The following is a 57671-nucleotide window of genomic DNA, read 5'->3' as shown; positions in this document are numbered from 1 at the left end:
TCTGTGCCAGTTAGCCGATACAGGATTACAAACCAATCATTATTTTGATTCTTTACTGCAAAAGAAATTAACAAAAACCGATATATTGTATTACCAGTCGTACTTTGGCAACGAGGCAGTAAGCAGGGATTCAACAGGCGCTTTATTCGAAAAAAACAAAATGTACCTGATTGCATTCAGGTCGGCGGTTAAAAGGGTAATGCTTCACATCAGTTTGCTTATACTTATACTATTCATCGCCACCCTTGCTTATTATTTTAACAACACCAGGGCAAATGGACAGGCATGGAAGCTGCGCTCAAAAACAGAGATCGCTTCGATAGTATCATTGAATTTATTGATTCTATCTACTGCCTTGTTCTTCGATTTCAATAATAGTATGCATACAGGCGACTGTACTCAATTGCCCCGGTTGTTTTTGCCTGCTATTATTTTTGCAGGCATGCTGTTTGGCTCAGCCACTTTGTATTATGGCGTATTTAAATTGGTAAAAAGCGAAAATGAGCCATAGAACCTCACCCCTGGCCCCTCTCCTTAAGGAGAGGGGTTGGGGTGAGGTTTTAATAATTCTGTATCACACCAAGATCATAGGGAATACTAATATAATTCGGATAGCTGCCATCAACTACGCCCTGTATGATCATCTGGCATTGATTAATATTATCGATCTCCAGTCTTTCATTGGTCCCCGAACGAATCAACTCTACATGCGATACCTGGTCTGTCCAATGGTCCGACTTATAAACAAGGTTCCCTTTATAGGCCCATTGTTCGTTCACTTTTGTAAAGGTGCCGCCGGGACTGGTGGCCGTCCATAACTCCTGCCACCTGCTGGCGCCCATATCTTCCACCACCATATAATATTTTCCATCGGCTTTATTTCTATACACATGCGGTGCTTCAAATGTATTGGTGGCGATCACTTCCGATGCTGACCAGCTGTACGGAAAATTGGTCACAGTGGTCCAGCGCCGTTTGATGGTGTGCGAACCATCATTGGCAGCATAAAACAAATACACATTGGTGCCGTCGGAGATACACCAGTAATCGATACCACCATCGGCAAAGCCCATCGTTCTTACTGCCGTCCAACCAGCCGGGTTGGCCACATCAGTATTGGTTGAAAAAGCCGGCGCAGTTCCGTTCTGGTATATCAGGAACCATTTGCCTTTAACGGGAAAATAAAACACCTGTGGAGCGGCCAGTCCCCCACCCGAGCCAATACTGCTGACCAGTGTGTGGCTTGAGTTTTTTAATCCATCGATTGTGGTGGCCGAAGCATAACCGATCTTCCACACGCTTCCATTGGTGCCGGTATAAAACAGGTGCCAGCGGCTACCTGAATAAATTAAGGAAGGATCTTTCACGGCAATGTCATCAAACGCACCGGAGGGTCCGTCGAAAAAGCATCTTGCTCCCACATTCCAGGTAGTGGCTTCAGTTTGTGGCTGTGTTTCGGTTACATTGGTTTTTTCTTTTTTAGCGCAACCTGTAAGCGGTTGCATGAACATGGTTGAAATGGCAGCAATCGCTGTTACCACGATTGGTTTTGCAAGCATCGTTAGCATAATAGTATTGTTTATCTGTTTTCAAATGGCAATCCTAAAAAATAGCTACCCCGATCGGTTTGTGATAACCGGTATGGGTAACGTATATATCAAGGCACATGAAAAGAACAATACCCTTAAACAGATAAAATTTTTTTATCCGTTTCGTATTTCAGAAATGACTTATAATCTTTTTTTATACTGTTTTTTCCAATTATTTCTATGGGTTATGCGAAAAAAAAGCGGGCTATTTGCAGCCTCTTCATTAGGATGAATGATTGTTGTTTTGAATAATCATACAGGTTACCCTTACCACAAAGGCTGGTTTCTTCCGGCCTTTCTGGCAAGGATTTCGCGCAAAGGCCCAGGACGCAAATCCACATACGACAAAAAAAGGCTGCATCCTGATGATACAGCCTCTTAAACCTTTATATACCTGAAAAGAAGAGAACTTACATTAGCTTAATACTACTTTTTTACTACCGAGAACATGAATCCATAATGCACCAGAAAGAAAACTTGTTAAAGTAAGCAGGGCTGAATAAGCATACTGTTCATGCATAAAAAGAACAAAACTAACCAGGCTTGCAATTACTATCAGTACAATTGTCGTAAGCGTAAAGATCGTTTTCATATAAGATGTTTTAAAGTGTTTTTAATTACTGTAAGCGTTTTGCTTGTATGTACTAATAGAAGGCGCAAAAGGCCGGAAGTTTATTAATGAAATGCTAAGACGCAGGATATAAACGCATTAATAAATCTTTAACAATAGCACTTTAAACCGTTTAAATTCTTATCTGATTGCTTACTCCACTGCTTTCAGCTCCAGCACCACACTTGTTCTGTTTGCGTTTACGTCGGGATTATAACCGATCGTCATCAGAAATTCGCCGGTGTAGGTTTTGTTGTTGTTGATGGCAGAAGCGGTGCCGGGGTAAAGGTTTAGCTCCCTGAGCATATATCGCTTTTGCGGGTCAAGACCTTTCATACGAATGGGCAATGCGCTGCCCGCACCATACCGGTTGCTCACAAGATAATTGAAGATAACACCAGCCGTTTTTTGTTCATTGAGGTATAACATGGCGGCCACACCATTATTCACCGGGTCCTGCAAACGGTATTGATCGCCCTGCCAGATAATTTGTTTGATGGTGTTATACGTTTTGAGGGCATCCTGGCAAAACCGGAGGTCTTTTTCACTCAGCTTATTCACCACAATATCAAAACCCAGCTTACCCATCATCGCCACATCAGTTCGATATTTGATGGGTTGCTTTCCCCAATCGGTTACGTGGTTGGCCGAACTGATGGCGGGATAGAAATAGGAATATTCCCATTGCATAAAGATACGTTCCAGCGGATCGGTATTATCGCTGGGCCAGAATTCGGTGAAGTATTGCAGCGCCGCATAGTCAACACGGCCTCCCCCACCCGAACATAACATCATGGGCACAGTTGGGTATTTTTTCCTGATCCTTTGCAATACCGCATACAACCCCTGCACATATTGCACATAAAAATGCGACTGGTTGGTTAAATGAGCCGAGTAGGCATTGTATACTACGGCATTGCAGTCCCATTTTATGTAAGCCAGCTGCGGATTTTTTGTAAACAGGTTGTCGATGGCGTTGTAAACAAATTGTTGCACCTGCGGGTTGCTCAGGTCAAGCACCAGCTGGTTCCTGAAATAATATTCGCTGCGGTTGGGTTGTTTCACTACCCAGTCGGGATGTTTTTCATATAGCTCACTGCGCGGGTTCACCATTTCAGGTTCGATCCAGATACCAAATTTCACGGCATTAGCCTGCGCTTCGCTTACGAGGGAAGCAATACCATTGGGTAATTTTGTTTTATTTTCCTGCCAGTCGCCCAAACCGGCATCATCATTATTACGGGGGTATTTATTGGCAAACCAGCCATCGTCGAGCAGAAAAAGATCAACTCCCAGTTCTTTGGTATCTTTCAACAGCGCTTTTAAGCGCGTTTCATTGAAATCAAAATAAGTCGATTCCCAGTTGTTCAATAAAGTAAGTCGCGAACCTTTTCCATCAAGCAGCTTATAGTTGCGCGCCCAGGCATGCAGCTTGCGGCTGGCGTCGCCTTTTCCTTTCAACGACAATACCGACAAAAACGCAGGCGTAGTAAACACTTCACCGGGTTTTAATGTATAGGGTGATGCATGGTTGTTCACGCCGGCAATGATGCGCAGGTTGTCCTGGTTATCGAGCTCAAGGTCGATCCTGAAGTTGCCGCTCCATTCCAAAGCGCCGTACAACACAGCCCCTTCGTCTTCTGTAGCTGGTTTGTTGAGCGAAACCATAAATACAGGCGGTTGAAACAGATCGGCGCGCGTACCCAGTTTTGAATCGAGCGTTTTAATGCCATGCGTAAGCCGGGTTTCTTCGGGCTGCATTTCTTTGGCCCAATCGCCATGGTATTGCCGCAGCCAAAAGCTTTCAGATTTAAGGTATAAGCCGGCCGAGGCAAATTTTTGTAACACTACATTGCCCTTTTCGTTATGCCTGATTTCGCTCCATTGTTCTGTAACATCTTCATTGAAAAATGTTTTATAAAATAACTGCACTTCAAAATTGTATACAGGATCTTTCAATACTACTGTCAATAAAGATATGTTTTCATCGAGCTTTTTTGATTCATGCCGCACGTATTGCAGGTCGAGTGAATTATTACCATCGGCGTGGGTAACAGCTATTGCCGGCTCAAATAAATTGCGTGAGCCCGAAGCAGCATAGGCGGCATTGGCAACACCGGTATAATCGCTGGTTTGTTTATATAAGGCCGTTATAGATTCATACTCTTTTTTATCCTGAAGTTTAGGCCCGAGGTAAACAATATTCAGGTTGTTGTTGCTGTTGGTTTGCAGCACCAGCGCGTTGTGAAGCGTTTCTAACGGAATAGTAACATTTTGCGAAAATGCGTTTTGATGTACAAAGGATGATAAGGTGATAATGGTTATGCATGAAATGGTACGTAATGACATGTTATTGCTGTGTAAGTTGTGGTGTATATCGTTTTTCGTCTGTAATTAATTTCCAGTTGTCGGTACGGAAAGGCGCTGCGGGTAAGCCATCTGCATTAAACAAATTGGCTCCACTGGCATCATCGGCCCAGGCATATCGCACAGCAACCGGTTTAGATACTTCTGGAGCCGCAACCATAACGGTGTTTCCGGTAATGGTTGCTTTGGCAACATAAAAGTGCTGATCGGCCCCGGCTATTTCAAACCCGGCTGCATTGCCGGCCGAATCAGGCTTTGCGGTCAATCCTTTACCGGTGTTTATAAATTGTATGGCGATACTGCTTCCCTGTATCTGCATGCCTTTGTACACAGGTCCTGAAGCGATCATTTTAACGCCATAAGTTTTTTGCAATGCGAGGGCGGCGAGCCGTTTTCCCACATCCTGTTTATTTCGGGGATGGATATCTTTAGGATCGCCCACATCGATGGTAACGGCCATACCGGTGTTGGGGAGCGAAGCGGCCATAAACTGTGCCTCGCGCAACTCGGCCCAGGCGCTTCCCTGGTTGCTGTTGCCATTACCGGCACTATAACTGGTGAGCTGTACAAAATAAAAAGGCATGGCGGGCTGATGCCACCGCATGCGCCAGTCGTTGATGAGCAGCGGCATCGCCTTGCGGTATTCAACAGCACGTCCTGCATTATTTTCTCCCTGGTACCATATTACGCCTTTGATCGCGAGTTTTTCTATGGGATGTACCATGGCATTATACAACACAGAAGGATAATCATTAGGACCAACGCCTTTGTTCATACGCACCGATTCAATACGGAATTTCCAGGTGCCGGCCAGCGCTATCGCTTTGCCATCGATCGTCAGCGAACAATCGGCCGGTTCGCCATAGATGCCACCGCCGCCACCGGTATCTTCGACCCGCACAGCAATTACATTTTTCCCTTTTTTCAATACCCCGGCGTTTATGTTGTAGACCCGCTTTACACTGTAACCATTCACTTCCCCTGCTTTAATACCGTTGATATTGGTTACATCATTATCGTCGATCATGGCCAGGTTCAATACAGCCGGTTTGCCGGCATCGGCTTCATCGATAATAATTTCTTTGCGCAGCCATATCACGCCGTCGAATTTCGGTCCCGGCTCCTGGCTTTCCCAAAGGCCCGGCACTTTCATTTCGTGCCATTCACCATCATTAAAATCAGTTGCCGGCCATTGGCCCAGGGTTGAGGTATCAACTTTATCCAATTGCATCGACGCAAGCCAGGCCTGTGTTTGCCGATCTTTCATCGCAGTAAGCCCGGCCGTGCTTTTTTCTGGCGTTAGCGCCATCAGCCATTTATAATAAGGTTCCTTTTCAAAACCTGTATGACTGATCCAGCTTTCAATATCGGTACCGCCCCAGGTGGCATTGATGAGGCCGATGGGAATATGCAGTTGCTGATGCAGGGCCCTTCCGAAAAAATAACCAACTGCCGAAAAAGGCGGAATAGTTTGCGGATTGCAGGTTTGCCATGCTCCTCCTTTCAAATCAGCACCTGGCTGGCCCTGTATATCCTTTTCAACTGTAAATAAACGAATGGATGGATAAACAGCCTCCGCAATTTCCTGCTGTGCATTCAACACCTGCCCCCATCCGCTTAATGGCATTTCCATATTCGATTGCCCCGAACACACCCAGATATCGCCCATCATTATACCATGCAGTGAAATAGTTGTTTTTCCCTGCACCTGTAAATTGTAAGGTCCGCCGGCGGGCTCAGGCGCCAGCACGGTTTCCCATATACCATTTGCATCTGTTTTCACCGATCGTTGCTGTTTATGAAATTGCACGGTAACAGCTTCGGCAGGTGAAGCCCAGCCCCATATTCGAATAGGTGCATTCCTTTGCAGCACCATGCTGTCGCCAAATATTTTGGGTAAACGCAACTGCGCCTCCATTGTGCCTGCAAACAAAGTAAACAAAACAAGCATCATTGATCGTTGAAGCAATCCTTTTTTCATATGTACTGTTAATATTTATTGGTATCCTGTAGTGGCTGCGTTACGGCATGTGTAATGGTACCATTTACATTTATTTTTACCGACTGCTTCTTTGGTGAGTACAATTTATACCCGGTAACCCGTCCCTGCTTCCAGGAAAAATCAACGGTAACATTTCCCCGGGCTTTCATTCCTCTTACTGATCCTCCGCTTTTCCATTCATCGGGAATGGCAGGCAGCAAATAAATATACCCCTCATGACTTTGCAACAACATTTCGGCAATGCCGGCGCCGGCGCCAAAGTTACCATCTATTTGAAAAGGAGGACCAGCCGATAACAAATTTGGATAAACACCGCCGCCGGCCCCGTAGTTGATATCAGTTTTACGGGTTGGCTTCATGATCTCACGAAACAGTTTGTAGGCCCTGTTGCCATCGTGCAGGCGGGCCCAGAACAATTGTTTGTAAGCAATAGACCAGCCGGGTCCGTCATCGCCTCGTACATTCAGTGTTTTTTTACAGGCTTCGGCCCATTCAGGTGTTTGGGATGGCGTGATCAGACTCGCCGGATACAACCCATACAAATGAGATATATGCCTGTGCTGCTGATCTGTTTCTTTATATTCTTTCAGCCATTCCATCAACCGGCCATCGGCCCCAATTTGTGCAACCGGTGGTATTCGTTTCAGTTTTGCTTTTAATTCATTGCTGAACGGTTCATCCAAATGCAGCTTTTCTGCAGCTGTAATTACATTGTTGAACAGCTCGCGAATGATCTGGTTATCGATGGCAGCGCCCATGCAAATGTGTGCCTGTTTGCCGCTGCCATCGGGCATAAAAAAAGAATTTTCAGGCGAAGAAGAAGGCGCCGTAACCAGCCATCCTGTTCCGGGGTCTTTAATAAGAATATCTGAATAGAACGAAGCACAGCCTTTCAAAACCGGATATATCTTTTTCAGGTACCTGATATCCTTAGTAAACAGGTAGTGGTCCCAGAGGTTATTGCACAACCAGCCCGAGCCCGATTTGGTAATACCCCACGAAGCGCTTTCACCGGGCTCGGTAAACAGCCAGGGATTGGTGATCACATGCGCCACCCAGCCGCGTGCATTATAATAGGCTTTGGCAGTTCGTTCACCATGCGGCACCAGCGCGCTGATCAATTCGGTCAATGGCAGGTTCAGTTCCGATAAATTGCCGGGTTCAAGCCCCCAATGATTCATCTGCACATTTACATCGAGGTGATAGTCTCCATTCCAGGGCGTGTGTATTTCATGCGCCCACAGTCCCTGTAAATTAGGCGGCAATAATCCCACCCGCGTGCTGCTGATAGACAAATAGCGGCTGTATTGATAAAACAGCACCGTGAGCCGGTTATCAGGAATAGCTGCATTATAAAATTTTGCCAGCCGCTGATCGGTTGGCAAATCCTCTGATCCCGATTTACCGAGATCAATCTGCATCCGGTTGAATAATTTCCGGTAATTATTGATGTGGTTTTTCTTTTGTATAGCGTAGGGAACAGCCATTGCTTTATAAAGCAATGGCTGCGCGTGTTGCCTGAAACCGGCATCACGGAAACTGGTTTTGGCAGAAAAGAAAAGGATCGCTTCAGTTGCATTATTAATAACCAGTTTATTACCGGCAGCAACAACATTTCCTCCCTTCAATTTGAGTGATAGCAGGGCGATGTATTGCATGCCTTTGCCATTGGTGCCGTTCTGCAGCTGACCCGTCATTTGGAGCCCGTTGCCGGTAGCCATAACCGTTGCTTTCTCTTCGCGCGAAAGCGATACCTCAAAATTCAATTTACCGGGCATGCCGGCCGTAAGCCTTATCACACCTACATCATCACCAAAGCTGGTGAAGTATTCCCTGGTGTATTCTACGGCTCCTATTTTGAACGAACAGGTAGCTACGGCATCGCTGATCGACAATTGCCTTCGATAGCCGGTAAATGAGCCATTGCTGCTATCGGTTGCATCATAGTGAAATGATATCACCAGCCGGCCCAGGGTTTGATAACAACCATAGGGCTCGGCGCCGGAACCTTTACCGGTACAAATAAAATCTTTATCGATCAGGGCCTGCGCCTGATCGTTCTTTCCATCGATGAGCAATTGTTGTATTTCGGGTAATTTTTTATAGGCATTATAGTTATTCGCGTCCTGCGGCGCACCCGACCAAAGCGTAATATCGTTGAGCACTATATTTTCCTGCATCACACCGCCATCGGGCATCATGCCCAGCCGGCCGTTCCCCAGCGGCAGCGTTTCTTCCCATTGCGCAGCCGGTTTATCGTACCATAAACGCAGCGACTGGTTTTGTTGCGCATGGCCGTTGTTCATGCCCAACAATAGTATTAAAAACAACTTACCCATATGAACTATGTTCCTTCTGTACATTAATATGATTGTTGTTTTCATTGTTTTGTTTTAATTCACTATGTATAATCGCAGGCTATTGAAACGCATTGCTTCGCCATCATCTGCCATATCGAGCAAAAGACCAATGGAAAGTGTGGTTTGTTGGGTTAATATAAAATCCATTTTTACATTGGAGCCATTGTCAACTTTTTTGTAGGCGAAAGATGCACCTAGGTTGTCTGCATCCGGCAATCCGTTACTGCCGTTAGCAGCCATCAGGTATACATCGTTGTGAGAACCTGCATACCACCAGTCGATTGATCCTTCAAAGCTGTACCTGCCGGGCGGCAGTATTACTACCTGGTATATTTTTCCATTATGAATTGCGCCCCCGCCCCATCCGGCTTCAAAATATATTTTCGGATCGCCCGATATATCGGTGCCACCATACCCGTTGTGGTTCTTTACCGCATCGTTGCTTACCCAGTCGCGCAATATCGCCCAGCGGCTGCCGTCATTGGCTACATTGGCAACAGGATGCACATTGTTTAACAGCGCTACTTCGGTAAATAAAGACAACGTGTTGGACGTCACCGAAAAGGTATCGATACCTACTGTATCGGGCAGGTATAGCGTATTGTATGTAATCTGTTTCAGGATACTTATGGCTGGCAACGTGGTTTGCTGGTCTTTCAATTTCGCGGCTACGATAGTATCGTGTGCATTATCATTGGTATCAAAGAAATGAATGCGCATGCCCAGCACACCTACATAGGCATCTACATTCGCCCAGGTAATTACAGCCGAGCCATCGGGATTGAATATTGATTTCAATACAGCGCGATTGCCTCTTTCATTAACAGAAGCCTGAAAACTGGCGCCATAAACGTTGCCGGTAACGATCATGGGTATCGACCGGTTGCCTTTGTTATCATAGGTACGAAGCGTAAAGGTCATGGGCCCTTCGGGCAAACGATCAACGATTTGTTTGATGGTATCTGTTTTACCCTTGCGGGTGATCGACGTTTCCAGCGAATCACTGCCATTATTCCAGAATACCCTGTATTTTGTTACACCGGGATCGCCGGTGAGCAAACCGGTGATCATTACCCTTCCGTTGCCCGGTATCACTTTCAGTGAATCGAATGTTGCCGGATATATGATCTCGCCCCCTTCGCCATATTTTTTGTAATCATCCATCTTTTTGCACGAGGCCACTATGCCTGTAAGTAATAAGGCCAACAGACTTAAGCGTATGGCGGTAAAATATTGTTTCATGAACATGATTTTACTTTTTTAAATTCTCCGTTAATTGGTTCCCCAAACCGACATGTTCTGTATTTCTATGAAATAAGAACCTACCCAGTTTTGCAAACATTTCAGGCGCAGGTACCGGTAAGGTGGTGTGTCCTCATCAAAGTCGAATGAGAAACCAGCGCTTCCTGCAGCGGCATCGGCGTTGTTCTCCTGTCCCAGCGGTAACCCGCTTGGCTTAATGACTTCACAGGTAAGAATTTTTGTCCATTTACTCCAGTCGCCATCGTGGGTAGGATCATTGGAGCCATATATTTCAAACCGGCGCGGGCTTCCTTTCGAATACCATAGTGAGCCTTCTCTTCGTGTAAGCAGGTTCAGGCGGGTCAATTTAACGGGAGCAGACCCAATGCCCCATGTGATGGTGGTGGGCACGCCCGAGCTTTCATCGGTATAGGTACAGGGCCATTCGTTATTGAACAATCCTTTCCACATCATGTCTACCGTAGTGCCGAACGCCATTTTGGTATCGTTATCGCACTGGTACACAAAAAAGTTATTTCTATCAATTAAAAGCTCTTTGGTCGGCGTGAGCGTGGCAAACAAAGTATCGGTATGGTTCAGCCAGCGGTCGCGCACAAAAAAGGCAAACTTTCTTTGCACCGGCGTAAGCCCTCTTATGCTCACGGCAATAAGCGAGTCGCTGGTGTAAATATTATCCAAACCCGCCCACTGTCCGTTGTTCAGCGAATCGATCATGGGCACAATAACCACATTACCCTTGAACTGATTGAGCGATTTTATTCTTATACCACCCGCCGTTGCCTTTACACTGAGGTTGCGGAATACCAGCTGCATGGGCGATACCAGCGGTTCAACCTGTGCTTCTACCGGCTCCGATGCTACTTCGCTTCTGTTCACAGCAAACAATTGTACCGTATGTTTCAGTGTATCGGTAAAGCCATCCACTTTCAACTGACTGGTGTAATACGACGCTTTTACTTCGCGTTTGGTACCGTTGGCCAAAGCGTATACAGCTTTCACATATAAAAGATCAGGATCTTTGGGCAACGAGTAAGCAATCGTTGCAGCCCCGTTTTCGTTTTGAACGGTTACGTTGGTCACTACACCCGGCGGAGTGCCGTTGTTTTCTATCAAACCATTTATGCCTGCTTTTTTGCAACTCCACATTCCCGTTAGCATCAGCAGTACGACTATTATTGAAATTTGTTTTTTCATATTGGTATGTTTTAGTTCTCGAAAAGGCGCTTCCTTCGACTGCGCTCAGGATTCTCAAACATCCTTCCACTTCGCTCAGGACACTCACCATCCGGGGTTTTGCACCAGGTTTTCATTTACCGGCAGATTCGATTCTTTGATGGGCCACAGGTAATCGCGCGGCACTATAAAACGCATGGTATAATATGTGGTGGGTATATAAAACAATTCAGGATGATCGGCCGTGCCCGAACGGTCCCAGCCCGATACATTCGCGTTGAGCAGTTGCGCAGCGAGTTTCCAGCGACGAAGGTCCCAGAACCGGCTTCCTTCAAAAGCCATTTCAATATTGCGCTCGTTGCGAATGATATTACGCAAACCTTCTTTGGTTTGGTATGCACCGGGATTATTCGAGAAGTTGGTGTAGCTGTACTGTACGGTTGGCAGGCCGGCCCTGTCTCTTACCAGATTCAGGTATTGGTACACTTCTTCCGACGGGCCGTTCGCTTCATTCATAGCTTCGGCATATAACAGGTACAGGTCGGCGAGGCGCATGGTGGGGAAAGGATAATCTTCGATATGACTGCTGTTGTTGCTCTGGTATGCGAATTTCCAGTTCACCAGTTTCTTGGGGTAATACGTGGTGATGGTAACCGCAACCCCGCTGCCATACTGCCCCAGTTTCAATTGGGCGCTCCAGGTGTTTTCATCAGTATGGCTCGGACTGTTTTGCATGTACCAGGTACCGCCATCAAAACCAAGATCGGCATAATAGCGTGGCTCCCGATCGAAATTCAAACGCGCCGTACGGTAGCCTTCCACGATATTGAATCGCTCATCGTGCGTAGCCGTTCGCAGCTGGTTGCCATTGGTAAAATCAAGTGTTTTATCTTCTGTAACCGGTACACCGTTTTTGGTATAGAACTGTTTTACCACCTGCATGGTGGGTCCGAGTGTGCCATAAATGCTTGAGTTACCCGAGTTGGCAGGATCGATGTGCGCCATGGACGAATACTGCAACTGCCAGGTACTGGAATTAGAGTTGGCCCAGATCCATTCCTGATTCCATTTTTCACAAACAGCATTGCGAATGCTCATTTGTGTTATGGTACCATCTGTAAGCGGGAATCCTGTTGTATTGATAAATCTATACAGGTAAATACCGGCCGCCGAACAGGCTTTAATGGCATCATCAGCGGCTTTGGCGGCTCGCTGCCATTTTTCGGCGCTATACGCAGAAGATATGAGTTGCACACCCTCTTTATCTTTGAAATTGCTGTAGTCTGAGTTACCGTTGAACAGCGGACTGGCGCCATATACCAGCACACGGGTTTTTATGCTTTTGGCAATGGCCACGGTTATACGACCCAGTTCGGTAGAAGGGGTTAACAACGCTACCGGCAGGCGGGTGGCAGCATCGTCTATCAAATTAGCAATATAATTTACGACTGAGTCAACCGGCTGGCGTTTTACTTTTGTTTGCTCAAGCGGCGCATTTACAGCAATATTCTTATCCATAATGGGTATAGGCCCGTATTGCCGCATTAACAGGAAATGATAATATGCTTTCAGGAACATCACCTCTCCAATCCACCGGGTTCTTTCATCGAGGGTGAGATCGGGAATTTTGTTCAGGTCCGATACATTTTCAAGAAACGTATTACAGGTACGAATAGCTGTAAACATATTTTTGTACCCCACATTATCGAAATTGTCGCCATCCCAGATATTCACATAAGGACGCACCACATTCTGGCTGCCACGCGCCACATTCCAGTTAGTAGCGGTTAAACTGGCAGGCGGATAGGCCAGCCAGAACTCATCGCCGCCCTGGTAAGCGATGTTGCTCACCGGATCGCCCTCGTTTGGCAGGTACGAATAACAGGTGGCCAGGTATTTCTCTGCTTCTGAGCGCATGGTAAACGCATTATCGAGTGTAGCCACATTATCGGGCACCACATCCAAAAAATTCTTTGTACAGGCCGCAGTAAACAGCATGTAAAAAGCCAGTATATAATAGATTGTTTTCATTGTTTGCTTGTTTTTAAAACCCAAAATTGATCCCGAGGTTGTACACAGCCTGTACCGGATAGCCCAACCCGTTACCCCCCATTTCGGGGTCCCATAGTTTGAACCTGCTGAAAGCAAAAAGGTTCTGACCATTGGCGTATATTCTTAAGTTAGAGAAGTGCATTCGGTTGAGCCATTTGCGTGGCAACGTATATCCTAATTCCATTGTTTTTAACCGCAGGAAGGTGCCATCGCGCAGCCACCAGTTGGAGGTTTGAGAATTGTTGTTGTTGAACTGCGCATCGAGCCGGGGCCAGAAGGCGTGCAGATCCTGGTTCTCTTCAGACCAATGACTTTCGGCTACAGCCTGCAGTAAGCCATTTTGGGAACCGCCGTTCAGCACAAAGGGAGATATGTTATACGCATTGATAAAGAAAGATACCCTCGCGTTGCCCTGGAAAAAGGTGCTTATATCAAGTCCCTTATAACCGAATGAAAAGCCAAATCCATAGGTGATCTCGGGTGTGGTGGGAAAACCAAGCGGCACATAGTCAAGACTGGTGATCTGTCCATCACCATTTATATCGCGGTATTTGATATCGCCGCCCATCGGTGCATTACCGCCAAAGCTTTGTACAGGCGATTTGCGGGCCTCAATATCGTCAACAAACAATCTTTCTGCAACGAGGCCATATCCCTGGCTCAACGACTGGCCAATGCGTGAGAGGTATTTTAAATTATCGAGATAATTGGGTTCTTCATTCACCCTGAATTTGCTGGTAGCGTAGGTCATGTTGGCGCGTACCTGCAACCACATATCTTTTTTGAAATTCTTTGAATAATCAACCGCCACATCAACGCCTCTGCCTGATGCCTCGCCCACATTGGCCTGCACGCCTGCTTCCAAACCCATGGTAGAAGGAATGGTGCTTCGATACATAAGAATGTTTGAACGAACCGAGCGAAAAGCATCTACCACTACATTGATGCCGTTCCTGAACGACAGGTCCATACCCAGGTTGGTGGTAGTGGCTTTTTCCCAGGTGATGTCGGTATTGGCGTACCTGTTTATCGAATAGCCGGTTACGTAATGGCCCTGATCAAGGCCAAAGTGATAACCATTGGCATCATTATTCGGGTTTACATTTGATAAATAAAAAAAGCGGTCGCCCGAGTTACCAATCTGGTCGTTCCCCACGAAGCCGTAGGTAAACCGGAATTTCAGGTTGGAAACAATATTCTGCAGGCGCTCAAAGAATTTTTCATTCGAAACGATCCAACCCAGCCCTGCTGATGGAAAAAATCCAAAACGGTGACTGGCGGCAAAACGTTCCGAACCATTATAACCAAAATTCAGCTCGGCCAGATAGCGGTTATCATAAGCGTAGGTAAACCTGCCCGAAAGCCCCATGTTCCTCGCAGGCAGGGAAGATTGCAGATCGCCTGCATTGGCATTGAGAAAATTGCGAAGGATGCCAATGAGCATACCGCTTACGGCATGCTTCTGCCCGAAGGTGCGGTTATAGTTCGTTGCGAACTCGGCGTAGGTAACGGTATTTATTATTTTATTGCCCGGGTTATAATTCAGGTATTCGGTACCCTGACCGGGGTTCAGTGGCGTTAATACCGTGAGCTTGCCATTGGCATCGGGTAGTAATGTATAGTAGAAAGGATTGTACCGGCGATTCAAATCAAAAAATGAATAGCGCTGCGTATAGGCCATGAACCGCGCAGCCAACCCGGGCGTTACAAAACTGAAGTTCTGGTTCAGCTCAATCTGCGCATTCACGATAGAAGAATTATACTGCTGAAAGCCCGATACCATACCGGCAAACGGATTGTTGTACAATGAGGTTGTATTGCCTATGTAGGCATTGCCAAACAAAGGATGGTGCAGGTAGGGCGCATAACCGGCCGGGTAATACGCGGGGAACATGACAGGGTTCGACCAGATAGCGCTGTTAAATACAGCCCGTCCGCCGCCCACCCAGTTACCGTCGCCATCGCGGTATCCCATCGGGCCATTATAATCATCGAACTGTGCCGACGTTCTTACAGTAGCCCGGGTAGTAGGTGTAATGTTGATGTTGACATTTGAACGAACACTATAATTGCCCAGTTTGATATTGCTGTTAAAGCTGCTGCCGGGAACAGTTCTGAGTATACCACGGTCGATATTATAGGTACCGGCAATGTAGTATTGTGCTGTTTTACCACCGCCGCTTACGTTCATATCAAATTTCTGGTTGATAGTATAGTCTTTTATGAGCGCGCTGATCCAGTTGTTATTGGGATATTTCAGGGGATCGTCGCCGGCTTCGGTATGATCGATTTTGTTTTGTGAATATGGCAACACCCCCAGCGGATCTCTGGTGAGCACCGCTTCATTGGCCAGCTTCATGTAGGTAATATTATCGGCAAATTTGAAATTGCGGGTATTGGTCGAAACAGGCACTTCCATCCGCACATTGAATTTAGCCTTGCCTTCCGCGCCCATTTTTGTTGTCACCAGTATAACGCCATTGGCGCCGCGCGCACCATAAAGTGATGATGCGGCCGCATCTTTCAACACCGAGAATCCGGCAATATCATCGGGTTGCAGACGGGCAAGGTCGGTGGCAGAAGATTCCATACCATCGATCAATATCAGCGGATCTCTTTTACCGGCGCCAAAAGTGCCAACGCCCCTGATAAAGAAAGAAGCATTATCGGCGCCCGGCTCACCACTTTGCTGGTAGGCGATCACTCCCGAAATTCTTCCGGCGAGCATTGTTGTGAGGTTACTGGTAGGCCCCCGCAATTCTTTCGGATTGATGGAAGTAATAGAGGCCACCATGCTGGCTTTCTTTTGCTTACCATAAGCCACTACCACTACATCGGCGGTTGAATCGTCGGCCAGTGACAGCATCACGGTAACAGGTTTTCCCTTGTGAACCGTAACGCTCTTTGACCGGTAGCCCACAAAAGAAAACTCCAGCATCACCTGATCGCCAGGAATATCCAGCGAAAAGCGGCCTTTTTCGTCGGTGCTGGTACCCTGGCGGGTGCCTTTTATCAGCACCGATACGCCGGCCAGCGGCAGTGCGTGGGCGCTGTCTGACACAACACCCGACACCGGACCGCCGGCTTGCTGTGCAAAGGAACCGGTTGATAAAAACAGTAAACAAATGCAAATAGTAAAAAGAAGAGAGAAGGAGGTATGCCTGAAGGCTGTACACCCCCACCTACAGCAGGCAAATCGTTTGATCATAACAGCAGTGGTTGTTTCGAAATGAACAAAAGAGGCAGAGCATAGTACAGGTTTGAACTTTGATCTGTACTATACTATCCTATACCACCACAAATATAGACTTATTTTTATTTGGCCAAAAAAATCGGGGATTTTATTCTTTCCCGGGCAGGGTAATACCATAAATCATTGCATCCGAAGGCGGAATAGTTAGTTGCAAATTTTCATACCAGTTAAGAGGCACACCGGAAAAAAGTTCTGTAGCCTGTACTTTTTTCCGGGTGGTGAATCCCAGTCTGGTTAATGGCAGCGCATATGTATGAGGGCTGTTACTATAATTAAATACGGCGAGGTACATTTTTTTGCCAACAGTTTTTACAAACAGCTCCACTGCTCTGTTGCCGGTATTCGCTTCAACAGGTCTGAAGCTATGGCCGGTCTTTATAACATTCAGCAAGGCTTTGTTTTGCAGCCAGCGTGCAGCCACCTGCGACCATGGACCCGCTTCCGCATAATCGTCGCCGGTAATCAATGTACCTGTTACAAGAGCCGCTGCCAGCCGTGCCCTGTTGGCGCCTTCGCTTTCCCGGTTGAACACAACGTGATCGGCATCTGTAAAATCATACAAATAGCTTTGCCACCAGCCATAGCCTGTGCTGTTTAATGTATATTCTGTGTTATCGATAGCACTGAATGCATCGCAGGCAATGCGACGCATATGTACATAGCGGGCCGTTGCCATAGTAGGTGAAATAGCTGCGTATACCAGCATGGAGTTGTTCAGTACACTGTCTACGCACTCCATACCAATTTTGAAAGCCTGCATACCGGTGGTTACGGCGGGGTCGTAAAAATGATCGCTTTCCAGAGCGCCATGACCGAGAAAGTCGATCTTGATCATTTCAAATCCTATTTTTTTCAAATGGTTCAGGCACCAGGCGATCCTTGCTTTTGTTGCGGGATACGTGCAATCCATGGCATAAGCGCCATCTACATCAACCGGTTTTCCGTTCTGCTTCAGCCATGCCTGCGCATAGGTATAATCCGAGCCTTCTATTTTTCGATCGTTCTTACCCCAATCGGCAAATGGCGCCCAGTAAATACCGGGCTTGAAATGTTTGCTTTTGCAATACTGAACAAAATCCTTCAGGGCGTTTACGTCGCCGTCTAATCCGCCCTTTATAAAATTGTCCCAAAAAGAATCGAGGTCAATAAACAAGGTACTATCGGCATTGCGGAAGCCTTTACACGAATCACTGAAAAAATTTATTACGCCTTTTGCCTTATCAGGAGAAATTTTGGTTTGCAAAACACCCCAGCTGTTCCATCCCATGGGGGTAGCTTTAGCCCAGGCAGCAATTACCGGTTTTTGCCATTGACGATTGATGGTGGCGTATTGCTCCATACCGCTTCGCCAGTCATCAAACATACCTATCATTATAAGCGGTGAACTACACAGGGTATCTCCTGTTGCTACGCGGCCATGGGCAATTTTGTCGTGTGTAATGATGCTATCGGCCAAACCACCAAAAGCAGTTAGCCATACGGTATGCATTTCATCAGCCTTCACTTTGATACCGGTTTTCCATACATCGTGCTCCACAGAGCCGATTACCAGTCCGTGGTAGTTATCATTACTGTATAAGGCCGTTACCTCACTCCCTGTATAATTTGCCTGCGATAGCGGTTGCGCATTATAACGCACCCACATATCGTTATCGAAGGGTACCGCCAATGCCCGGTTATCACCCGGTGAATCTATTAATACGCGGCCGCCGGTAAGCGGAGAAATATATGCAGCTGCAACATCTTTACCAATCACATTCACCCTTGTAAAAAAATAATTTTTACCAGGATAGATATAAAACAATTGTTGCAGACGCAGGCTCTTTCGCCCCCATTCGATCGTATGCAGGGTTCCTGTTCCATGGTTGTTATGGAACACAGAAGATGAATATTTTCCATGACCGCCACCGGCGCTTTCTATTTCAATTTTTCCTTTGTATGTGGCATAGGCGCCTGTAATAACCTGCCGCCCGTTGCATATCACATTATACTGCCCGGTTATTAAAGAATATTTTATCACGTTATTTTTTCCGAAGGAAATAGTTACCAGTGTATCTTTTTCATTAGCAGGTGTAGCTGTTAGTACGGAAGTTTTCAAACAAAGCCATATCAGGGAAAGAACAGTTACACATCGCTTGCTTAACAATGGCCTGAATTGCATGGTTGGGTGTTTTTATGGTGGTTACTTTAATTAGTTTTTACTGTGATATACCTGCTTTTGAAAACAGCACAAAGGCGGCGGCCATCAGTGCCAGCAACAGCCCGAAGAACCAATGGCGATTGCGCCAGGGCTTCAGGTTCACCACAGCCAGGTTTTTCGGTGTGTAAGGCGCTGCCATGGGCTTCCACCGGGCAATGGCCAGCATCAACATAACCGTTGCCACAAAAAGGATGGCCAGTACATGCAGGTAATGTACCGGTAAGTCAAACACCAGCTGGCTCAACGCGTAGGTGACAATAAAAAAAACAAGACCTGCAGTGGCAGCAGCTTCAGATACCTTTTTGGTTACAAAGCCTACGATCATTACCGTAAATACGGGTACACTGAAGAAACTCGATACTTTCTGAATATAATAATAGAACCCGCCATTGAAACGGCTGATGAACGGAGAAAAACACATGGCGATCACTGTAATGGATATCTGGAAAACCCTTGCCGCCCTGACCAGTTCGCGGTCGCCGGCCCGCTTTCGCCACTGTTTGTACAGGTTCATAATAAACAGGGTGCCCGAGCTGTTCAATGCTGCATTAAAAGTGCTGATGGCAGCCCCAAAAACCACGGCGGCTATGAAACCGGTTATTACGGGCGGCAGCACATCGCCTACGAGCTTTGGAAATACGGTGGCGGTGTTGGTTAGTTTCGGGTATACATGCACGGCAATCAATCCAGGCACGTTCAGGAACAGAGGCGCCAGCAATTTACCCAAACAGGCAAGGGATATACCTTTTTGTCCCTGCGACAAACTGCGCGCCGCCAGCGCCTGCTGCATAATGTATTGTTCCATGCCCCAGTAATACAGGTTAATGAGGAACATGCCGGTGAACAGGGTACTGAAAGGAATAGGATCATGTGACGCACCGATCGCATTGAGGTGTTCCTTTTTTGAAGCCAGTATGGTTTGAATGCCCTGTACAGCACTGCCATGCCCCAGGTAACGCAGCCCAAACACCAGCAGCAAAACCCCGCCAATGAGCAATGCCGCCCCCTGCACCAGGTCGCTAATGGTGATGGCCCTGAAACCGCCCAATACCGTATAACAGCAACCGACAATACCCACCAGCACCACCAGCAGCGAGATGGCAGCAAAATAAGAGATGCCCAATACTTCATCTACATGAAAAATGCCATTGAGCGCCACGGCGCTTCCATACAGTACCGTAGGTATCAGGCTTACTACATAACTGGCAAGGAAAAAGAGAGATACAAACTTTTTTAACCGGGGCCCGAATCGTTGTCCGAGGAAGTCGGGCGTTGTAATGGCGCCCATTTTCAGGTATACAGGCAAAAAAAATTCGGCTACAATGAGCATAGCCAGTACCGAGCTCATGCCCCACCCCATTACCGACATATCGTTGGTATATACGAACTCGTTTTCACCAATGAGCGTGTTACAGCTCATATTGGTCAAAAAAAGTGAAAAGCCTACCATCCAGAAACCCAGCGACCGGTTGCCCATAAAATAAGCAGCGGTGGTATTCAGGCGCATTTTCCTGGTATTAATAATGGCAATGGCAGCAACCAGGGCCAGGAAAAGCAAAAAGCAAAGGAATCCCGTGATGTTCATTGTGTATAGCAGCTCATCACAGCGATTTGCGCCGGATAAGGACTGTTGGAATAATTTCCTGTATCTTTTTTCGTGTTAGAACAAAATCAGCCGCCTTTTCGGCCATTAACTTAAAGTCGGTTGAGTAGGTGGTTATACCATCAAAGATCAGTTCTTTCACCACCTCATCGTTATGCGACAAAATGCCCACATCTTTGCCCGGTTTCAGTTTTTTCAGTTTGCAGTCTTTCAGCATGCTCCATAACTCGGTATTATTGATAGTAAAATATACTTTCCCTTTTTCGAGAGTGCCCGGGATATACTCGGTCCTGATTTCATGTTTTATTTTATGCGCTTTCACAAATGCTTTAAAAGCATGCAGTATCTCTATGGGGGTATCGGCAGCCGGGCGATGGTAATAGATCATGCCATTATAGTGTTTGATGGTATCACGCAGCTCTTCAAACACACGCCGGGATGATTTGTCAAACTCCTGCGCTATATAGGAATAATCGCCGGCGATCTTCTCGCACCGGTCGATCATCAGGAACTTATCCATCGGCAGGGTTTCCAGTATGCCCGCTATACGTTTATGCGGAATGGGCGCCACCACATACAGGCCATAGCGCCCGCGTATGTTCTGCACAATGCTTTCCAGCACATCGATATTATTATGGTGAAAGAAAACATCGATATGCACGCCTTTGCCCAGTTTTGAGCGAAACACTTTATAAAAGGTTTCCTGAAAGGCATCAAAAGCAAACAATACGAGGGCTACTTTCAGGTGTTGTTTTACATCGCAGTTCGCCACAAAAAAGCCTACCCGGTTCTTCGATTGCACGATACCGCGTTTTACCAGGTCTTTATAAGCCTTGGCAATGGTTTCGCGGGCAAAACCAAATTCGTTGATGAGGTTATTTACCGAGGGTAATGTATCGCCCTGCACGAGGGCTTTGTTCTGGATGGCGTTAAGGATGCCGTTCACGAGCTGCTCGTGCTTCGACAATCCGCTCACCCCTTCCATTTCGTAGATCTGCTTGTATACGTCATTCATATGGCTTATTATATGCTGAACGCTGAACGCTGAACGCTGAACGCCTAAAGCTGAACGCTAAACGCCCCCGACTGCGGTTCGTATTCCGCGTTGAGCGTTTTGCGTTCCGCGTTGAGCGTTTTGCGTTTTGCGTTCCGCATTTTGCATTCTGTCCTATTCTATACTAATCTATTGCCAAATGTATGGAAAAGAGGGGAAATTGCGCACCCAGGCCTATAAAAATGCCCCTGACCAGCCGAACCCTGAAACCGTTTATTTATAAAGAGCCGCCTGGCAATATCAGCATGGCAGGATCGCAGGCAAGAGAAACCGGGAACCATATTTATCCCAATTTTACTGCGGATGTTAAGATCGGCTATAGATTTTGGTAGCCAGAGTTGTATAATTGCCTTAGTAATTGCCTCATTTACTTCATCCCACCTGTATATCGATCATTAATATGTCACACATTAGCCAATATACCATCATGGCGAATGGGGATTATTCTTTTTAAATCGCTATAGCCGGTTTATTTCTTCATCGAAGTATTAATATCTGTAATATTTAAGTTTAATTGCGCGCGATTAATGCCTGTGTACCTATCAACAACAATCAATACACTCTAAATGATCCGTCAAATGAAATTGAAAATTGCGATTATCGCTATTGCTCTTGTTCCGTCCCTTGCTTTTGCTCAGAACTATGATGTAAAAAAAGGAAAGATATCTGTAGATAAAAATCTTATAGCTACTTATGATGGAAAGGGAAGCATTTTTAAACTCTTTGATCTTACCATTAGCTCGCCTGGTAAAAAACCATTAATTCAGATACAGGAAAAGTGGGTTGATTTTAAAAACCCCTTGTACAGGGATGGCATTCGCTGGGCCGAAATAACTTTCCTGGACAACGGCGGAAAAAAAATGAATTATCATTTCCTGAACGATGGCCGTTTAGTTGAAAGAGAACTGGTTGGCCTGTTATTTAAAGACAGCACCCCATCACTGGTACAGGGCGAAGCATTGAATGAACAGGTAGTTACTGATTTTGTAAAAGCGCATAATTATGATTTTATAGCCGACTCGTTGTCTATCCGCAAGTTTGAACAGGAAAACAAAGACAGGATTATGGAGCCGCTTGACCGTGATAAAAAACAATCGGTTTCGCTGAAGTTCGTGTCAAAAAGCACTACTGCAAGCGGCAGGGGCATTGAATACACCAACATATACGATATATTCCAGGATAATGTTTTATTAGGACAGGTTGAAAAAAAGACCATTCCTTCTGTGAACTTCGGTACAAAAGCTTTTTATATTGTATGGAAACGGGTAATTGCGCCCTATACATATGAAGGCAAAACCATGAAATCGGGTATACTGGCTTACCTCGAAACCGACAGCCCTACCTTTGATAATGAACTGGTGCTGATGACCGACAAAAGCATACTCAAATTTAAAACAACCGACCACACCAACGCAGAGTACCAGATTGTAAACCTTCTTATTGCGAACGGAAAATTATAAGCCTTTTTTATTAAACCCTATGTACAGAAGCTTACTGATAGCATTACTTGTAATGCTGCTATGCCGGCATGCAACAAGCCAACAACTGGTAAAAGTTGACTTTGACTATGTGAGCAGAAAGGTCATTTTTCCTCCGTTGATCCAACAATTAACAAAAGAGGATAAATATGCCGTGATTATGCCGAACAAATTAACCTATCATGCTACCCAAAATGATATTCTGCAAACAATATGGAACCCCTATACGGCTTTTATAAGTATAAAAGCGAAAGTTCACACAATACACCCGGATTATATATTCGAAATATCTACCGAAGGAGTCAGCAACCTCGCTCCGCAAACAGTTCGTTCCTTTAAAACCAAACGCAATGATGCGAACAATGTACCGCGTGAAGTAAAAGGGTTCGTACGTGATTACACCTGCAACTTTCCATGCAAACTAATCATTAAAAATAAAGACGGACAAATAACACGCACCATTGAAATTGCGGGTGAAAAAGAGGTGTTTACGGTAGCGATGCATAAAGATTTGCTGGCAGCAACCGATTTACCCGTTAACCCGTTCTATTCTGAATTATCATTAACCGACTACGAGTCATTTAATAAATCCGTAATCAACAGAAAGATAGAAGAAAAGATCGCTTCCCAGGTATTTAGCCGGGTATCGAAAACCATTTGTCATTTGTACAATAGTTATAACTCGTACAGGGAGATATACGGATTCGGTTTTGTTAAACCCAAAGACAGGCCATTTGATTATACCGATCTGGATAATGCAGTGGTTCAATACAAAACAGCGCTCGATTCAATGGACAACGGGAACATAGAAGCATGCTCGATGATTTGTGCAAAGGTTAAAGATGTTCTGGAAAAAGTATTGCAGAGCAACGAAGCGAGGGTCGACAAAAATGTAAAAGAAACTCTGTACTACAACCTGAGCCATCTAAATCTGCTGACGCAAAATTTTGATGAAGCGTGGAAATATTACCGGTTACTGTTGCAAAGCGGCTATGATGAAGACGCCCGAATGCCGTGGGAATTAAGGGCCAGAATCAATTTGCATGAAGCCTATTATAAGCTAAAGGCACAGATTCAATAGATCCCCTACTCCACTTTATTCAGCATAGATTGGTTAATTATAACGAGGCGGCCTCAAAAAGTAATTTTGAGGCCGCCTTTTTTATAAGAAGTATATAATGATTACATAGCAGCCTTCGTAATCGTTTCATTCACTCCATCCCACACATAAACAGCTCTTTTTTTCTCAGTGATCTTCCAGATGACATTGCCTTTTTTGTCTGTTTTATCTGTGCCTTCTCCATTACTCATATTCCAGATAACCGTATCGGGTTGGCCATTCTTTTCAACAGGGAAGGTAAACGTTTCTTCGTGGTAGTAAAGATCAGCATCCGCCACATTCATTTTATCGGGGAAGCGTATCAGCTGGTTATTCTTTGTAAAGGCGAAATAATATTCGCATAAAGGTATGGCGCAGGCTTCACCGCCAAAAGAAATCACCACCATGTTCTGCACGTTGGTAAGTCCCATGCCGCTCATTACCTTGCTAAAGCTGAATTTGGCGCCTTCATCGTCATAGGTAATCAGCGATGTTTTTGCCAGTATATTGCCATTTTGCACCACTTTCAGCTTTACAAGATATCGCCCTATGGTGTCTTTAACTTTACCCCTTAAGTGAATGCTGTCGGCCCGGCGTTCAATGGCATATATGAATTTAATATCTCCCCGGCGCAAGGGCACGCAACTTACCAGGCCCTGCCAGATATAACCATTCTTTGGCGTTCCGTTTTTTGAGTAGCCTATTTTCAGCCAGGGCCCTCTGAGGCCACGTATAGTGAGGCCATTATGCGTAATTGCTGTGATAGAAACATTGTCGCCCGCGAACAGTGTGTCGATGGGCGCCTGCTTTGTGTCGGGTGTGCTGCGAATCAATGCCGTATCGGCAAAAATATAGCGTTCGGTAGTATCGCCGTCATCGAGCATCCAGCTGCGCATATCGGGAAATTCAAAGCCATTTTCATCCTGTGCGGATACGAATTTACTCAGGGCGATAAAGAGGATCAGGGTTAATTTTTTCATGGGATACAAAAATAAGCAGGAAATTATCACTTTGTACACTTAAAGCGCCGGAAAAGCCTGCTAAATCATCCATAGTTCTTCGCAGCAGGGCCAGCTTACGGGCTTGAGCCATTTGCTTTTTAAATCCAAAATTATAGCAACACCTATGGTTAAATGGTCTGAGAATGATAGGCACCAGGTAAGTTTTAACTGCGTAATATATCTGTAAGAATACCCTATTAAATACGTTTAATTGACGGAGATGGTACGGTGATAGTACGGAGATGGTACGGAGTTAAGTCAGTTAAAATATTGAACATGTATCAATAAGGAATAAAGGAGCAGCAAAGAGGTAGCTTAGAGGCTTCGAACGGATAATAAAAAAGCCCCCGGCACTTTCACCGAAGGCTTCCTGAAAAACGATATGCTTTATTAGTAGTTGTATTTAATCCCAATCTGCCCCTGCCAGCGGCTGTTAATGGGATCAACCGTATAATAATGCCCGCCTAAACCGGATGGCTTATTGAATGTAAATGTGGGAATGTAACCCGATGAAGGTTTACCAACTGCAACTGTTGTACCTGCAATCGGGTTGCCATTGGCATCAACTGAATAACCAACAAAGTTCAGTACGTTCACTGTATAGTTGTTTACGTTTGTTACGAACGTAATGTGCCCCCATTCGTTATTCAGCAGATTCAATACATTAAATACATCAAGACTTATCTGTAATGTGTGTTGTTTATTTGTTTTGCTTAACCTAAACTCATGCATCAGCTTCATATCCAGCTCATGGTTCCAGGGTGTACGTAAAGCATTCCGCTCAGCATATTGCCCTCTTCGCGTTTTTAAATATTTATCATGCTCTATCAGATTATTCAGATCTTCCCACTGCTGTGCCGCTGTATAGGTTCCTTTATCAACCAAACGTATATCATTCTGATCTTTGGGTATGTAAGGCAAATTGGCATTGGCTGCATTACCAAAAGGATTGCCACCTGAATTATATACCAGCGTATAAGGACTGCCCGACTGGCCTGAATAAAAGAAGGCGAGCGAAGAAGTCTGCGTGGCGCTCCAGTTCATGAAGGTTTCCATAGTAGCTACAATGCGATGGCGCAGATCGAAATTTGAATAAGCCAGCTGCGGATTATTGGGAACAATTGCCGGGTTTACTTCAAAGTTCGACTGGAACGAGTTGCGAATACCATTGCTGATGTCTTTACTTACCCCATAGGTATAAGCTGCGCTCCAGTTCACATTCAGCGAACCATTACCCATGAAAAACGGACTGTATACTTTACTTAATTGCGCAGTTAGATTATAGCGGTATCCTTCTTTGGTATTGGTAAGCAAATACACGTTGGAGTACTGGCTGTTCAGCTTGCCCCCTACGTATACAGGCGATTCAACCGGACCGGTTGTATAATATTCAACCTGGTCTTTAATATTGATCTGCTGAAACTTCACATCGTATAGCGTTTTGGTATACATGGCGTCTAAAGTAAGTTTATATCCCTGGCCGAATCTGACATCAGCAGCAATGTTTGTTCGTATTATGCGCGGAAGCTTAAAGTGGTTATCAATTACATCCACTTCACGGGTACCGGCCGCATTGGCGCTTGCCAGCGCGTGTGCATTAATGGTATCTTTTAAATACAGCGGATTAATAGCTAAAGGAATAGTGGTATTGCCATTAATCGTATTGGTTTTTGAAGGTTTGAAGTCGATGTTATTATAAACACCACCGGTTAATGTTTCGGCATACCCTAACCAGGCAAAGGGCATTCTGCCTGCAAAAATACCGGCGCTGCCTCTTATGATCAGTTTCTGGTTACCGTTTACATCCCAGTTATATCCTATGCGGGGCGACAATACAGGAGTTCCCAGCCATTTATTGTTAAGATCAATAAAGGCGGTAGCATTGTAGGTTGTATTCAATGTATTGCTGTTAGCTGTAGCAAAATCTTTATCTGCCGGTATGCTTTTATTCAGTACCGGATAATCCAAACGCAAACCGGGTGTGATTTTAAAGTTGCGGCTGAAGGTAATTTCATCCTGTGTATACGCACTTAGCAACGCCACCTTGAATGGATTTGGCGGATCGTTGTACAATGCATCTCTGTCGTTCGGAAATTTTGGATCAATGGTATAAGCTCCGCGAATACGGCCCGGCTGGTCGGCCAGAAAGCTGTTGAGGTTGGCATATTCCCAGCGGCCATTCCATGAGTTGATAAATCCATAGGTAAGATTATAGAACTCGTTGTGGGTACCAATCGTAAATTTACTGATGCCTTTGGTGATCGTAACGTTATCGGTAATTTCAAAAGTTTGTTGCTTCATATTGTATATAGAAGCTTCGCGCCAGGTACCTGCCCACACAGCGCCGCCGCCAATATCCATAAAGGGCGATAAGGTTCCGGGAAAATCTCTGTACTCATGTACATTAATATAGCTAACATTAAACTGGTTATTAACGTTATTACCCATTTTGCTTTTTAATTCAGCAACCAGGTTCACATTTTTGGTATACTGGGTAAAATCGGTTGACCCAAACTGAAAGTTGGTACTGGTACGCTCGAGGTTATTGCCCCACCCTTTTGTTAAGATACCGCGAATGGTAAGTGTGTTTTTGGAATTGATATTAAAATCAAAACGGGCAAATAATTTATCGCTGCCGGTAAATATTTTATAAGCGCCCAGATAAGAGCCGGCGTCGTAATTGTATTTTGATTTCAGCTGGTTGTAAATCGCAGTAGCATCGGCAACAGTAACTGCCGAACCGGGATCGCCTGCATTGTAAAAAGTAGGTTCCTGACGGCGTGTTTGTTCAAAGTTTACAATAAAGAACGCTTTGTTTTTAATAATGGGGCCGCCGATGGTAGCTCCATACTGATAATCATAAAAATCAGAACCGATCTTTGATTTTTGTCCGTCAACACTTTTTCCCATCAGAATCTGGTTGCGTCCAAATCCATATACCGAACCATGAAATTCATTAGTGCCGCTTTTGGTAACGGCATTTACGCTGCCACCGGTGAAATTGCCCAGCTTTACATCGTAAGGGGCCAGTTGCACCTGCACTTCCTGCATAACATCCAAACTATATGGGTTGGTTCGTGTGCCTGCACCGGCAGCGCCCGACTGGCCGCCACCGCTTACACCACCGAAAGAATTACTGAACCCAATGGCGTCGTTATTAATGGCGCCATCGATAGTAAGGTTATTATAACGGAAATTGGTACCTGCGTACGAGTTGTTGTTTGCCTGTGGCTCGAGGCGTGTAAAATCTGCAAGGTTTCGGCTCAGTGTAGGTAAAGTGGTTAACTGCGACCTTTTAACTAATAAAGAAGTAGGAAGACTTCTGCGTCCGCCGGTAGTGACCACTACTTCGGTCAGGGCATCCATCTCGGGGTCCAATGCTATATCGCCTGCTGCATTGTTACCAAGCGATAGATTAATGTTGCTGATCGTAGCATTTTTGTAGCCTAAAGAAGAAACGATGATGGTATACGGACTACCGGGTTTTAAGTTGGGTAAGGTAAAAATGCCTTTGCTGTTGGTTCGTGTGCCGGCGCTATAACCGGTTGGCTCATGTTTAACAACAACGGATGCACCTGCTATTGCACCTCCTTTCGGATCTGTTACCGTGCCATTTAAGGTAGCCGTGGTTTCCTGTGCATACGATGCCGTACAGGCAGCAACCGGCAAACAATATAAAAAGAGTTTCAGTTTTCGCAGCATGGATTAAATTTTTTTTGCAAGCTACAAGGGTATGCCTGCACGGGAGTTAAGCGAATATTAAAACACCGTTATCAGATCGTTAAGCTGCGTACGTTATACTCAATACATATGTTCGCCGGTTGCAAATATCGTTGCACTTGTTCTACTTAATTACCAAACAACTCTTCCAGCTTTTTATCCAAAGCTTCCCCGCGCAAATTTTTGTCAATGATTTTTCCGGCGGGATCAATTAAAAAGTTTTGGGGTATGGCTCTGATTAAATATTGTTTGGCCACTGCATTATTCCAGAATTGCAGATCAGATACCTGTGTCCATTCAAGACTATCCTGTTTAATGGCTGCCAGCCACGCATCTTTATTACCGGGCCGGTCAAGCGAAACACCCACCACCGTAAAGTTTTTATCTCTGTATTTATTATAAGCCTTCACCACATTGGGATTTTCCTTGCGGCAGGGGCCGCACCACGATGCCCAGAAATCGAGCAACACATATTTGCCTTTAAAATCTGATAGTTTTACCGGCTTATCATTTATATCGTTCTGAATAAAGTCGGGCGCCGGGGCGCCTATGCCAATGCCCTTCTCCGCTTCCAGTATGTTAGCAAATGTTTGTGCCCGTTTAACGGTCTGCACCCGAGAGGAAAGACTTTTTAAAAGAGAATCTGTTTTAACAGCATCCATATTATCACCAGACACTTCTATCAATGCATCGAGACTTACATACGAATCAGGATGCTGCTGAATATAAGCATACTTGAGTTTTTCTCTTTCTTTCAGGGCCTTGTTGGCTGTTGTCATCAGGGTGTTCACGAATGCGGCATCTTTCTTTGTTGCATCAGGCGTCGCTACAAAAACTTCATCGAGCGAATCGATGATCTTTTGCGATGGCACTAACACGATTGCTTTGTACCGGGCATATTCTTTATTGATTGCTGCACCTGTAACCGTGGCCTGCTTTACATTGTCTGTTCCTGTAACCTGTATATCCGCTTTTTCGAGGTACACGCCCAGTATATCGGCCTTCCGGTCGATATGCAGCCCCGCCCCTGTATGATCGAGCACCAGCAAGGCTTTAACAGGCTCGGTAATAGTTCCTGAAAACAACCAATTGCCATTTTTACCAATGGCAGAGTCCGTTACATCGTTATCATTCTGCCGGTAAACGAGCCAGGCTTTCACATCATTTTTTAGTTTAGATAATTTTACCGTTACACTAAATGGTACACTTTGGGCGCTGCCCAATAAAGGTATCAGCGCCAGCGCTGCTAACATGCTTTTTTTCAATGGAGATTTCATTTTTAAGTCAAACAAAATTAATAACCGGGATTAGGGGTTAAATTGGGGTTCAGTATAATATCGTTCGGATTGATTGGCCACAGTGACTTGTAGCTGCTCCAGGTAGCTCCTTTCAACGGCGCCACCACGGCCATTACGGCATCGATGGTGTTGGTTCTTTTCAAATCGAAAAAGCGGCTACCGCATTCTGTAAACAGTTCTACCCTTCTTTCTGCCGTAATAGCCGTGATCAGGTCGTCGCGGGTAGCGGCGGTCGTTGCCGGTAAACCGGCCCTTGTTCTTACCATATTTAAATCGCTTTGCGATCCACTGATATTTTCCTGGCGGGCCCGCGCCTCTGCTCGGATAAGATACATTTCAGCCAGCCGCAGCATGACCGTTTTTTCTTCTCCGCCTGTAGCCGATTTGTATTTATTGGGAAAGTAATAAGTAACTGCAGGCGTTGTTGCAGACGCTTCAACAGTAGTTGATCGTACCCAGTTGGTGAACCGGCTGTCATTGGCTTCAAAAGCATCGAGAAGCGGGCTGTTGATAGCCACCCCCACAAAATATGAAGCGGGCTCCTGGGGCGGTGTTAATGTTGCGGGCATAGCATTGTTATACATACTGTATTCATAGGTTCTTTCATCTGATACTGTTGCCAGCGCCCATATGGTTTCTTTACTGCCGGTTAAAAATGCCTTACTGATATCTTCCAGTTTATACGCATTGTTATTAATAAGAGCGGTGGCCTGCACTTCGGCACTGTCGTACCTGCCGGCATATAAAAAAGCCCTGGCCAGTAAGGCCGTAGCAACAGCCTGATTCGGTCTTACGCGATAGTTGGTTTTGCTTCCGAAACCATCTTTATAATCGGCGCTTAGTAAACTTTTCGCCATTTGGCAATCTGCAATGATCTGATCATACACCTCGCTTTTCGGAGCTCTTGCCAGTTTGCTGTTAACGGTAAAATCGTCTGTTAATGCCAGTGGTACATCTCCAAAAATATTTACCAGGTTAAAATACAGGAAGGCCCTTAAAAAATAACACTCGCCCAGCCATTGGTTTTTGTAATACAAAGTTGCCGGTGTGCTTTTTATCCCTTCTATTGAAGAGTTCACCACATATATTTTGTTGTAAAGATCATCCCAGTAACCTGAATTAGCGGTCGTAAGCGCATTTTTGTAAAAGACGAAGTTGGTGAGGTTGGTGGTAGATACCGGTTTCAGTTCGTCGGTAAATTGCCCTGTTAAAATGCCGAGGTTGGATGAAGGACTTCCTGAAAAAGGTCCTGACCCATTCAGCTGCAGATAACTGTCGGTTACAATGGCCGATACTGAATTGTCTGAAACAAAAGCATCGTCGCCTGCAATGGTACCTGCGGGCAGTTGTGTATTGCTGAGGTACTTTTCGCACCCTGTTATCAGCGTAAACGATAATGCCGCTATAATCAATGTATGATGAATATGGTTGAATTTCATTGTGTGTGAGTTTTCAGTTCTTTATAATGAAATATTGATGCCGGCCGTAAACACGCGCATAGGCGGAATTGTACCTGCATCCAGATTTTCAGGGTCAAGTCCGCCATAGTGCGATACAGTAAGCAGGTTTTGTCCCTGCAGGTAAACCGACAAATCTTTTATGTGTATCTTTTTAAGATAGCCGGGTTTCACAGCATACCGGATGCTTACATTCTGAAGCCGGGCATAAGTTGCGTCGCTGTAGGCGCCCGTACTTTCTTTAAAAAAGCTTTGCCGCGCCATACCAGTGAACAGGTCAGTACTCACTTTTGGCATGTCGGTTATGTCGCCAGGTTTTTGCCAGCGGTGTAACCATTCGGTACCGCCATTGATGCCCATAAAGCCAAACAGGTACCCGCTTTGGCCCAGAAAATTCTTTCCTTTCCTGCTTGTGTATACGATTGAAAAGTCGAATGAGAACTGTTTGTATGAAAACGAGTTTTGAAAACCGCCGTAATATTTCGGGGCCAGGTCAAGGAATTCGGTTTTGTCGGCATCGGTCAATCCACTTGTAAAATCATCTGTTTTTCCTTTGGCATCGGTAAACCTGAAATTACCTGTTTCAGGATTGATGCCATCGTATTTAAATAACCGTACGCCGGTCACCGGTTTATTGAGAACATATGCATCTGACAAATTCCGGTGTTCAGGGAGTTTTATCAGTTTACTGCGCGGTATTGACATATTGATGCGGGTTGACCAGTTGAAATCCCTGGTTTTAATGTTGGTGGTACTTAACGACAGTTCCCATCCACTGGTTCGTATAACCGCATCTGAATTGATTGGATATGATTTAAACCCGGTTACCGAGGGCAGCGACATATCGACCAGCTGGTTCGATGCTATATTCCGGTAAAAATTGCCTTCTGCATAAATTCTTCCTTTTAAAAAACCCAGTTCAACACCAATCTCAGAGTTCCTGTTTTTTTCCCAGCTGAGGTTGGGGTTCCTGAATGAAGAAGTAGTAAGACCTGTTTTTCCCTGATAAGTGCCGCTTTCAATGCTATAGGTTCTTAAATACGAAAAGTCGCCCACCGCATCCCCGCCAACTACACCGGTGCTGGCCCTTAATTTACCATAGCTTAAAAAAGACAAATGATCTTTTATCAATTTTTCATCGCTGAATATCCAGGCAAAGGCCACTGAACCAAAATTGCCAAACTTTTTTCCCGATCCGAACCGGGTACTGCCATCCCTTCGGCCATTGAGATTGATGATATATTTCTGGTCCCATGAAAATTTAGCCACGGCATGAAAACCGAGGCTCCTGTATGGCGTTTCGCTATAGGTAGCAGTTACCTTATTGCCGGCCGAAGGATTACTGAGCAAGGCATCGGATGCAAAATTTTCTCCCTGTATCTCGTCGGTATACGTTAATTTATTATCCACTATTCCCCCGGTCTTCAGGTCCAGATCTCCTTTGCTTCCTACCTTGATAGTATACTCGGCATAGGGCGAAAAAGTAACGGTGCGTACATCGTAATGATGGAATATACTGTGCGTTTCGGCAGCAGCATTTGTATAGGTAGGCGCCTTTGTGGTGGTAGGATATCCCATAAACTCCTTGCTGAAAATTTCGCTGTAGGCTAAAATGGAGCGAAGCGTTAGATTTTTTACCGGCTTGTATGAAATGGTAAAATTCGACAGCAGGTTATTCGTTACATTTTTATAGATTCTGTTTATATCATCGGCCAGATCGTTTGTACCAGTTTCCCAGTTGATGCTGCCATCGGGTAAAAACAAAGGCGTTGCATTGGGAGCAGCCAAAGCAATGGATGAAGAAAAGTCGGTTGGCACCATCGTATTCACGGCCGAAAGGAAACTGCCCGACAGCGCAAAGCTCAACTTATTGTTTGCTGAATTGGTGTTCAATGAAAACCGGATGGATCCATTTCGTGATTTTCCCCTGTGCCTTTGAATATTGCCATTATCTTTGAAGCTTCCGTTGATGAGATAGCTTGCATTTCGCGATCCTCCTGTATAATTAACGCTTGCATTGGTAGTTTGTGCACTACCGCCCAGCAGATCTTTTTTATAATCGTTGTACCTGTCTGCAGGCCAGGTACCGTTGAGATCTTTATCAAATGCCGAAACCGTAAGTCCATCATTCTTCAATGCTTCACGGCGCAATAGCAGGTATTGCTCTGTGTTCATCAGCTTTACGGTTGAACCAAGCACCGAAGCACCGGTATATACATTAGCACTAAGCGAAGATGCTTCACCTGCTTTGGCCTTCTTTGTGGTGATCAGTATCACGCCATATGCGCCACTTGAACCATATAAAGCGGTGGCATCAGCGTCTTTTAAAACATTAATGCTTTCGATATCCTGCGGATTGATAAAATTCAATCCGCTGCCGCCCTGTAAAAAAGGGTTGGTGCTATAGTTAGCATCGGTCGACATGGGCAATGTGCCACCGGGGTATCTTACGCCATCTACAACAATGAGGGGTTGCGGTGCGCCGGATTTAAAATTGGCCGCTCCCCGCATGCGCAGGTTAAAAGCACCATCGGGTTGGCCCGTAACCTGTTGCACAAACAATCCCGGAGCCCGGCCCTGCACAGCTTCGAGCACGTTATTGACCGGGTTCTTTTCAATATCTTTTGCTGTAATGGTGGTTACATCGCCGGTGTTCATGCGCTTGGTAGTAGTACCGTAGGCAATTACCTGTACCTGGTTCAATTCGTTGTTGCTTACCGTAAGAGAAAAAGAAAGATCTTTCTTCGCGATCATGGCAGCGGTTAATCTGATCTCCCGCGTATCGTATCCTACAAACGATATCACCATATGATCACCTTCTTTCGCTTCTATGGAAAATGCACCGCCGGCGTCGGTGCTGGTTGATCCTGAAGTTCCTTTAATTACAATGGAAGCGCCTTTTAACGGCGAACCATCGGCATCTTTTATGATTCCTGTAACAGGATCGGTTATTGACTGACCCGATACAGTTGCTACCGGTTTTGATACAGGCGCCGGTGGAGCAGGCTGATGAAATATGAAAACCGTGGTATTCTTAATTGAAAAATCGAGTTGCTGCGAGTTGAGCACCTGTTTAAGAAACACCTCCAGCGCCATATTGGTTACATTAATGCTCTGCGGCTTTGTTTTATCGATCAGATCGCTGTTATACATAAACGTATAACCGGTTTGTTTTTTTACTGCGCGGAATATTTCGGGTAAGGCTACATTTTTACCGGAATAGGTTATGGTTTGCGAGCGCACACCGGCAGACACATGCAGGGCTGCTGCGGTTAATAAGATAATAGTTAGTTTCATAGCTAACAGTGTTTTGGTGCTGAGACTCCACCCGGAACTTCGACTCCGCTCTGTCCTTCGACTCCGCTCAGGATTGTCAGGGCTGAAGCTACGGCAGGCACATGCAGTTTTTTGCATACTTTTGATTTGTTTGGTTGATAATAAGCAGTCTGTCAGGACTATTTGTTTCAGAAAATCCAAACGCCGGCCAGGAGTGTTCGTAGCACTACTGGCTTTTGTTTAAACAGATTTATAATTAACCCTTGCGGTATATTTTTAATGTGCGATTAGTTTAAGACATAGGAATCCTGCCTGATTTTGGTTCAGTTATTTTCATCCGGCAGCAATGATTTCAATTATTGAACGGGCTTTGAGGCAACGATCAGTTTTTTCCCTTCGATTCTGAATTGAACGCCCATTTTATCAAATCCTTCGAGTACCTGCGATAATTTCAGATCTCTTTTCATTTCTCCTCCAAAATTTAAATCGGGCACCCCTTTTTCATATACTACTTCCACATCGTACCAGCGCGATAACTGTCGCATCACTTCTGAAAAGCTGGCACGGTTGAACGAAAAGGTTCCGTTTTTCCAGGCCATTACTTCCTCTGTCTGGACTGGGATGGGGTTGGATATTTGGGATGATTGGGATATGGATACCTGCTCGCCGGGCTTAATTATTACTGATGCAGCGTCTTTTGACACCTTTACAGATCCTTCGAGTAATGTTGTTTTGATTGCCGGTTCATCATCATAAGCATTGATATTAAAATGAGTGCCCAGTACCTGTACACGGCCCCAACGGCCTCCCCGACGGCCTCCCCCGGCCCCTCCGGTGGAGGGGAGAATGTCAACAGCAAAAGAAATTTTTTGGCCTCTTTTATCAACGGCTTTGTTTACTTCAAAATAAGCCTCGCCACTTATTTCAACCCTTCTTTCATTGCCGGTAAATGCTGTAGGATAAGTTATAGAAGAAGCCGCATTCAGCCATACCCGCGTTCCATCGGGTAATATCACTTTATATTGTCCGCCGCGTGGTGTGCTCAGCGTATGTTCTTCAATCTCATTAGAACTGCCTTTATAATCAAGTTGTCCGTTTAGGTTGGTAATGCTGAAATTTGTCTGTTGAACAATATTTCTGTGGGCACTGTCGAGCAAAATTTTTTCACCACCGGCAAGCGTTAAAACAGCCCGGTCGCTTCCGGGCAGCGCGTCGGCGGGTACGGCACTTTTCACAACAGCCGGTGAAACTGGCTTTTTTCCGGCGTTATTCTTCATCCAAAAAACAACAACAGCTATAATTACTACAAAGATGGCAGCGGCCCGCCCCCAGAACAGCAACCGGCTACGCATATACTTTGGCTTTTGGGGTACCGTAGCGTCAACTACCGAAATTTCACCCTGCGCAAAAACTTTTGCTCTGAACTGTTGCAATGCCCGCTGAAGGTTTTCCCGGTCAAGCCGAAGTTTCAGGTATTCAACCAGTTCCCGATCGTTGTTTACCTGATTAAAAATGCCTTCTGCATCAGCCGACTCACTGAGCCAGCTGTTTAACAAAGCCTCCTCTTCACCGGTTAGCGGTTGCTGCTGGATTTTTTTGTAAATTATTTTGAGTATAGGCTCGTTACTGGAACTCATAAAGCGTTGATATAACAATAATATTTACTATAACCGGTCTGATTCGCATCGCTCACATCAGATAGTCAACCGAAGAATGGATTTCATCACAAAAAATTAATAAAAAAATAGCGACACTATAATGCGCAGTTCTGAAAGTCCTTTTTTCACCACTAAGGTGCGGATGGTTTCAATGGCCCTGGCCTTATGATTTCTGATATTATTGGGTGTAAGCTGCAGGCGTTCGGCAATTTCATGGGTATCGAGTTGCTCCAGAAAAATCAACCTGATGATTTCGGCCTGCCGGGGCGGCAGCTCCAGTAATTGCTGGTATATTTTATTAAAGATGTCTTCCTGCATGAGTACCTGTTCCACCTCATTTTCGGTAAGGGGCGCTTGTTGCAGCAGGTCGTTTTCACGGCCTGCCTTCATCTTTTCGCGTTTATTAAAATTAAAGCACCGGTTGCGCACCATTTGAAACATATAGGCTTCGGTACTTTGAGGGGTTACTCCTTTATCGCGCACATTGATCCAGAAATTCATGAGGGCTTCCTGAGTTATATCTTCTGCCTCTTCTTTATTACCGCCTGTTAGTTTAAGGGCAAAAAAACAAAGCCGGCTAAAGTATTGCTCAAAGACAATTTCCATAGCAGTTTCATCACCATTTGCGATTCGCAAAAGCAATTCCTTTTCATCATATGATTGGAGGCTGGTCAATCTGCGGTATTTACAATTAGTGCGGTGATAAAAATAACAAAAAAATAATGAGGCTAAAGGATAACACCTTTATTAAAAATGCTAAAACTGTTTTTTGTACAATTCTGAAATGATCCTGAATTTTTAATTACCCTGTCATTACTAAAGTTTTACCAATTGGCTAAATCACAGCAGGATCGCGTTTCGAATTAAAAAAAAGTAAACTTTTGGGGCCTAAATAGCGTATCAATGTATTCACCAAAAACTAACTGTATTAAACCGGTCATACTGCTGGTTTTTATACTTCTTTGTACTATACTATCTTATTCACAGGCTATAAAAGGTACAGTAACGGATGCAAATACCGGCGAGCCTTTATCGGGCGCTACCGTATGGCTTAAAGAAACCGGTAAAAAGCAATTTGTTCCGCTCGACGGCAACTTTACTTTCAAAAATATGACTGCCGGAGATTATGAGCTGGAAATAAGCTATGTTAATTATAATACCCATAGCGAAAAGGTAACGGTTCATACCAGCCAAACCACCAATATAAAAGTGGCGCTTAAACCCAAAATAGCTGAATTGTACAGCGTAATTGTTGTTGGCGGCGGTTCAGACGGTGATAAAAACATCAGAGAACGGGAAAGAAATTCGAATCAGTTAGTGAATGTTGTTTCGGCAAAAAATATTGAATTGCTGCCCGATATAACCGTGGCCAATGTAATGCAACGGGTAAGCGGCGTTACTATTGAAAAAAACAGCGCCGGCGAAGCCCGCTACCCTATCATTCGCGGCATGGAAAAAAGATATATCAATACGCTTGTAAACGGCATTAAAATACCCAGCCCCGATAATAAAAGCCGTTTTATTCCCCTCGATCTGTTCCCGGCAGAATTACTCGAAAGACTGGAGGTAAGTAAAAGCCTTACCCCATCTATGGAAGGTGATGCTATTGGCGGCACTATTAATCTGGTAATGAAAGATGCACCGGCCAATAAATTGATACAGGCCAATATTTCAACAGGGTATAATAATATTTTTAAACAACAATCTTTCCTGCGCTTCCCGCATACAGGTATCAACAAAAAATCGCCTGCAGAAATAAACGGAAGAAGCTATGCGGCATCGCCCGACGATTTCCCCGTGAGTAATTTGAATTATTCTACTTTAAATAACCCGGTTAATACTGCAGCAGGTTTAACTTTCGGAAACAGGTTTGGCCGCGAAAAAAAACTGGGCATACTATTGTCGGCAAGTTATCAGAATATATTCAGCGGCAACCAATCAACGTTATTTATTCCCAATGCCCAACCGGGGCTCGACAACATACCTCAGTTTTCGGACCTGTATTATCGCGAGTATTCTTCCCAAAATCAACGGCTGGGTGTAAACAGCAAGTTTGATTATAAAATAAATCAGCGTAATAAGATCTCCTGGTTCAACACTTATGTGCGCCTGACCACCTATCAAACACGTTATACCATGGATACCGCGTCGGCCTTAAATTCTCTGATAAATGAATCGTACAGGAGCACCTGGCAATATCAATCTATTTATAATTCTACGCTACAGGGCATTCATCAGCTTACACCCACGTTAACATTCGATTGGTCGGCCGGTTATTCTATTGCCAATAACCATATGCCCGACCTGGCAACGTTTACGCATCAATACCCGATATTAACAGATACAGTGAGCAAAAAAGTTACCAGGGGAACACCGGATATTCTTTCAGGCATGACGCGCACCTGGCTGCATAACAGCGATAAGGATCTGTCGGCCTATATAAATATCACCAAACAAATGAACTTGTTAAACAGGGCATTTGAATTAAAAGCAGGTGGTTTAATAAGAGATAAGAAAAGAAATAACTTTTATAACTACTGGTCACTAAATCCCCTATTAAATTCAAACAGTTCGATACAAACTTATACAACCATAAACGATGCCGTTTTTAGTTTTGCAGGATCAAGCGCCACCGCATCGTTAAACGGCAATAACTACACGTTTACTGAAGATGTGGCGGCAGGTTATGTACAGGGCAGGTGGCAACTGTTGCCCAAAATGGAATTACTGGGCGGAGTGCGCGTAGAACATACTTATCAGAAATATAATACAGAATTAGGCCCCGAGGTAGATGCCCGGTCAGGAAAAATAACGTACACCGATGTATTGCCTGCTGCACAGGTAAAATACCTGTTAACCAAAAACCAGTTGATCAGGTTGTCGTATTATAAAGCATTGGCGCGGCCTCAGTTTGCAGAGTTAATACCCGATGGGCCCGACAATTATGAAACGTTTAAGGAAAAGGGCAATCCTACATCATTAAACCATTCTCTGGCCGATAATTTTGATCTGCGTTACGAACTATTTCACGGCAATGCCGATCAGGTACTGTTAGGTGTGTTTTATAAAAAGATAAAAGATCCCATTGAATACACTGCGGTTAAAGTAGGCGTTACCAGCCAGAACTTAATACCCACCAATATAGGCACAGCTACCAACTATGGTTTTGAAGCTGTATTCACCAAATATTTTGGCGCTTTTGGTATATCTGCCAATTATACCTATACGCAGTCGAAGGTTACCAACGACAGCATGCTGCTTTCGTACCGGGATGATGCGGGGATAAGAACATCAAAATATATTTCAGAAACAAGGCCTTTACAGGGGCAGGCCAATCACGTTGGCAATTTGTCGTTAATATATAAGAGTCATCGTATGGGCCTCGATGCCCAGCTGGCATTTGTATATACAGGAGAAAGAATTTCACTGGTAAGCCCTTATGCAGGATTGCATTACTGGCAACAACCCTATAAAGGCCTTGATTTTTCTTTCGAGAAAAGAATTTCGAAAAAGATCAATTTTTACGGCAAGTTCAATAACCTGACCAACTCCCCCGCCACCGGAAGTTTGCATATACCCTATAATACCTATATCGCATCCAGTGGTTCAAGTCCGCTGGCTTTGCAAACTGATACCGGCAAAAAAATAATTGTACAAAAAGATTACGTAAGAACTTCTTTCCTGTTTGGCCTGCGATTTAAATTTTAAAACAGCTTAATAACTTAATATGAAAAGATGTTTTTTGATCATCTATATGCTTTCTGCTTTTGTATTTGCTTCCTGCAAAAAAGTAGCCGATACAAAGAGTTTATGGAAGGCCGTTGTTACACCCGCTGCTCCGGTTAGCGATGCGGCCCCTTTGTGCGGTTCGATCAAAGGCACCATGCTGGCAGGAAAAACCTATACCATCGGGTGCGACGTTATTGTTAACCAGGGCGATACCTTAATGATACAGGAAGGAGTAACTGTTAATTTTACAGGGCCTTATGGCCTTGGTGTAAGAGGCTCGTTAATATGTTTGGGAACAAAAGATCACCCTAACTGGTTTACTTTTCCGGGTGTTACAAGAACCGATGCCCCCAACGCCAATCCCAAAAACGATCCTGCTTTAACCGGCAAATGGGTGGGCATTATGGGCGCTACTACCTGTCCGCTTATGGTTATTAAATGGACGCATATTGAATTTGGCGGTGTAGCCATGCCCGATACCAGTGCTGTTAAACAAATTTTCGCCAATCCATATCCCTTATTTTTTCAAAACCCGCACGGCATTTTTGTATTGGAAGATTCGTGGATGTATGGCAGTACCGACGATCCGTTGAGAATACTGGGCGGAAAAGTGGCTATCATGCGCAATACGTTTGAAAAATGCGGTAATACAGGTGGAGAAGCCATGAATTCCAAAGCCGGAACGATCGGCGATTTTGCCTATAACTTATGTGTGGGCATGGCCACCAATGGGCCCAAGTTATCGAACGCAGGCGCTATTGTGGGCGTGCCGGGATCGAATATGCGAATGTACAATAACACCATTGTTAATTGTGGTTATCGCAGGGCTGCCACAGGTCGCGGAGGATCTATCAATTTTGAACAGGATGCGGGTGGAATGGCCTACAATAATTTAATGGTAAACTGTAAGTTTGGTTTGCGTGTAGTACAAAACCCTATTGCCGATACCGCCAATTTATTTTACGGTTATAATTATACGTATACCGATTCGCAGTCTGTTGCCAATGTTATTTATCCTCCCATACCGGGAAGCGTGTGTATCACTAAAGCCATGCCTACAGACATTCCTGTTCCATCAACTTTTTTACCGGCAGGATGGAAGCCCGGCGATCCCTATACTGCACCCTCCTCTTTGCCGGGCGCCAACAATCCGCAATTTATCAATGGCCCGGTGCCTTTACCTGCCGGTTTAAATTTGCGTGATATTTTTATTGTGGGCAGTTACAATTTTGGATTAAAGCCAACCTCGCCCTGTATCGGCAAAGGATACACCGGTTTCACCGCAAGAAGAGATGTACCGATTGATCCTGTTTATGGCGCCACCGACATTACGCCGCCAGGAAAAGATATAGGAGCCTTTCAAAGTAACGGTACCGGTAATCAACATTAAGTTTATTAGTTGACAAGTTAACCGGTTAACCAGTTAACTTGTCAACTTTTCAACTTATTAACTCATCAACTCATCAACTTTACCTATATGAAACATTGGTTTCTTCTGTCCCTGGTGATACCGGCATTTAATACGGCATGGACTCAAAATGAAAAAAGCAATGAAGTGTTTGTTGTACGTCCTTATGTGCAAATAGGGGCCACGCCAACACCCGGCTCGCTTGATTTGCTTTGGCAGGATTTGGATAAACAGGCCGACTGGCTGGTAGAAACGAAAGCAAACGACAAAAGCGCCTGGACAAAAACCGAAGCGCCTACAGCAACTGAAATTGCAGTGTCTGGCATTTCTGCCCGCAAATTGTACAAAACAGCAATGACCGGCCTGATACCGGGCAGCACCTTCGATTATCGCGTGCTTAAAAACGGTAAAATTGTATTTACCGCGAAGGCGCGGGCACCCAAATCGGCCGGTCAATCTTTTAAGTGTGTAGTGTTTGGTGATATTGGCGCAGGTACAGCAGAAGCAAAACAGCTGGCCGGCCGGGCATTTTTATCTGGTCCCGATATGGTTGTTATTCCCGGCGATATCGTTTACGATCATGGTTTGATCTCAGAATACGACACAAGATTCTGGCCGGTGTACAATGCGGCAAAAGCCGATAGCGCCGGCGCTCCGATCATGTGTTCCGTTCCGTTTATTGCCGCACCCGGCAATCATGATACCGACACGCGCGACCTTGATAAATACCCCGATGGGCTTGCCTATTTTTTATTTTGGGATCAGCCGCTCAATGGCCCTTTGTGTAAAGAAGGCGGTCCGTTAGCGCCTGCTTTAAAAGCATCGGAAACCAGCCGTAATGCGTTTGTAAAAGCGGTCGGCAACGCGTATCCACGAATGGCCAACTTTTCTTTTAATTATGGTAATGCGCATTGGCTTTTTATCGATGCCAATCCTTACGTTGATTTCACCAGCAGGGAAATTACCGATTGGGTAACCAACGACCTTGCAGCTGCGAAAGATGCCACCTGGCGTTTTGTGGTATTTCACCATCCGGGCTTTAATTCGTCGAGAGAACATTTTGAACAGCAGCAAACGCGTTTATTGTCGCCCCTGTTCGAATCAGGCAAGGTAGATATCGTTTTTAACGGTCATGTACACAATTACCAGCGTTCGTACCCCATGCGATTTGTTCCTGATGACAATGGCACCTTACTGATCGGCGGCAAAGACAATAAGTCCATTCGCGGAAGAGTGGTGAATGGCCGGTGGACACTCGACAAATCGTTCGATGGCAAAAAAGATACAACACCCGAAGGCGTTATTTATGTTGTAACGGGCTCCGGTGGCCAGGAGTTGTACAACCCCGAGCAACAAAATGATCCTGATTCATGGCAACGGTTTACCGATAAATTTATATCATCCGTTCATTCATTAACAGTAGTTGACATAAACAGCAAAACCCTCACATTGAGCCAGCTTGCAGCAGACGGCACAATACTCGACGCCATTACCATTACAAAATAAGTATTGATAAGCAAGGTTGGCTTATGTACATGTAACAAACAAAAAGAAATGAAGAGAATTATTATCATAGCCGCTATTTTAGTTTCAGCAAATGTAAAAGCACAGCAAAAGGAATACAGTTATTACAAAACCATCAAAGTAGGCGATGCATTGGGCTGGGATTATGCCGCCGTGGATGAAGTAAACAGGAATATTTATTTTTCGCATGGCACGCGGGTGCTGGTAGTTGCCGCTGATAAAGACGCGGTAATAGCTGAAATTCCCAATACATCAGGGGTTCATGGAATTGCTTTTGATCATGCATTGAATAAAGGATTTATCAGTAACGGTAAAGCAAACAGTGTAACCGTTTTCGATTTACAAACATTTGCCGTGAAAGATACTGTAGCTGTAACCGGCATCAACCCCGATGCCATTATGTACGACGATTACAGTAAAAAAGTGTTTGCATTTAATGGAAAAACCAATAACGCTACGGTTATTGACGCCGCAACCTTACAGGTGGTGCATACTATCGCTTTGCCCGGAAAGCCTGAATTTGCTGTAAGCGACCACAAAGGAAAAATTTATGTGAACATGGAAGACAAAAGCGAGGTTGTTCAGATAGATGCCGATAAAATGAATATTCGCAATGCATGGTCTGTTGCCCCCGGCAATGAACCCTCAGGCCTGGCCATCGACTCAAAAAACAACCTGCTGTTCGCTGTTTGCGCCAATAAAGAATTGATTGTATTTGATACAGATAAAGGCCGGGTGATCGATTCGTTACCCATTGGCGCCAGACCAGATGCAGTGGTGTTTGATGCAAAGAAAAAATTGCTTTTCAGCTCAAACGGCGAAGGCAATGTAACCATCATCAGGCAATTACAGCCCGCTTCGTACAAAGTGATTCAAACACTGGCCACACAAAAAGGATGCAAAACCATGACGCTTGATAATACCACCGGAAAAATTTACTTACCGGCTGCGAAATTCGAAGGCGACACCCGTAAAATTTTACCGGGAAGTTTTGAAATCCTTGTTTATAAAATAATGTAAGGGCAGGCCGTAACACGGCTGCCCTTCGACTGCGCTCAGGACCCTTCAACCGGTGGTTTATTAAGGAAATTATCTTCTTCTTTGGGTTTACTGATAGTGAGCTTTCCGAATTTGTATACGAAGTTAATTCCGAAAGAACGATAAGGAATATGCTGCCAGGTGGTAGCATCGAAACCTGATCCTATTTGCGTTGATTTTTGTAGCAGGTATTTATTAAAAGCGTTTACGGCAGTTATACCAAGGCTTCCTTTCCCTTTAAGAAGTTGTTTACGTACGGCAATGGTATACGAAGCAAAAGAAGCTTTTCGCCCCTGCCAGCGGATGCCTGAATTATAATTGCCAAACGCTTCTGCCATCAGTCCATGATTAAACCTGTAACCCACATTGGCATTAAATCGGCATTCAAAGCCGCTCATAACCTGGGGAATAGCGTATAAATTTTTTGTTTGCCGTTTATACAACTGAATATTGGTTCTTAATGTTAGTGTAGAAACCGGGTTAAATGATCCTGAAATATTGGCGCCCAATCTGTTTTCAACAGCAATATTACTGCGCATGGTAACATTCACATCGGTATACACCGAATCGCCCACCTTATACGTTGGATAAAACGACGTGATCGATTTTATATCGGGACTATTATGCGTATATACCAAAACGATATCAATATTATTGTCTTTACCAAAAGGATAATTAAAATTTAGTTGAAAATCATTCCCGATCTCGGGTTTGATAGCCGGATTGCCGGTAGAAATATTGTGCGGATCAGTTAAGTTCACAAACGGGTTCAGGTCGCGGTATTCGGGCCTTTCAAGACGGTAAGCATAACTAAACTTAATGGATTGCTGGTTTTTAAATGTATGCGCAATGGTCACCGACGGAGCGAAATTGTTGTAGTCGGGAATCACCACATCATGCGCATTGCTGTATTGCGCCTTGTTAATTGTATGCTCCCACCGGGCGCCGGCCACTACCTGCAAAATATCAGCTACCTGAAACGAACCCGATACATATCCTGCATATACCTGCCGGTGAAACTGCGACTGATACGACTGCTGGTTATCAAAAACATATTGGTATACTGCGGGTGAAAAAGTATACACATTGGCATTGCTTACAAGCGATTCTATTTCTGTTTTTACACCTGTTTCCAACATCAAATCTTTATTTACCGGATAAGAATAATCCATAGCAATGGTAGTTAAATAATCTTTACCCGGGTTTTTACTGGTAGCACCGCTAAACACAGAATCATTGGTTACATATTGCTGATACTGCTGATAGCTGGTGGTATTATTACCCATGCTGTAATTATACGATATAGACAGTTCTTCTTTTTCCTTTCTTAATTTTCGCCTGTATTCAACGCCCGTTTCGAATGAATAATTATTAAAGCGGGCATCTGAATGGCGGATGTTGTAATTATTAAAGAGCAAATTTCCCAGGCTATCGTGCGCTTCATTGTACTGGTTGGTAACCCCTGTGTTGGTATTTCCGAAACGATAATGCCCGAATGAAATAGTAAGGTTGTCTTTAGCGCTGATCTCCCAATCGAACCCAAAACCTGCACGGTATCCGTGTCGTGTAAAATCACCGCTCCCCTGCTGCTGCAAATAATATTTGTTACCCGAAGCTGTATCCAGTGTGTTCCTTTGAGCTTCGGTTAGCGTTACAGCCTTCAGCTGGGCGTTGCCGCTGAAATAAGCGCTGAGTGCAATATTATTTTTCTTATAGCTCAAATTGAGTGATCCGTTTTGGAGCCGGGTGCCGGCAGTGGTATTGATGGCTCCGCTAAAACCCTTTACTTTATTTTTTTTGAGAATGATATTAATAATACCACCGGTACCTGAAGCATCATACCGGGCGCCGGGACTTGAAATAACTTCAATACTTTGAATTTGCGATGCCGGTATCGATTGCAATGCATCGGCAACGCTATTGCCAAAAATGGTAGAGGGTTTTCCATTAATTAAAAACCGGATGCCGGGATTTCCCAATAATTCCACATTGCCATTGACATCAACGGTTACCTGCGGAATTTTCCTCAATACATCGGTGGCTACCCCACCCTGCGAGGTTACATCCTTATCAACATTATACACGAGGCGATCAATTCGTTTGTCGACCGGTGACAGCGACCCGGTTACCACTACTGATTGCAGTGATTTTACTTTTGCCGATAAGTATATGTTATTTAAGGTGATTACATTCGGGCTATCGGTAATAACAATATTGTTTTGCGAAAAGGAATTGTAGCCGGTAAACTGAACGTTCAACGCATAGGTATCTGCCGGTAAATTTTGTATAGCGAAATTTCCGTTGCTGTCGGTAATAACTTCTTTTTTCCAGTTACGGGTAGAAGCCGTTAACCTGATAGTGGCATTTTCCAATGGCTGGTTCAACAAAGAATCTTTGACGGTACCAGCCACTGTACCCTTTACAGTTGTATTGTTTTGAGCAATTACTTTATTGAATAGCACCAGCGAAAACAAAGCGAAAACCCATTTTATCATTCAGAGCCAATTTAAAGAATCGGCAAATTAAATGTCAATTCTGTGTTCTTTCTGAATGTTCGCGCAAAGGCACAAAGACGCAAAGTAATTCTTTAGGATCCGGATTAAAAATTAATTAAATTCATATGCTGTATTTAAGATGTCAAAATTCGGGGGCGATAAATACGTTTCGCGGGCCTTTGCGGCTCTTGGCCGATCCTTCGACCCGCCGACAATCGGGCAGGCTTCGCTCAGTACCTACCAGCTAAAAGCAAATGTATGAACCCCGTTTTGGTAACTATAGATAGGTGTAATGCCGCTTACTTCACATATTTGTTTAATGATAGAAAGCCCCAGTCCGTTATGATCGTTGTTTACCGAAGCTTTATAAAACCGGGTGAAAAGCTTTTCCTGTTCAAGCGCCTGAGGCGCGCCGGTATTGCTTAATACTAACTGCGTTGGTGTAAGTGTTATAACAATAGCGCCATCGGGCACATTATGCCTTGTGGCATTGCTCAATACATTATTCAATAAAATTTCAATAAGCTCAGGATCGGCGGGTATTTCAGCCTGTGCTATTTCGGCTGTATACTGAATATGATTGTTATGCCATAATTCCTGAAACTGAATAATTTTATTTTCCACCTTTTCACGCAGGTTGATCGTTGTTTTGCGGTGAAACTGATTATTTTCAATTTTCGCCAGTAATAAAAGCGATTGGTTCAATTTCGAAAGTTTGGTAAGCGCACTATAGGCTTCCTGAAATAATTCACTCTGGCCTTCGGACAGGTTATCCTGTTGTACCAGCAAATCGAGTTTTGAACGAATGATAGCCAGCGGGGTTTGAATTTCATGTGAGGCATTTTCGGTAAACTCCCTTAATATCCGGTACTCCTTAGCCGCATTGCCGGTTGCCAGTTTGAAATTATCATTCATTACAGCGAACTCTTCTATTTCAGTAGCCGGGAAATGCAGCGACCGTTGTTCGTGGATGCTAAAATTTCTTATGATGTGTAACGAATCATAAAACGGCTTCCAGAGTTTTATCAGCACCGCTCTGCTGATAAAGGCAACACTTACAATAACAATAAAGATGGTACCTGTAAAAATGAAAACAATTGTTTTCGTCATCATTTTGGTGCCTTCGAGCGGTGTACTGACGGTGACCTGATACAGGTCTTTTTTTAGCCATACAGTAAATACCAGTTTTCGTGCAATATGATTTTCGGCCTGCTCGGGAATATACACCCGGGCCAGCTCAAGCGCAGGTTTTTGCAGGGGCTGAGCAGTTTTTTGATAATAAACTTTCAGATCGTCGAAAGTTCTTACAGCAGGTAAAGCCTGATACCTGATTATATAATTAATGATCCTCGTTCCCGTGCGGCTAAGCAATTCATCCACTTCACGCTGCAATACTTTTTTTGTAAAGAAATAACTCACCAGACCGGCGCCAACGATCAATAGTATAAAAACCGGGAGCAGGGAACGGTTGTAACGGGCAATTAATTTCATGTATGAATAGCTGACGGTATTAAAAATTTGTATCCCATTCCGTATACCGCTTTAATATAGTCGGGGCAACCGCCTGCCATTAATTTTTTTCGCAGATTTTTGATATGGGCATAAATAAAGTCATAATTACTATTACAGGCATCGGTTCCCCAAAGGTGTTCAATAATGGCTTCTTTGGTAAGTACGCGTTTTTGATTGCTGATAAAATACAATAACAGCTCATATTCTTTCCTCGTAAGGTCAATAATTCCCTTTTCGCTTTTCACACTTTTATCAAGAATATTGATCGTTAATTTATCAAGCACCATTAAATTATTGCCGTTAAAAGCCCTGCGCCGTATAATGGAATTTATTCTTGCGGCCAGTTCGCCGAGGTGAAAAGGTTTGATAAGATAATCATCTGCTCCCGATTCGAGTCCGTTAATTTTGTCGGCAATTGCATTTTTGGCCGATATAATCAATACGCCATCGGGCCTTTGGGCTTTTTTCAGTTCCTGCAATAAATCAAGACCGTTGCCATTAGGCAGCGATATATCCAGCACAATACAATCATAATCGTTTAAATGCATTTTTTGTCGTGCCTCGTAAAACTGAGAAGCCGTGTCGCAAATAAAATTATTCTGATTCAGGTAGGTAGAAATGCTTTTCGACAAGCTGTTTTCATCTTCTACAATCAGTATTTTCATAACACGTGTATATTAAGTAACAGAGATACCCTCTGACTTAATAAAGATAAATCTGATTAATATAAGACGTGTTCCAAAGCGGGTGATGCATATTAATTTAATGTTATGTTTTGCAGGGACTGCAATAGGTTAATGAAAAAGAGCCCCCGGTCGTATGGTTTACAAAACACGATAACTTGCTCCTAACTGAAATTGTAAGGCTTTACTTTTATCATGCAGCGGTTTATAGGTGTTTTCCTTTTTATATAGTGAATTAAAGAAATATTGACTGCCGAACGTTATTTCTACCTTTTTTGAAACTGCGAAGCCGCCATTGATGTGAGCGCCATATAGCATTTTTTGCACATCGCCTTTTGCTTCAAAAAAAGCGCCAACCGTTTCCCAGGGATTTGTATTAAAATTATAAATAACCATTGTGTTAGAATACTTTTTACCAACGAGGTAACTCATTATGGGGCCTCCCTGAATAGAAAATCGCTTATAGGCCAATGAAACGTTGAACGGACGTAAAGTAAGGTATGTGAACCTGTCATCGCCATTTCCCAGATAAAAATCATTTTTATAAAACGATTGGGCGATATAAGTTTTGTAAGTATAACTCATTTGCATAATACCCAATGAAAAAGATATCTTCCATTTGTCGTTTATCCATTTTCCAACTTCTGCTTCTACATTAAAACCTGCACCGGGCCTGGTTTTCGAGGATGTTTCTGTTACCGCGATGCTTCGGGCATTATCAATATTGATATAATTTGGTATAACAAAGCCATCAGCTATATAAATCTTGTTTTTAAAATCGGGCAGCGAGGTAAGGTTAACGTTTGCGTTTAATTTTATTTCAAACTTTTGCGCTGAGGCAGTTGCCGTAACGAGGATAAGCATCCCCAGGGGGATAAGGGTTTTCATTTTTTACAGAAAAATAATCATTTAATTCCATCCCTGCACGCAACGACCTATTCTTTAATAATTTTCTTAACAGTATTAGCTGTTCCCTGGTATACTTTAATGAAATAAAAGCCGGTTGAAAATTTCAGCATATCGATCGTATGCCGGTTTCTGCCGCTCACCTGCGGCACAGTAACGGAATACACCAGTTGCCCCAGGGAATTATACATCTGTATAGCCGTTATGTTCTGAAAATTAATGGTTACCTGTTCATGTGCCGGGTTCGGAGTGATCGATATAGTATTTTGTTCATTAGTACCTGTGGCATCCGGCACATAAGCATCACGGGTAAACGTTAAAGTACCAAAGCCCAGCTGATCGTAACCGCCACTATTGGGACCATAATTACCCCCTCCCCCTTCGGGCCTTTGTTGTGCAGCAAAAGCAGCTATACCGGGTACAGATAATCCCTTACGATTGGCATAATGATTATACACCATTTCCCAAATTGGCCGTATGTTGCCTCTGCCGGCATTTGAAATAACGGTTTGCGACATGCGCGCGCAACTCTGACCATTGCCCCAGTTATAGGTAGCGAATGGTACTGTATTACCAATATTATATTGCGCCACATATTCCGCACCTTTCATAAAGCGGTTGCTATCGTAACCATACATATCATCGCCCTGGTTCCAGGCCATTTCACAAAAAGAACCCAGCAAACCAATGCCCAGCGTGCTATGCCCCTGGTCGCGTCCGCTTTCCTGCCACTGGCCCAATGTATCGGAATGCAGATACCAAACGGCATGGGTTATGGAACCATTGCCGGCGCCTGTTTTGAAATAGTTTATGGCCCGGTTGTACAGGTCGCGCCGGTCGCATAACACGCCGATCGCCAGAATGCCGGCCATGTTACACAGGTCCCAGTTGGCCCAGTAATTGGTAATACAGGCGCCGTTGTGATTGGTAAGAAAGTTTTCGCTTAAAGGATAAAATATATTCAGCATCATTTCTTTGAAACGGGTAAAATCAGCGGCGGCCCAACCGTTATATGTGCGCATAATTTCGGCAGCATTGGCAAACTGATAGCCGTAAATGCCGGCAGCAAGAAAGCGGTCTGCATTACCGGTTATTTGTTTCAACGTGGCAGACCATACATTCATAATCGCGATGCTTTTACTGGCATAGGCAGTATCGCCAGATATTTTCCATCGCAACGCCAGCTGATAGGCAGCCGCAATATCATTGTACAGGAGTGTATAATTCTGCACCGTGCCTCCCCTTCGCACCGTATCAACCGGACGCGGCGTATAGCCCAGGTGTGAATGACTGTTTGCCACCAGCAGATCCCAGCTTCCTTTCCAGGGTTGGGCATTGGCATTTACTTTGGATCGCATCCGCGCAAAGTCGGCTTCGGTATGTAACAACCCGGGATGAACGAACGACTGGCCCGATGAATCATAAACTACAAACAATGAAATTAGAAGTAAGCTAAGAACAGCGCTCTTTCTCATAAACGTTAGTGATTTCGATGAGAGGGAGAGCGAAAAATGTGTACCAAAAGATGTTTCAGAGCTGAATGTGGAGAAAATTATCGTGATAGCCTGCCAATACCAGCATTACAGGATCTTATGTAATACAAATCGATAATCGCATTCAACCATTATTGTATGCGCCTGAATAAAGATACCGGTATAGATCCGTCGGGACGGGCCGGTACGCGCCAACTCAGTGTATCTCCTTTTAGCGTGAAAGAACGAACCTGCGAAGTTTGATCCAGATTCGGGATGGAAGCGCGGTCGATATTAAACGTGATGGTACTTTTGACAGAGTCTAAGGCATAGGTACCGAAATGACAACTACTGCTTAAGATGGCCTCCCTGTATTCTTCCAGAGTACCTTTGGCGCGATCGTCTGATGCAAATTTCATACGTTGATTCCGGAAGATCTCCACCACATAGTTACCGGCCGGGGTAAAGATGGCAATGCCGTGAGGATCGGGTCCATAGTCGATCACCCGGGTACCATCCGGCAATATCCTGTCGGCAGCAATCAAACACCAGGAGCCAATGAGCCGGTTCGATTGGGCTAAAGCAGGTACTGTAATAATTACCATCACGATGCACAGGAAGCCATGTTGTAATGTCCTTTTCATGAAACTGTTTTTAAAGATTAGTTGAGTTAACAACAAATCTGCAGCTTGTGGTTCACCTGTGAAATAATATTCAACCACCAGGCATTTCGGCTCAACACACTCCGGTATATACAATTTGAAAATTTGAAAATGTGCAAATTTGAAAATGAATTACAATTCTCAAATTTTCAAATTAACTAATTTTCAAATTGCTTAAAACGTTCGTTTACGAACCAGTTCCATCAGGCCGTCGCGGAATTTTTCTCCGATTGGTATCCTTTTTTCACCGATATGAATATGATTGTCCTGTATTTTGGTCATATGGCGAATGTTCACGATAAAAGATTGATGAACCCTTGTAAAGTGCATTGGCAACTGCGCTTCTATATCTTTGAGGCGCCTGTAAGTAAGGATTTCGAAACCCGTAGTTATTACCCGTACATATTCCTTTTGGCTTTCAAAAAAAAGAATATCATTCAAAAAAATCTTTCGATGTTCTTTACCTGATTTCACAAAAAAATACTCGTCGGCTGCTGTACCATTTTCTTCTTTTTGAACCATACGGTGTGCTTTGAAATGATCTTCTACTTTCTGCACAGCCGCCAGGAAACGCTTCAGCGTGATTGGCTTGAGCAAATAGTCAATAGTATGGTACGAATAACTTTCTGCTGCGTATTCGCTATACGCAGTTGTAAACACAATGCCTTTCTCAGGTGATAATAATGCCGCCAGCTCAATGCCGTTGATCAGGGGCATGTTAATATCCAGGAATACCAGGTCAACCTCGTTATTCTTTAAAAAAGCGATCGCTTCGAGACCGTTGTAACATTTTGCAAGCAGTTGCCAACCGGTAGCCTGCCCTATAAGAACTTCCAGCAAGTCAACCGCTTTGGGCTCATCATCGACTATCATACAACGTAACATCATGTGAGTGGAAATTTTAAACAGGCAGTAAAATATTGATTGTCTTCTGTAGTATGCATGTCAAAATCCTTTCCATAAAGGATCATCAGTCGTTGGCGCAGGTTGTTTAGGCCAAGGCCATGTTGTTGCCGCGGATCGGCATGCTTATTCAGGAAATTCTTCGTTTCAAAAACAAGGTTCTGCTCTTTTTCATAGAGCGATATGAATATCTTATTGTTTCCTGAAATTTTATCTATGCCATGCTTAAAGATATTTTCTACGAAGGTCATCAGCAGCATGGGAGGAATTTTTCGCTGATCGTCGAAACTGCGGTGAAATGTAATTTCCGGCTCAGGCTTTATACGCATTTTTTCGAGGGCAATATAATTGTCGAGAAATTGGATCTCTGTCGCCAGGTGAACATATTCCTTTGTGCTTTGATCTATAAAATAGCGCATGATATCTGAAAGTCTTTCGATGAGAAGCGCGGTTTGCGGGGCTTCCATATATGCTTCATAATAAATAGCGTTGAGCGTGTTGAACAAAAAGTGTGGCTGCACCTGTGCCTTGAGTAGCCTCAGCTCGAACTGACTGCGTTGCAATAATATCTTTTCCGATTGTTGTTTTAGTGTAAAATAGGCCATTGCCAGCCTGAAGATAAAGCTCAGAATAAAAACAGTGGTCACAGAAAGCAAAAAAGTAATATTGGCCCAGGTATTCAGCCAGTGAGGCGCAGCAGCGAAAGATGCATTGCGCACATAGAGGGATAAGTAACCGCGGCCAAGTCCTGCTATGACCAGCAATACTATTGAGCCTATTAAATACAGGAGGAATTTTTTCTTTTGATAAAAACGGGGATACAGGAAGTAGATATTCCCATATACGATGAGGGCATAAAAACCACCACTGTTACAGGAAGATAGCGCGGATCGCCCGGCTCCATCTTCCTGCAACATTGAAAAGAAGCTGATAATCAGGATTGACGCCCAAACCAGAAAGTGCAGCCACGTCAATCGTATTTTTTCATTGAAAGGCTTACCCTGCATCGCTGGCTAAATTAGCTGATTTCCGCCTTTTTTTCTGCCACTTCAATAAACCGGGCAAAATGCTCAACCAACACCGAATGTTTCAATATAATTTACCCTCAGATAGGACCAAATTCTGCAACCAAATATGTTTTCGGCAATTGCTAAATAAGGAATAAATACCATGCCCGGGAATTGATGTACTTTTGCCAAATGCAGATATCTTCCTTCTCTATTGAGAACAGCCTTTCAAATTTACAGATCGAGGCATTGAATGAGATGCAGCAGGCATCTTTGGAGGCCAATAAAACGTGCAACGAAGTAGTATTGCTGGCAGATACGGGATCGGGTAAAACACTCGCCTTCCTGCTTCCTGTAACACAATTGCTTGAAAAGAACAGCCCCGTTACCCAGGCATTGATCATTGTGCCTTCGCGGGAACTGGCCCTGCAAATTGAGCAGGTATTCAAAAAGATGGGAACAGGCCTTAAGATAACCTGTTGTTATGGAGGCCATTTGCGTGAAACTGAAGAAAACAACCTGAAGCAGGCTCCCGCGCTGATTGTGGGCACACCGGGCAGACTGGCAGATCACATCCGTCGCGGAAATATTAACACCAGCCATATCGAAACGCTGGTACTGGATGAATTTGATAAGTCGCTTGAACAAGGCTTTGAAGAAGAAATGTCATTCGTTATCAATTCCCTGCCATCTTTGAAGAAAAGGATACTCACTTCTGCTACAGAAGCAGTGGAAGTACCCACTTTTGTAGGGCTGAAGGACCCTGTAAAAATTAATTTTTTAACCGGCGAAAAGTCACCCGCCCTTGCCGTTCAAATGGTATGGAGTGATGATAAAGACAAATCCAATACATTATTTAACCTGATCTGTGCACTGGGTAATCGTAGTGCCATCATATTTTGCAACCAACGCGAGTTTGTAGAGCAGGTAAGCGCTTATCTGAAAGATAAAGGCATTGTGAATGTATTTTACCACGGAGCTATGGAACAACAGGAACGCGACAGCGCTTTGTGTAAGTTCCGCAATGGCACTTCGAATGTATTGGTGACCACCGACCTGGCTGCCCGCGGACTGGATATTCCGAACATCCGTTATATTATACATTACCAACTCCCCAATACGCAGGAATCTTTCACGCACCGCAATGGGCGCACGGCCCGGATGGAAGCCAGCGGTACCGCCATTTTAATACTGGCGCCTCATGAAAGAGTTCCTGAATATATTATTCCAGCACCCACCCCTATCGACCTGCCTCCCACAGCTGTATTGCCTCAAAAGCCGGTATGGAGCACATTATTCATTGCGGCCGGTAAAAAAGACAAAGTGAACAAGGTAGATATTGTGGGTTTCCTCACCAATAAAGGCCAGTTGAAAAAAGAGGATATCGGGTTGATTGAGGTAAAGGACTTTTTCTCATTTGTAGCCGTGCGTAAATCCAAAGCGGGCCATACATTGGAAATGATTAAAACCGAGCGGATCAAGAATAAGAAGGTAAAGATTGATATAGCGAAGTAATTGTTGAAGCTACCCCGGCTCATATATTTTACCGGGGTAGCTTGGCATAAGCTCTCACGGGAAAAGTTCCCATGCCTTTTATTTTAGGCGGAACGGCACTGAAAAGGTATCCGCTTTCAGGTAACTTTTCAAGATTACATAAATGCTCCGTTATCAGGATCTCAGCCCCTAAAAGTGTGGTATGCACCGGGCGGTCTTTACCACTGGTATTATCAATATTATGACTGTCGATTCCCACTAATTTTACCTGACAATCCTTTAGCCATTGTGCGGCTTCGGCAGTTACATAAGGATGATTTTCGAAATACTTTTCTGTGTTCCAGTTTTCGGCCCAGCCGGTGAAGATCAAAACCGCCTTGTTGCGGATCTCTTTTGCTTTAAAAAATTCAATTCCCACTTCCGTTGCGCCCTTTGCATTGATGGTTATGGCATCAATATCCACAAAGGCTTTGAGGTCAACTTCCGACAGGTCTTTACCATTTTCAAAACGATGAAAAGGGCAATCAATATAAGTGCCGGTATTCGATACCATGTCTATTTTCCCAATCTGAAATTCTGTTCCTGCCTCATAAAATTCTTTCGACTTTTCACGGCTCAGGTAATCGCAGATTACAGGAGCCGGCAAGCCTTTGTAGGTAATCAGTCCATTAAATATGGTATGGCTAAGGTCAACCAGGTATTCATCCGCCTTCGTATTTACAGGTGTGCGTTTATGTTTTTCGTTGATGTAGTATTTATTAAGGATATTCACCTTACCCACCATTAATAATCTCAGATCCTGCACTATATAGTCAGATAGCACTTTATCCGAAATTTCATCTCCTTCAATATCAAGCCTGAAATCCTGGCCTTGTATACCTCCACCGTTTGTAAATTCAATAACAAAATCAAAAACTACTCTTTTATCCATTGATCGATACGTTTTGTTGATTTGGAACTGTAATTTAGAAAAATTCAACTGCCTGCATATATAATTAAATATTATACGAATAAATAATATTAATATATTTGTATCCCACAATTCGTTTACCCCCCCTCATTTATTATTATCATATCAGTTAAGGCTATTGATTTTAAGGTCAGCAAACTCCCGTACCAGCAAATAGGAAGCGTATGGCAAGCATTCTGACCAATTTTCGAATAACCATCAACTTTTGTATCTTTATCAGCATCGGCGCAAAACATTCGAAAATGAATAAAAAAAACAGATTTAAAACGGGACTCATTTTTGGAATCTGGATGACAGCTTTCTTTATTATACAAAACCTGCTAACAAACGACCATCAAACTTCAAATCAGCTTATCAAGAGCATCATTGCAGAAATTGTAGCTGGTATTTTTTCAGGTGTTTTATTTGGTTGGCTAATGGGGCTTTTTGCCAAATCAAAATTTTTGACACAAACAACAAAGATTGACACTGATGGCGATGAAAACATCCTGTTTGACTCACCTGCAAATCACTTCAAAGGAATAGAAGGAGTTGGCGGAAAGCTTTATATAACGAATAAACGACTGATCTTTAAATCGCATAAACTGAACATTCAAAACCATCAGCTATCAATCGATTTGACAGATATAAAAAAATTTGACAGATATAAAACGTTAGGAGTTATAAACAACGGACTTTCTGTGATGACTACTAATGAAAAGATTGAAAAGTTTGTGGTTGAACAGGCCGACAACTGGGCAAGACTATTGGCTGAGAAGAACGGCTTACAACATGAAAGCTGATCGATGGCTGCGCGTTGGCGTCTCTAAATAGTATTGAATATGAATAACCGTTAAAGGAGGAGAGATAGCTTCTGATTAATATCAGGAAAGCGTTACCACCACTTTACCAACTGTGCGGCCAGACTCTACCTGCAAATGAGCGGCGCCAATATTTTCAAAAGGGAAAGTCGCAGAAACATGCGATTTAATAAACCCTTTTTCCAGGTATTCTGCAATCACTTTCATGTCATCACCACTGGAATATACCAGAATGGAATAGCCATTTACATCTTTGCTTTTTGCTTTTTCTTTAAGCGCCTCATTAAACCCGAGGATGCTGATAAGCGTACCTCCCGGTTTTGTAACTTCCAGAGACACGTCGAGATGGTCGCCACCAATACCATCAAGCGTAAAATCAAAATCGTTAGGACCATGTTGCCAGTGGTGGTTTTTATAGTCGATGTGATCGTCGGCGCCAAGATTCAATATAAAATTCCGGTTACCCGCAGACGAAGTGCCGGTAACGTGTGCGCCCAGGTGTTTGGCAATTTGTACGGCAAAATGACCAACACCGCCTGCAGCAGCATGTATCAA

General features: G+C 44.2%; 39 protein-coding genes (2 of these 39 running past the window's edge). 9 read left to right on the top strand and 30 right to left on the bottom strand.

Annotated features, from left to right (window positions below):
• Nucleotides 1-511, top strand: the final stretch of a protein-coding gene (locus AC59IL_RS25335; RefSeq protein ID WP_496555009.1) for a glycoside hydrolase family 18 protein. Its footprint begins 1709 nt before the window's first position; only the last 511 of its 2220 coding nucleotides appear in the window; the start codon falls outside the window, past its left edge; it ends in the stop codon at nt 509-511.
• 49 nt (nt 512-560) lie between these two features.
• Here the strand turns inward: AC59IL_RS25335 and AC59IL_RS25330 are convergent, their stop codons facing one another.
• The 12 genes from AC59IL_RS25330 to AC59IL_RS25275 all read right to left on the bottom strand — a co-directional run bounded on the left by AC59IL_RS25330 (nt 561) and on the right by AC59IL_RS25275 (nt 21487).
• On the bottom strand, nt 561-1568 hold the full coding sequence (locus AC59IL_RS25330; RefSeq protein WP_496555008.1) for a non-reducing end alpha-L-arabinofuranosidase family hydrolase: 1008 nt from the start codon (nt 1566-1568) through the stop codon (nt 561-563).
• Between the two features lie 436 nt (nt 1569-2004).
• Complete coding sequence (locus AC59IL_RS25325; protein WP_496555007.1) at nt 2005-2181, bottom strand: hypothetical protein; 177 nt, start codon at nt 2179-2181, stop codon at nt 2005-2007.
• A gap of 171 nt (nt 2182-2352) precedes the next feature.
• Nucleotides 2353-4548 carry an alpha-galactosidase gene (locus AC59IL_RS25320; protein ID WP_496555006.1) on the bottom strand — a complete coding sequence of 732 codons (2196 nt, stop codon included), beginning with the start codon at nt 4546-4548 and terminating at the stop codon, nt 2353-2355.
• 1 nt (nt 4549) lies between these two features.
• Entirely contained in the window at nt 4550-6547 is a 1998-nt protein-coding gene (locus AC59IL_RS25315) for a sialate O-acetylesterase (RefSeq protein ID WP_496555005.1), read from the bottom strand.
• 8 nt (nt 6548-6555) lie between these two features.
• Entirely contained in the window at nt 6556-8952 is a 2397-nt protein-coding gene (locus AC59IL_RS25310) for a glycoside hydrolase family 95 protein (RefSeq protein WP_496555004.1), read from the bottom strand.
• Between the two features lie 9 nt (nt 8953-8961).
• Nucleotides 8962-10170, bottom strand: coding sequence for a DUF4998 domain-containing protein (locus AC59IL_RS25305; protein WP_496555003.1), 1209 nt, complete (start codon nt 10168-10170; stop codon nt 8962-8964).
• Nucleotides 10171-10200: 30 nt separating this feature from the next.
• Nucleotides 10201-11385 carry a DUF5000 domain-containing lipoprotein gene (locus AC59IL_RS25300; RefSeq protein ID WP_496555002.1) on the bottom strand — a complete coding sequence of 395 codons (1185 nt, stop codon included), beginning with the start codon at nt 11383-11385 and terminating at the stop codon, nt 10201-10203.
• A gap of 84 nt (nt 11386-11469) precedes the next feature.
• Nucleotides 11470-13395 (bottom strand): RagB/SusD family nutrient uptake outer membrane protein, encoded by a 1926-nt coding sequence (locus tag AC59IL_RS25295; RefSeq protein WP_496555001.1) that lies wholly within the window; start codon nt 13393-13395, stop codon nt 11470-11472.
• A gap of 13 nt (nt 13396-13408) precedes the next feature.
• Complete coding sequence (locus AC59IL_RS25290) at nt 13409-16624, bottom strand: SusC/RagA family TonB-linked outer membrane protein (RefSeq protein WP_496555000.1); 3216 nt, start codon at nt 16622-16624, stop codon at nt 13409-13411.
• A 133-nt stretch (nt 16625-16757) separates the two neighbouring features.
• Nucleotides 16758-18830 carry an alpha-amylase family protein gene (locus AC59IL_RS25285; protein WP_496554999.1) on the bottom strand — a complete coding sequence of 691 codons (2073 nt, stop codon included), beginning with the start codon at nt 18828-18830 and terminating at the stop codon, nt 16758-16760.
• A 37-nt stretch (nt 18831-18867) separates the two neighbouring features.
• On the bottom strand, nt 18868-20454 hold the full coding sequence (locus AC59IL_RS25280; RefSeq protein WP_496554998.1) for a solute:sodium symporter family transporter: 1587 nt from the start codon (nt 20452-20454) through the stop codon (nt 18868-18870).
• A gap of 16 nt (nt 20455-20470) precedes the next feature.
• Nucleotides 20471-21487 (bottom strand): GntR family transcriptional regulator, encoded by a 1017-nt coding sequence (locus AC59IL_RS25275; protein ID WP_496554997.1) that lies wholly within the window; start codon nt 21485-21487, stop codon nt 20471-20473.
• Nucleotides 21488-22104: 617 nt separating this feature from the next.
• Here AC59IL_RS25275 and AC59IL_RS25270 point away from each other — a divergent pair.
• Nucleotides 22105-22986, top strand: a complete 882-nt coding sequence (locus tag AC59IL_RS25270) for a hypothetical protein (protein WP_496554996.1) — start codon at nt 22105-22107, stop codon at nt 22984-22986.
• Between the two features lie 19 nt (nt 22987-23005).
• A complete protein-coding gene (locus tag AC59IL_RS25265) occupies nt 23006-24085 on the top strand; it encodes a hypothetical protein (RefSeq protein WP_496554995.1) in 1080 nt (359 codons plus the stop codon).
• 101 nt (nt 24086-24186) lie between these two features.
• Here AC59IL_RS25265 and AC59IL_RS25260 read toward each other — a convergent pair whose 3' ends face one another.
• From AC59IL_RS25260 to AC59IL_RS25225, 8 genes are all read right to left on the bottom strand, one after another.
• Nucleotides 24187-25083, bottom strand: coding sequence for an SH3 domain-containing protein (locus tag AC59IL_RS25260; RefSeq protein ID WP_496554994.1), 897 nt, complete (start codon nt 25081-25083; stop codon nt 24187-24189).
• On the bottom strand, nt 25043-25195 hold the full coding sequence (locus AC59IL_RS25255) for a hypothetical protein (RefSeq protein ID WP_496554993.1): 153 nt from the start codon (nt 25193-25195) through the stop codon (nt 25043-25045). The genes AC59IL_RS25260 and AC59IL_RS25255 overlap by 41 nt, the downstream gene beginning before the upstream one ends.
• Nucleotides 25196-25494: 299 nt before the next feature.
• On the bottom strand, nt 25495-28806 hold the full coding sequence (locus AC59IL_RS25250) for a TonB-dependent receptor (protein WP_496554992.1): 3312 nt from the start codon (nt 28804-28806) through the stop codon (nt 25495-25497).
• Nucleotides 28807-28952: 146 nt separating this feature from the next.
• The gene (locus tag AC59IL_RS25245; RefSeq protein ID WP_496554991.1) at nt 28953-30101 is read right to left on the bottom strand and encodes a redoxin domain-containing protein; all 1149 of its coding nucleotides are present in this window, start codon (nt 30099-30101) and stop codon (nt 28953-28955) included.
• 17 nt (nt 30102-30118) lie between these two features.
• The gene (locus AC59IL_RS25240) at nt 30119-31561 is read right to left on the bottom strand and encodes a RagB/SusD family nutrient uptake outer membrane protein (RefSeq protein ID WP_496554990.1); all 1443 of its coding nucleotides are present in this window, start codon (nt 31559-31561) and stop codon (nt 30119-30121) included.
• Nucleotides 31562-31582: 21 nt separating this feature from the next.
• Complete coding sequence (locus tag AC59IL_RS25235; RefSeq protein WP_496554989.1) at nt 31583-34876, bottom strand: SusC/RagA family TonB-linked outer membrane protein; 3294 nt, start codon at nt 34874-34876, stop codon at nt 31583-31585.
• Nucleotides 34877-35211: 335 nt separating this feature from the next.
• Nucleotides 35212-36492, bottom strand: coding sequence for a FecR family protein (locus tag AC59IL_RS25230; protein ID WP_496554988.1), 1281 nt, complete (start codon nt 36490-36492; stop codon nt 35212-35214).
• A gap of 96 nt (nt 36493-36588) precedes the next feature.
• The gene (locus AC59IL_RS25225) at nt 36589-37149 is read right to left on the bottom strand and encodes an RNA polymerase sigma factor (RefSeq protein WP_496554987.1); all 561 of its coding nucleotides are present in this window, start codon (nt 37147-37149) and stop codon (nt 36589-36591) included.
• Between the two features lie 267 nt (nt 37150-37416).
• Between AC59IL_RS25225 and AC59IL_RS25220 the strand changes: the two genes are divergently transcribed.
• The 4 genes from AC59IL_RS25220 to AC59IL_RS25205 all read left to right on the top strand — a co-directional run bounded on the left by AC59IL_RS25220 (nt 37417) and on the right by AC59IL_RS25205 (nt 44194).
• A complete protein-coding gene (locus tag AC59IL_RS25220; RefSeq protein ID WP_496554986.1) occupies nt 37417-40221 on the top strand; it encodes a TonB-dependent receptor in 2805 nt (934 codons plus the stop codon).
• Between the two features lie 19 nt (nt 40222-40240).
• Entirely contained in the window at nt 40241-41632 is a 1392-nt protein-coding gene (locus AC59IL_RS25215; protein ID WP_496554985.1) for a hypothetical protein, read from the top strand.
• 87 nt (nt 41633-41719) lie between these two features.
• On the top strand, nt 41720-43156 hold the full coding sequence (locus AC59IL_RS25210; RefSeq protein ID WP_496554984.1) for a metallophosphoesterase: 1437 nt from the start codon (nt 41720-41722) through the stop codon (nt 43154-43156).
• A 48-nt stretch (nt 43157-43204) separates the two neighbouring features.
• The gene (locus AC59IL_RS25205) at nt 43205-44194 is read left to right on the top strand and encodes a YncE family protein (protein ID WP_496554983.1); all 990 of its coding nucleotides are present in this window, start codon (nt 43205-43207) and stop codon (nt 44192-44194) included.
• Between the two features lie 35 nt (nt 44195-44229).
• Here AC59IL_RS25205 and AC59IL_RS25200 read toward each other — a convergent pair whose 3' ends face one another.
• From AC59IL_RS25200 to AC59IL_RS25165, 8 genes are all read right to left on the bottom strand, one after another.
• Complete coding sequence (locus tag AC59IL_RS25200; RefSeq protein WP_496554982.1) at nt 44230-46707, bottom strand: TonB-dependent receptor; 2478 nt, start codon at nt 46705-46707, stop codon at nt 44230-44232.
• A 237-nt stretch (nt 46708-46944) separates the two neighbouring features.
• Nucleotides 46945-48198 (bottom strand): sensor histidine kinase, encoded by a 1254-nt coding sequence (locus AC59IL_RS25195; protein ID WP_496554981.1) that lies wholly within the window; start codon nt 48196-48198, stop codon nt 46945-46947.
• Entirely contained in the window at nt 48195-48884 is a 690-nt protein-coding gene (locus AC59IL_RS25190; RefSeq protein ID WP_496554980.1) for a response regulator transcription factor, read from the bottom strand. Before AC59IL_RS25190 ends, AC59IL_RS25195 begins: the two co-directional genes overlap by 4 nt.
• Before the next feature lie 159 nt (nt 48885-49043).
• Entirely contained in the window at nt 49044-49790 is a 747-nt protein-coding gene (locus tag AC59IL_RS25185) for a hypothetical protein (protein ID WP_496554979.1), read from the bottom strand.
• 47 nt (nt 49791-49837) lie between these two features.
• A complete protein-coding gene (locus AC59IL_RS25180; protein WP_496554978.1) occupies nt 49838-51283 on the bottom strand; it encodes a T9SS type A sorting domain-containing protein in 1446 nt (481 codons plus the stop codon).
• A gap of 149 nt (nt 51284-51432) precedes the next feature.
• Complete coding sequence (locus tag AC59IL_RS25175) at nt 51433-51924, bottom strand: lipocalin-like domain-containing protein (RefSeq protein WP_496554977.1); 492 nt, start codon at nt 51922-51924, stop codon at nt 51433-51435.
• A 192-nt stretch (nt 51925-52116) separates the two neighbouring features.
• Nucleotides 52117-52830: a LytR/AlgR family response regulator transcription factor gene (locus AC59IL_RS25170; protein WP_496554976.1), complete on the bottom strand. Its 714-nt coding sequence runs from the start codon at nt 52828-52830 to the stop codon at nt 52117-52119.
• Entirely contained in the window at nt 52827-53852 is a 1026-nt protein-coding gene (locus tag AC59IL_RS25165) for a sensor histidine kinase (protein ID WP_496554975.1), read from the bottom strand. The genes AC59IL_RS25170 and AC59IL_RS25165 overlap by 4 nt, the downstream gene beginning before the upstream one ends.
• A 192-nt stretch (nt 53853-54044) precedes the next feature.
• Between AC59IL_RS25165 and AC59IL_RS25160 the strand changes: the two genes are divergently transcribed.
• Nucleotides 54045-55367: a DEAD/DEAH box helicase gene (locus tag AC59IL_RS25160; RefSeq protein WP_496554974.1), complete on the top strand. Its 1323-nt coding sequence runs from the start codon at nt 54045-54047 to the stop codon at nt 55365-55367.
• A 28-nt stretch (nt 55368-55395) separates the two neighbouring features.
• Here the strand turns inward: AC59IL_RS25160 and AC59IL_RS25155 are convergent, their stop codons facing one another.
• Entirely contained in the window at nt 55396-56277 is an 882-nt protein-coding gene (locus tag AC59IL_RS25155; protein WP_496554973.1) for a cyclase family protein, read from the bottom strand.
• A 281-nt stretch (nt 56278-56558) separates the two neighbouring features.
• Between AC59IL_RS25155 and AC59IL_RS25150 the strand changes: the two genes are divergently transcribed.
• A complete protein-coding gene (locus tag AC59IL_RS25150) occupies nt 56559-57098 on the top strand; it encodes a GRAM domain-containing protein (RefSeq protein WP_496554972.1) in 540 nt (179 codons plus the stop codon).
• Between the two features lie 81 nt (nt 57099-57179).
• Here the strand turns inward: AC59IL_RS25150 and AC59IL_RS25145 are convergent, their stop codons facing one another.
• A protein-coding gene (locus AC59IL_RS25145) for an NADP-dependent oxidoreductase (RefSeq protein WP_496554971.1) crosses the window boundary here: on the bottom strand, nt 57180-57671 show its 3' portion. Its footprint extends 444 nt past the window's final position; the window shows 492 of its 936 coding nt (coding positions 445-936); its start codon lies off the right edge, out of view; its stop codon occupies nt 57180-57182.

The organism is Niastella sp. sgz303648 (assembly GCF_059587045.1).
The sequence above is the reverse complement of the archived record's forward strand: the minus strand, read 5'-3'. Positions and strand labels throughout refer to the sequence as shown.

Bases quoted from the DNA above. Each gene is read 5' to 3' on its own strand.
- AC59IL_RS25330 (WP_496555008.1), bottom strand. From the start codon at position 1,568: ATGCTAACGATGCTTGCAAAACCAATCGTGGTAACAGCGATTGCTGCC.
- AC59IL_RS25325 (WP_496555007.1), bottom strand. From the start codon at position 2,181: ATGAAAACGATCTTTACGCTTACGACAATTGTACTGATAGTAATTGCA.
- AC59IL_RS25320 (WP_496555006.1), bottom strand. From the start codon at position 4,548: ATGTCATTACGTACCATTTCATGCATAACCATTATCACCTTATCATCC.
- AC59IL_RS25315 (WP_496555005.1), bottom strand. From the start codon at position 6,547: ATGAAAAAAGGATTGCTTCAACGATCAATGATGCTTGTTTTGTTTACT.
- AC59IL_RS25310 (WP_496555004.1), bottom strand. From the start codon at position 8,952: ATGAAAACAACAATCATATTAATGTACAGAAGGAACATAGTTCATATG.
- AC59IL_RS25305 (WP_496555003.1), bottom strand. From the start codon at position 10,170: ATGAAACAATATTTTACCGCCATACGCTTAAGTCTGTTGGCCTTATTA.
- AC59IL_RS25300 (WP_496555002.1), bottom strand. From the start codon at position 11,385: ATGAAAAAACAAATTTCAATAATAGTCGTACTGCTGATGCTAACGGGA.
- AC59IL_RS25295 (WP_496555001.1), bottom strand. From the start codon at position 13,395: ATGAAAACAATCTATTATATACTGGCTTTTTACATGCTGTTTACTGCG.
- AC59IL_RS25290 (WP_496555000.1), bottom strand. From the start codon at position 16,624: ATGATCAAACGATTTGCCTGCTGTAGGTGGGGGTGTACAGCCTTCAGG.
- AC59IL_RS25285 (WP_496554999.1), bottom strand. From the start codon at position 18,830: ATGCAATTCAGGCCATTGTTAAGCAAGCGATGTGTAACTGTTCTTTCC.
- AC59IL_RS25280 (WP_496554998.1), bottom strand. From the start codon at position 20,454: ATGAACATCACGGGATTCCTTTGCTTTTTGCTTTTCCTGGCCCTGGTT.
- AC59IL_RS25275 (WP_496554997.1), bottom strand. From the start codon at position 21,487: ATGAATGACGTATACAAGCAGATCTACGAAATGGAAGGGGTGAGCGGA.
- AC59IL_RS25270 (WP_496554996.1), top strand. From the start codon at position 22,105: ATGAAATTGAAAATTGCGATTATCGCTATTGCTCTTGTTCCGTCCCTT.
- AC59IL_RS25265 (WP_496554995.1), top strand. From the start codon at position 23,006: ATGTACAGAAGCTTACTGATAGCATTACTTGTAATGCTGCTATGCCGG.
- AC59IL_RS25260 (WP_496554994.1), bottom strand. From the start codon at position 25,083: ATGAAAAAATTAACCCTGATCCTCTTTATCGCCCTGAGTAAATTCGTA.
- AC59IL_RS25255 (WP_496554993.1), bottom strand. From the start codon at position 25,195: ATGGCTCAAGCCCGTAAGCTGGCCCTGCTGCGAAGAACTATGGATGAT.
- AC59IL_RS25250 (WP_496554992.1), bottom strand. From the start codon at position 28,806: ATGCTGCGAAAACTGAAACTCTTTTTATATTGTTTGCCGGTTGCTGCC.
- AC59IL_RS25245 (WP_496554991.1), bottom strand. From the start codon at position 30,101: ATGAAATCTCCATTGAAAAAAAGCATGTTAGCAGCGCTGGCGCTGATA.
- AC59IL_RS25240 (WP_496554990.1), bottom strand. From the start codon at position 31,561: ATGAAATTCAACCATATTCATCATACATTGATTATAGCGGCATTATCG.
- AC59IL_RS25235 (WP_496554989.1), bottom strand. From the start codon at position 34,876: ATGAAACTAACTATTATCTTATTAACCGCAGCAGCCCTGCATGTGTCT.
- AC59IL_RS25230 (WP_496554988.1), bottom strand. From the start codon at position 36,492: ATGAGTTCCAGTAACGAGCCTATACTCAAAATAATTTACAAAAAAATC.
- AC59IL_RS25220 (WP_496554986.1), top strand. From the start codon at position 37,417: ATGTATTCACCAAAAACTAACTGTATTAAACCGGTCATACTGCTGGTT.
- AC59IL_RS25215 (WP_496554985.1), top strand. From the start codon at position 40,241: ATGAAAAGATGTTTTTTGATCATCTATATGCTTTCTGCTTTTGTATTT.
- AC59IL_RS25210 (WP_496554984.1), top strand. From the start codon at position 41,720: ATGAAACATTGGTTTCTTCTGTCCCTGGTGATACCGGCATTTAATACG.
- AC59IL_RS25205 (WP_496554983.1), top strand. From the start codon at position 43,205: ATGAAGAGAATTATTATCATAGCCGCTATTTTAGTTTCAGCAAATGTA.
- AC59IL_RS25200 (WP_496554982.1), bottom strand. From the start codon at position 46,707: ATGATAAAATGGGTTTTCGCTTTGTTTTCGCTGGTGCTATTCAATAAA.
- AC59IL_RS25195 (WP_496554981.1), bottom strand. From the start codon at position 48,198: ATGAAATTAATTGCCCGTTACAACCGTTCCCTGCTCCCGGTTTTTATA.
- AC59IL_RS25190 (WP_496554980.1), bottom strand. From the start codon at position 48,884: ATGAAAATACTGATTGTAGAAGATGAAAACAGCTTGTCGAAAAGCATT.
- AC59IL_RS25185 (WP_496554979.1), bottom strand. From the start codon at position 49,790: ATGAAAACCCTTATCCCCCTGGGGATGCTTATCCTCGTTACGGCAACT.
- AC59IL_RS25180 (WP_496554978.1), bottom strand. From the start codon at position 51,283: ATGAGAAAGAGCGCTGTTCTTAGCTTACTTCTAATTTCATTGTTTGTA.
- AC59IL_RS25175 (WP_496554977.1), bottom strand. From the start codon at position 51,924: ATGAAAAGGACATTACAACATGGCTTCCTGTGCATCGTGATGGTAATT.
- AC59IL_RS25170 (WP_496554976.1), bottom strand. From the start codon at position 52,830: ATGATGTTACGTTGTATGATAGTCGATGATGAGCCCAAAGCGGTTGAC.
- AC59IL_RS25165 (WP_496554975.1), bottom strand. From the start codon at position 53,852: ATGCAGGGTAAGCCTTTCAATGAAAAAATACGATTGACGTGGCTGCAC.
- AC59IL_RS25160 (WP_496554974.1), top strand. From the start codon at position 54,045: ATGCAGATATCTTCCTTCTCTATTGAGAACAGCCTTTCAAATTTACAG.
- AC59IL_RS25155 (WP_496554973.1), bottom strand. From the start codon at position 56,277: ATGGATAAAAGAGTAGTTTTTGATTTTGTTATTGAATTTACAAACGGT.
- AC59IL_RS25150 (WP_496554972.1), top strand. From the start codon at position 56,559: ATGAATAAAAAAAACAGATTTAAAACGGGACTCATTTTTGGAATCTGG.